This is a genomic window from Clavibacter michiganensis (assembly GCF_002151125.1).
Lineage (GTDB): Bacteria > Actinomycetota > Actinomycetes > Actinomycetales > Microbacteriaceae > Clavibacter > Clavibacter michiganensis_C.
The window spans coordinates 1-55,259 of record NZ_MDJZ01000015.1 but is presented as its reverse complement, the minus strand read 5'-3'; the positions used below and the strand labels follow the sequence as shown (position 1 = coordinate 55,259).

Sequence of the window (55,259 nt, the reverse complement as noted above, 5' to 3'; positions counted from 1 at the left end):
CGCGTCCTCTGGCTCGGCTACGCGACGACGCTCATCTACGGCGGCATCGTCCTGGCGGCCGGCTACAACTTCATCTACGGCCGCTACGGGTTCGTCACGGCCATCGCGCAGCGCGCGTTCCCCGACCTCGACCCCGACTGGTTCTCCGGCTACTTCGCGGTCGTCATCGTGATGACCTTCGCCACCACCACGAACCACATGCTGTTCCTCCGCTCGTCGCTCGCGGCGATCGACCACCAGACCATCGAGGCCGCGCGCAGCATGGGCGCCGGCACCGGCCGCATCCTCTTCCGCATCGTCCTCCCGGCCCTGCGGCCGATGATCTTCGCGGTCACCGTCCTCACGTTCCTCACCGGCCTGGGGGCGCTCACCGCTCCCCTCGTGCTCGGCGGCACGGGCTTCCAGACGGTCGCGCCGATGATCGTCACGTTCTCCAAGAGCACGAGCTCCCGCGACCTCGCGGCCCTGCTCGCGATCGTGCTGGGCGTCGCGACCATCGTCCTGCTGGCGATCATGAACCGCGTCGAGAAGTCGGGCGTCTACTTCTCGGTCGCGAAGGTCGCGACGCCGTTGCAGAAGCAGCGCATCCGGAACCCGATCGTCAACGGCGTGGTGCACGTGGTCGCGTACGCGCTGTTCGTGGTCTACGCGCTCCCCGTGATCCTCATCGTGCTGTTCTCGTTCCTCGACTCGAAGAGCGTGCAGACGGGCACCATCACGCTCGACTCCTTCACGCTGCGGAACTACGCGACGGTGCTCGGATCCCCCGACGTGCTCCGGCCCTTCATCGTGAGCCTCGTCTACAGCGCGCTGGCCGCCGTGATCGTCGTGGCGGGCCTCCTGTTCGTCTCGCGCATGATCCAGCGGAACCGCAACTGGGTCACCTCGACGCTGGAGTACCTGCTGCACATCCCGTGGATCCTCCCCACGATCCTCATCGCGCTGGCGCTCCTGCAGACCTTCGACCGGCCGCAGCCGCTCATCGGCGGGCAGGTGCTCACGGGCACGACCTGGCTGCTCCTCGTGGCGTACATCATCGTCAAGGTGCCGTTCACGCTGCGCCTCCTGAAGGCGGCGTTCGCGAGCGTGCCGCAGTCGCTCGAGGACGCGGCGCGCATCCTCGGCGCGCGCTCCCTCACCACGTTCCGGCGCGTGCTGGTGCCGCTCGTGATCCCCACGGTCGCCGCCATCACGGCGCTCAACTTCAACAGCCTGCTCGACGACTACGACGCGGCGGTGTTCCTCTACCAGCCGCTGTACGAGCCGCTCGGCATCGCCATCAAGGCGAGCACCGAGGGCGAGGCCAACCTCGACTCGATGAGCATCACGTTCGTCTACACGGTGCTGCTCATGATCATCATGGGGCTCACGATGTACCTCGTCTACGGGCGCTCGGGCGGCCGGAAGCGCCGCCGCGGCCGCACGGCGTCGCCCGCGGTGGAGACGACCGCCCCGGCCCTCGCCACGAGCGACCCGGGGGCTCCCGCACCGGCGGCTCCCCGCGCGCCGGTCGGCTGAGCCGGGCCCGGACGCACGAGAGGCCCCGTCCGGGTGGACGGGGCCTCTCGTCTGCCGGACGGATCCGGCGTCTCGACGAGCGTGGGACATGCGACGCGATGGTGGAGATGCGGGGAATCGAACCCCGGTCCACTGCTGTAATCCTGCGCCTTCTACGGGTGTATCCAGGAAAGGCGTCCTGCTCGGCCCCGGAACTTGCTCCTGGCATCTGATCCGACGGGCCCAGCCTCAGTTCGAGTCCCGCGCGGCCCTGAGGCACGACCGCGCAGCGAGCTCCCTTTTCTGACGCCGACTTACCGGTTAGAGAGCATCCCCGGGTCGACGGTCCTGTTAGTTCGCTCGCTTAGGCAGCGAGAGCGAAGGACGACTGCTTGTTATTGGCAGTTGTATTTTGCAGAGAGCGTTTACGAGATAGCCCTGCATCCTCGACCCGCTTCTCGCAGTCATTCAGGCAATGTCGAAACCGATCATCCCCATGAACGGCCCAGCGCCTCGAGAGGCGCCCGAGCCGGGTCGCATGTTCCACGCTGTCGAGTTGTCAATCGCCGGTCGGTTCCGCGACGAGCCCTCCATGTTACCCCACCGATGCCGGGCGCACCACCGGGAGGGGCGGGCCTACTCGCCGAGGCGGCGGTGGGACGACATCGCCCGGTCCGCCTCGCGCTTGTCCTGGCGCTCGCGGAGCGTCTGGCGCTTGTCGTACTCCTTCTTGCCCTTCGCGATGGCGAGCTCGACCTTGGCCCGGCCGTCCACGAAGTAGAGCTGCAGCGGGACGACCGTGTAGCCGCCCTCCTTCACCTTGGAGTGGATCTTGAGGATCTGCTCCTTGTGCAGGAGGAGCTTGCGCTTGCGCCTGACGGGGTGGTTGTTCCAAGTCCCCTGGTTGTACTCGGGGATGTGCACCGCATCCAGCCACGCCTCGCCCGCGTCGACGAAGGCGTACCCGTCGACCAGCGACGCGCGACCCTGCCGGAGCGACTTGACCTCGGTGCCCGTGAGCACGAGGCCGGCCTCGTAGGTCGACTCGATGGTGTAGTCGTGGCGCGCCTTGCGGTTGGTCGCCACCACCTTCTCGCCACGTTCCCTGGGCACGGTGGTCTCCTCGATGATGCGGGGTGGATCCGCCCGGAACCGGGCAGCCCATCAGTCTACCGGAGGATCAGATCCTCAGGTAGCGGCTGATGGCGAAGTTGGCCGATACGGCCGCGAGCACCACGCCGACGCCCAGCAGTATCGGCACCACGAGCAGCGCGTCGTCCATGTTCACGAGCGATATCGACGTGAGCCGACTGCTCAGGAAGCCCTGGACGAAGAACCGCACGAGCGCCACCGTCGCGGCGCTCGCGAGCACCGACCCGATGAGCGCGGCGAACACGCCCTCGAGGATGAACGGGGTCTGGATGAAGCGGTTCGACGCCCCGACCAGCCTCATGATGCCCAGCTCCCGTCTCCGCGAGAACGCGGACAGGCGGATGGTGGTGGCGATCAGGAGGGCCGCGGCGACCAGCATCAGCCCCGCGATGCCCACGGCGGTGAGGCTGGCGGCGTTGAGGATCGAGAAGATCTGGTCGAGGTACTGCCGCTGGTCCGTCACGTTCTCGACGCCGGCGAGGCCGGACAGGCTGTCGCTCAGGATGTCGGACTTCGACGGGTCCTTGAGGTTCACCCAGAAGGCCTCGTTGAGGAACTCCGGCTGCACGAGCTCGGTGACGGGATCGCCCTTGAACTGCTCCTGGAAGTTCGCGTACGCGGTGTCCTGGTCCTCGAAGTAGTACCTGTCGATGAAGGGCGCGAGCGTCTCGCTGTCGAGCCGCTCCTTGACCGCGTCGATCTGCTCCTGGGTGGCCTTGCCGTTGACGCACGTCTCGCTCGGCACCGACGTGTCGGTGCAGAAGTCGATGGCGACCTGCGCGCGGTCGTACCAGTAGTTCTTCATCTGCCCGATCTGCATCTGCAGCAGCACGGCGGCGCCCACGAACGTGAGCGAGATGAAGGTGACGAGCACGACCGAGACGACCATGCTGACGTTCCGACGCAGGCCGTGGCCGACCTCGGAGAGGACGAGTCCGATTCTCATCGCGTGGGCCCCACATCCTGCGCGCCGGTGTCGTCCGGCTGCTCTCCTCGGGCGCGGAGGCCCAGCTTCTCGGCCAGGCCGAGCTCAGCGAGCTCGGCGTCGTCACGTCCGGCGGCTGGCGCGGATCCGCCCTCGCCGTCGGACAGGTCGGGCAGGCGGATCACGCCGGTGCCCTCGGGGAGCCTGCGGATGGATCCGGTGCTCGGGGCCGCGGGGGCCGCTCCCCCGCCGTTGCGCCGGCTGGGTGGGGTCGGGGGCGCCGGTGGGGCGTCGTCGACCGCCGCGGGAGCGGGTGCGGGATCCGCGGGCTCGGGCTGGCGCACGACCGGGATGGCCCGGGAGGGAGCCTGCTCGACGGACTCGGGCCGGGCGGGCGCGACGGGACGCTCGGGCTCCACGGGACGCTCGCGCTCAGCGGGCTGCTCGCGCTCCACGGGCTGCTCGGGGGCGGGATCCACCCGTGCGGCCTCGGCGAAGGCCGACGGCGCGTACACCGGGGCGTCCTCGCGCTCCGCACCCGGGCGACCCTGCGGGTCGGCGGGCTCGGCGCCCTGGACGGCGGGCGTCGCGGGGGTGATCGGCGACGCCTCGGGCGTGGCCGTCCGGGCGGGCGGGGAGACGGGAGCCGCGGCCTCGGCCGACGCGCCCTCCCCCGCCGTCTTCGTCTTCGGCGCGGCCTTGGGAGCCTTCTTCGCGGCCTTCGCGGCGGCGGCCTCGCGGGCCGCCTCCTCCTTGGCGCGCGCCTTCTCGTCCGCGCGCCGCTGCTTGTCTCGGCGGGCCTTCTCCCGGCGCTCCGCGGCGTTCGCGGGCTCGGCGGGAGCGGTCGGCCGCGTCGGCGCGGGGAGCGGCGCGGCGGGGACGAACACGGGGGTGGGCGCGGCCACGGGCGGGTGCTCGGGATTCACGCCCACCGGGTTCTCGGCCGTGCGGGGGAGGTCGATGGCGGAGGTCTGGTACTGGCCGCCGACCTCGTCGCGGACGACCTCGCCGCCGATCAGCTCGATGACGCGCTTCTGCATCTGGTCGACGATGCCGGAGTCGTGCGTGGCCATGATCACCGTGGTGCCGTTGGCGTTGATCCGCTCGAGCACCTGCATGATGCCGGCGCTGGTCAGCGGGTCCAGGTTGCCGGTCGGCTCGTCGGCCAGGAGGACGGCCGGCTTGTTCACGACGGCGCGGGCGATGGCGACGCGCTGCTGCTCGCCGCCGGAGAGCTCGTGCGGGAGGCGCTGCTCCTTGCCCTGCAGGCCCACCATGGCGAGCACGTCGGGGACGGCCTCCTGGATGAAGCCGCGCGACTTGCCGATCACCTGGAGGGTGAAGGCGACGTTGTCGAACACCGACTTGTTCGGGAGCAGCCGGAAGTCCTGGAACACCACCCCCAGGCTGCGCCGGTAGTAGGGGACCTTGCGGCTCGACAGCTGGTTCAGCTGCTGGCCCAGGACGTGGATCGTCCCTTGCGTGGGCCGGTCCTCCTTGAGCACGAGACGCAGGAAGCTGGACTTGCCGGACCCGGACGCGCCCACGAGGAAGACGAACTCCCCCCGCAGGATCTCGAGGTCGACGGAGCTCAGCGCCGGTCGGGGGTTGCCGGGATACACCTTGGATACGTGGTCGAACCTGATCATGTCGGTACGACCCTAGGCACCGGAGGGGTCATTCGCCGCATCGACTCACCGCGGCGGGCGGTCCCCCGGACTCTCTCAGGCGCGGTCGGGGGACTTCCGCCAGCGGATGCCCGCGGAGATGAAGCCGTCGAGGTCGCCGTCGAACACGTTGGACGGGTTGTTGACCTCGTGCTCCGTGCGGAGGTCCTTCACCATCTGGTACGGCGCGAGCACGTAGCTGCGCATCTGGTCGCCCCAGCTCGCCGTGATGTTGCCGGCGAGCTCCTTCTTGGTGGCCGCCTCCTGCTCGCGCTGCACGAGGAGCAGGCGCGACTGCAGCACCCGGAGGGCGGCGGCGCGGTTCTGGATCTGGCTCTTCTCGTTCTGGCAGGTGACGACGATGCCGGTCGGCAGGTGGGTGATGCGCACCGCCGAGTCCGTCGTGTTGACGGACTGGCCGCCAGGGCCGGACGAGCGGAAGACGTCGACCCGCATGTCGTTCTCGGGGATGTCGATCGACTCGGTCTGCTCGATGAGCGGAACGACCTCGACGGCGGCGAACGAGGTCTGGCGCTTGCCGGCGGAGTTGAACGGGCTCATGCGCACGAGGCGGTGCGTGCCGGCCTCGACGGAGAGCGTGCCGAAGGCGTAGGGCGCGTCGATCTCGAAGGTCGCCGACTTGATGCCCGCCTCCTCCGCGTACGAGGTGTCGAGCACGGTGGCGGAGTAGTCGTGCTGCTCGGCCCAGCGCAGGTACATGCGCATCAGCATCTCGGCGAAGTCGGCCGCGTCGACGCCACCGGCGCCCGCGCGGATCGTGACGACCGCGGGCCGCGGGTCGAACTCGCCGTTGAGGAGCGTCTGCACCTCGAGCTCGTCCATGATCTTCGTGATGCCCTCGAGCTCGACGACCGCCTCCTCGGCTGACTCCTCGTCGTCCTTGGCCATCTCGACGAGCACGTCGAGGTCGTCGAGGCGGCGCTGCAGCTCGTCGATGCGCTTGAGGTCGGCCTGGCGGTGGCTCAGGTCGCTCGTGACCTTCTGCGCCTTCTCGGTGTCGTCCCAGAGGTCCGGCTCGCCCGCCTGGGCGCTCAGCTCCTCGACCTCCTGCTGCAGGCGCTCCACGCCGATCACCGAGCGGATGTTGGAGTAGGTGTCGCGCAATTCTGTGATCCGCGAAGAGAAGTCCTGGTCGATCATGGTGCCGCCCAGCCTACCGTCCGGCCCGCGGGCGACGTCCGGGGACGGGTCCGCCCGCGCGTAGGCTCGGGGGCGATGTCGACCCCCGATGCCCCCTTCTCCCTCCGCGCGGTCGCGCTCCCGGCGCTGCTCCCCGCGCTCCTCTTCTCCATCGGCGAGGGGGCGATCATCCCCATCATCCCGATCGTCGCGGGCAGCCTCGGCGCCTCGCTCGCGATCGCCGCGTTCATCGGCGGCATGATCATGCTCGGCGAGCTCGTCGGCGACATCCCGAGCGGATCCGTGGTGAGCCGCATCGGCGAGCGGACCGCCATGATCGGCGCGGCCTTCGTCTCCATCGGCGGCCTGGTGCTGTGCCTCCTCGCGCCGAACCCGCTCGTGCTCGGCGTGGGCGTCTTCCTCATCGGCGTCTCGACGGCCGTGTTCGCGCTCGCCCGGCACGCGTTCATGACGAGCTTCGTGCCGCAGGCGTACCGCGCCCGCGCGCTGTCCACGCTCGGCGGCACGTTCCGCGCCGGGTACTTCGTGGGTCCGTTCCTCGCGGCCGCGGTGATCCACCTGACGGGGGCGTCGCAGTCGGCGTTCGTGATCCACATCGTCGCGTGCCTCGCGGCAGCCGTGACGCTGCTCGTACTGCCCGACCCCATGGACGTCGTGCGCCGCAACCGCGCGGCCGACCTGCAGAGCGCCGCGCCCGCGACCGCCGGCGAGCCGCAGGACGACGAGTCGGTCGGCGCGACCGCGGGCACCGCTCCCCCGGCGCGCGAGTCGGCGGGCCTCGCGCAGACGCTGTGGCGATTCAAGGGCGTGCTCGTGAAGCTCGGATCCGGCGCCGCGCTCATCGGCGCGATGCGCGCGGGCCGGGGCGTGCTCCTGCCCCTGTGGGCGGTGAGCATCGGCATCTCGGACGCGAACACGGCGCTCATCATCGGCATCGCGGGCGGCGTGGACTTCGCCCTCTTCTACGCGAGCGGCCAGATCATGGACCGCTTCGGCCGCCTCTGGAGCGCCGTGCCGTCGATGGTCGGGCTCGGCCTCGGCTACCTCGTGCTCGCGTTCACGCCGGACCTGCCGACGAGCGTGCAGTGGTTCATCGGCGTGGCCATGTTCATGTCGGTCGCGAACGGAGTGGGCTCGGGGATCCTCATGACCCTCGGCGCCGACCTCGCCCCCCGCGAGGATCCGGCCCCCTTCCTCGGCGCCTGGCGCTTCACGGGCGACGCCGGCAGCGCCGCCTCCCCGCTCCTCATCGCCGCCCTCACCTCCGCCGCGTCGCTCGCCGTCGCCAGCGGCGTGATGGGCGTGCTCGGGCTCATCGGCGCGGGGATCCTCGTGCGCTACGTCCCCCGGTACGTGCCGCGGAAACCGCGGCCGACGGCCTGAGTCGCGCAGCGTTCGGCGGGCCGCCTCCGTCACCCGCCTCCTGCCGGTCCCGGCGTGGCGGCACCCGGGCCGACGAGCACGCTGCGCGCGGTGCTGGTGACGTCGATGCGCACGCCGTCGGGCGCGAACAGGGAGGCCACCGGCGGGATCCACGTCGCCGACAGGGTGACCCTGGCGCTCCGGCCATCCGGCGTAGTCGCCGCGTCGACGTGGAGGTCGTGGAGACCCGCGGTCGGCTCGTCGGCCAGGAACCCCTCGACGGTGGAGGCGACGCCCGCGTCCGTGAGGGGCGGGAGTGCGATCCCGTCGTCGTCGGCCGCGATCGGCGCCGGTGCGTCGCCGTCCACGTCGAACGACTCCGCGCCTGCCAGCGCCGCCGCGTCGGCCAGGGAGAAGAGGCGGACGCGCTCGAGGTAGAGCGAGGACGCGGCCGAGACCATGAGGATCACGGCGAGGCCGAGCGCGCACGAGGCGATCACGAGCGGCAGGATCGAGCCCTCGTCGTCCGCCGCGGCCGGCCCGACGCCCCGCGCGACACGTGGGAGGCGTCGGCGCCGCGCGCCCCTCATCGTCCTCCTCGGGCGAAGACGGAGACGCGCTCGTCGGCGTCGCCGTGGACCGCGACGGATCCCGGCGCGTCCGGCCCGGCGACCGGAGGGGCCAGCGGCAGCTCGGCGGCGACGCGGACGGACACGTGCACGAGCGAGCGCGGCGCATGGCAGCTCTGCGGGTCCGGCGCGCACGTGATGTCGAGGGCGATGCCGTCGGGGGCGATCCCCTGGTCGGCGAGCGCGACCTCGACCGCCGACCGCGCCTCCCGGCGCCCGGTCTCGTCGTCGTCCGCGCGGACGTACACGCGGGCCGCCTGCCGCGCGGCCCCCTCCGTGCCGAGCACCGCGCCCTGGATCGCGGACAGGGCGAGGACGAGGTAGACGAGCGGGACGAGGAGGAGGACTCCCGCGGTGATGAACTCGAGCGCAGCGGAGCCACGATCGTCAGCCCAGGCGCTCCACGGCCGCATGGCCCGTCACCTCCAGCCCGCGGTCGACGCCCAGGAGTCCGATGAGCGGCAGCGTCGTGCGGACGGTCACGCTCACCACGGCGTGGCCGAGGACGGTGCCGGTGCCCGCCGTCACGTCCTGCGCGTAGCGCTCGCCCACGGCCGCGGTGATGAGCTCGCGCGTGCGCTCGACGCCCTCGGCCCGGGTGGCTCCGGCGAGCGCCGCGGTGCGCGCCCCCTCGGCCGCCGCGTCGAGGACGGTCGTCCGCACGTGGAGCGCGAGCGCCAGCTGGACCACGGACAGGGCGAGGACGACGAGCAGCGCACCGACCATGACGAACTCGGCGGGCGCCGAGCCGCGGTCGTCGCGCATCAGAACGACGTGACCCTGTTGATGGCCTGGGTGAACACGTTCTGCAGCAGGGGTCCCGCGACGCCCCACAGGATGATGACGAGCCCGGCCGTCATCAGCGTGATGAGCACCCAGCCGGGCACGTCGCCGCGGTCGTCGTCCCAGGGGCCGGGTGTCGCCTGGTGGTCGTGGGTGCCTCGTTCGTCGGTCATGGGTGCCTCTCGGTCGGTGTCGGGCGGTGGATGGGTCGGCGTCTGCGCTACAGCCCGAGCTGCAGGACGAAGACGCCGGGGAACAGGGCGAAGACGATGGTGAGCGGGAGGATCAGGAACACCAGGGGCACGAGCATCCCCACCTCCTTGCGGCCGGCGCTCTCGAGGAGCTCGCGCTTGGCGACCTCGCGCGCGTCCTGGGCCTGCGCGCGGAGGACCTCGGCGAGCGGGGTGCCGCGCTCGAGGGATCCGGCGAGCTGGTCGACGAGGCGGGACACGGCGGGGAGGGCCAGGCGCGTGGCGAGGTCGTCGAACGCGCGGGTGACGGGGATCCCCGTGCCGACGTCGGCGACCACGCGCCCCAGCTCCCCCGCGAGCTCGCCCGAGCCGACGCGGGCCACGCGACGGAGGGCGTCGAGCAGCCCCTCCCCCGCGGCGAGGCTGAGCGCGAGGAACTCCAGCACCGTGGGCAGCTCCGCCTGGATGCGCGCGACCCGCCGCTTCGCGCGCCGTTCGAGCGCGGAGTCGCAGGCGACCAGCCCCGCGACGGCCGCGACGACGGGCACGGCGACCAGCTGGGTCTGCGGCAGCCCTCCCGCCGCGACGGCGGCGCCGCCCACCAGGGCCGCGATCACGATGCCGGCGGCGGTCCCGAGCACGAGCCCCACCAGCTGACGCGACCGGTGCCGCTCCACGTCCTCGGTCGAGCCCGACTGCCCGAGCAGCCGCTCGATGCGCTCGGTGCCGCCGAGCACGCGCGCCAGGCCGCGCCGCAGCGGGACCACCGCCGGCGCACCGAGGGTGCCGAGGACCGGCAGCGGATGCACCGTGGTGAGCGACAGGTGCCGACGCGCGCCCTCCGACACGTCGAGCACGTGCGGGGCGACGCGATCCAGGAGGCGCGCGCGTCGGAAGCGCGGCACGGCGCCCATCATCGTCCAGAGGCCCACGCCCGCGACGAGGCCGAGGACGGCGCCCCACGACTCGACCCCCGTCACGCGAACCACCTGTGGTCCTCGGGCAACCGCCCGAGGGCGAGCATGAGCCGGTAGGCGATCGCGGACACGACGAGCCCGACGACGATGACGACGGTCCCCGCCGGGGTGTCGTAGGCGGCCACCGCCTCCGATCGCGTGGACAGCAGGGCGAGGATGATCCACGGCGCCGCGACGCCGAGCTTGGCCGCGTTCACCACCCACGACTGCCGCGCCTCGGCCTCGCTCCGGATCGCGGCCTCCTCGCGGAGGAACCGGGCGAGACCGCGGAGCACGTCCGGGAGCTGGGTGCCGCCCACCTCGCGCGCCATGCGCAGCGTCTCGAGGATGCGGTCGGCCGTCGGATCCGCCAGCTGCTCCTTGAGCTCGTCCAGCGCCACGGCGAAGCTGCCGGTCGTGCGATGTACGGACGCGAAGTCCCGGAAGGCCGGCCGCAGCACGGCGGGCCCCGCGACGGCGAGCGACGCCACCGCGTCCGGCAGGCCCATGCCCGCGCGGACCGCGCTCACGAGGTGGTCGACGACGTCGGGCCAGACCTCCCGATGGGCCCGACGGCGGGAGGCGGACCGGGCGCCCACCACCGCCCACGGGAGCACGAGGCCGGTGGCCGCGGCGGCGAGCGCTGCGCCGTCGACGTGCAGCAGCGCCTCCGTCAGCACCCCTGCCCCCAGACCGACGAGCCCGGACACGGCGAGGAAGGAGCTGACCGACACCCGGGCCAGTCCCGCGTGGGTGAGCCGGTCGTGCACGGACGCCGTGAGCCCGCGCCCGCTCGACGACCCGTCGGGAGCGCTCGGCCACAGGCGCGGGGAGATCAGGAGCAGGAGGCCGGCGCCGAGCGCGAGGCCGAGGGCGACGCTCACGGCGCTCCCACCAGGATCCGCAGCGGGTCGAGCCCGGCCGCGCGGTACTTGCCGAGGTGCGCGGGCTGTCCTCCCGTGGCGGTCAGGACGCCGTCCTCGAGGGCGAAGACCGAGCTCGCCTCGATGACCATGCCCGAGTGCCGACCGCCGGGCGCGAGGATCTCGACCACCCGACGGGCGCCGGACGGCAGGACCTCGAGGTGCACGACGAGGTCGACGGACGTCGCGACGGTCGGCACGACGAAGGCGGAGTCGATGTTGCGGCCGGCGAGCAGCGGCAGGGTGCACAGCTTCACGAGCGCCTCGCGCGCGCTGTTCGCGTGGATGGAGCACATGCCCGGGACGCCGGAGTTGAGCGCGATGAGGAGGTCGAGGCACTCCGCCTCGCGCACCTCGCCGACCACGAGCCGGTCGGGCCGCATCCGGAGCGCCTCCTTGATGAGGCGCCGCAGCGTGATCTCGCCCGAGCCCTCGAGGCTCGGCTGGCGGCACTGCATCGCCACGACGTCGCGGCCCGCGGGATCCAGCTCGAAGGTCTCCTCGACCGTCACGATGCGGTCGGAGGTGCGCGCCGAGGAGAGGAGCGCGTCGATCATCGTCGTCTTGCCCGTGTGGGTGGCGCCGCTGACGACGATGGACAGCCCCGCGCGCACGCTCATGCGGAGGAACTCGGCGGCCTGCAGCGGCAGGCTCCCGAGGGCGACCAGGTGGTCGAGGTCGCGGATCCGGCGGGAGAACTTGCGGATGTTGACGGCCCAGTGCCGCCGGGTGACGTCGGGGATGACCACGTGCAGCCGCGACCCGTCGGGCAGCGACGCGTCCACGAAGGGCGTCGACAGGTCCACGCGACGCCCGGAGGACTGGAGCATGCGCTCGACGAGGTCGCGTACCTCCGCGTCCGAGAGGACGAGCGGCGTCAGCTCGGCGACGCCCGCCCGCGCCACGAACACGCGGGTGGGGGCGTTGATCCAGATCTCCTCGATCGTCTCGTCGTCGAGGAGCGGCTGCAGGGCGCCGAAGCCGGTGATCCGCGCGAGGACCTGCCGCTCGGTCGCCGCTTCGTCGTCGAGGAGCCGGGTGTCGGACCCGAGGGCCTGCTCGGCGAACCGCCGGACCTCCTCGCGCACCACGGCCGCCGTGCCCGCGGGGTCCGCGGCCGCCCCGTCGTCCCGCAACCGCTCGCGCACGCGTCCGGCGATGGTGTCGAGGGGGGTCCGCGTCTGCACCCGCACAGGATGCTGATCAGGGGCCGATCCCGTCGGGGTCGTCCACAGGTCGACGCGTCAGCGCCGGCACGGCGGCCTCAGTACCCGAGCTCCGCCTTCGCCGCCGCGTACGCCTCGCGCACCGCGGGCACCCCCGGCGCGTCGAAGACCTCGTCGCCCGCGAGGGGCCACTCGGGGACGCTGCCCGTGAGGATCCACGCGGCCTGCTTCGCGGCGCCGTCGGCGACGAACTCGCCCGCGTCCGGCACGTGGATGGGGACGCCGAAGATGGTGGGCGCGATCTCGCAGACGGCGCGGCTCTTCGCCCCGCCGCCGATGAGGAGCACGCGCTCGACCTCGACCCCCTGGCGCGTGATCGCGTCGAGGCCGTCGGCCAGGCCGCACAGCATGCCCTCGACGTGCGCGCGCGCCATGGTCGCCGGCGTGCTGTTGCGGAGGGTCATGCCGTGGAGGGACGCGGCCGCGTCGGGCAGGTTCGGCGTGCGCTCGCCCTCGAAGTACGGGAGGAGCACGAGGCCGTCGGATCCCGCGGGGGCCTCGAGCGCGAGGTCGGAGAGCCGCGCGTGGTCGACGCCGAGGAGGCGCGCGCCGCCGTCGAGCACGCGGGCGGCGTTGAGGGTCGCGATGAGCGGGAGGTAGTTGCCCGTGGCGTCCGCGAAGCCGGCGACCGTGCCGGAGGCGTCGGTGATGGGGTCCGCGGTGACGGCGAACACCGTGCCCGACGTGCCGATGGAGACCACCACGTCGCCCGGCACCGCGCCGAGGCCGAGCGCGGCCGCGGCGTTGTCGCCCGCGCCAGGGCCGACGGGGATGCCGGCCGGGACGCCGGGGATCCCGTCGCCCGTCACGCCGGCGGACTCGCCGGGCCCGAGCACGCGCGGCAGGCCGACGACGCGGCCGAGCGCGCGCTCCAGGAGGTCGAGGCGGTACTCCCCCGAGACGCTCGACCAGTACGCGGTGCCGCTCGCGTCGGAGCGGTCGGTGGCGAGGGCGGCGAGGTCCGGGGATCCGACGCCGTGGCCGAGGAGGCGCCAGGTCAGCCAGTCGTGCGGGAGGGCGACGGCGGCGACGCGGGCGGCGTTCTCGGGCTCGGCGTCGCGGAGCCAGCGGAGCTTGGTGGCGGTGAAGGACGCGACGGGGACGACGCCCAGGGCGCTCGCCCAGGCGTCGGCGCCGAGCTCGTCGCGGAGATCGGCGGCGGCCTGCGCAGAACGCGTGTCGTTCCAGAGGAGCGCGTCGCGGACGACGGCGCCGGACTCGTCGAGGCAGACCATGCCGTGCTGCTGGCCGCCGACGGAGATGGCGGCGACGTCGTCGAGGCCGCCCGCGTCGGCGACGGCCGCGAGGAGGGCGTCCCACCAGCGGGCCGGATCCACCTCCGTGCCGTCGGGGTGGGACGCGCGGCCGGAGCGCACCAGGGCGCCCGTGTCGAGGTCGCGGACGACCACCTTGCAGCTCTGCGTGGAGGAGTCGATGCCTGCTACGAGTGTCTTCGTTGTCACGATCAACATATTAGGGGGCGTCCTAAGCTGGTCGGGCACCCGCGGGAGTGGTGGAATCGGTAGACACGCAGGATTTAGGTTCCTGTGCTTTCGAGCGTGAGGGTTCAAGTCCCTTCTCCCGCACCAGCGACGGAGCCCGCCACGGGCCTCCTCGCCGCGACGCTCCGACCCGCATCGAGGAGCGCCCGTGGACGAACGCATCCGCCTCTGGACCGAGCCGACCCCCGTGCACCCGGTCCCCCGCCTCGCGGAGGCGCTCGGCCTGCACCGCGAGCGGCTGCTGATGAAGCGCGACGACCTCATCGGCTGGGGCGGCGGAGGGAACAAGGCCAGGAAGCTCGAGCACTCGCTCGGCCGGGCCGTCGCGCGCGGGGCGACCACCGTGGTCACGACAGGGGCTGCGCAGAGCAACCACGCGCGCATGACGGCGGCGGCGGGCGCGTCCCTCGGCCTCGACGTCGTGCTGGTGCTGGAGGGACACGAGGTCGCCGCGCGCGGCAACGTGCTGCTCGACGGACTGTTCGGCGCGCGCATCGAGTGGTCGGGCGACGAGGGTGCGGAGTCGCGCGCCGCGTCCGTCGTCACGGAGCTGGAGGGCGCGGGCGCGCGCGTGCACCGCGTGGCGTTCGGCGGATCCGACGCGCACTCCGTGCAGGGCTTCGTCGACGCGGGGCACGAGCTCACGGCGCAGGTCGGCGCGGTCGACCACGTGGTCGTCGCCCTCGGCTCCGGCGGCACGATGGCCGGACTCGTCGAGGCGCTCGGTCCCGAGCGCGTCCTCGGCGTGCACTGCGGCGCGGTCGCCGAGCCGCGCGCCGTGGTGGCGGGGTTCCTCGCGGAGCGCGGGACGGGGATCCGGGCGGACGCCCTGCGCATCGACGCGGACCGGGTGGGCCCCGGCTACGCCCACCTCACCGACGAGGCCAGGGACGCGCTCGTGCTCGTGGCGCGGACGACGGGGATCCTCCTCGACCCCACCTACACGGCCCGCGCGGCGGCGGGGCTGGCGGCCGCGGCGGCCGATGGATCCATCGGGCCGGACGACCGGGTCGTCCTCTGGCACTCGGGCGGCGTCCCGGGGCTGTTCGGCCACGCCGAGCTCGGCGCCTGACCCGCGGCACGGCCCCCGACCGGGGGTGTCCGGGACTCGGCGCGCTGACGGCGGCTCCCGATACTCTGTGCTCTGCCGCAGGTCGCCACGCTCATCCGTCGCGACCCACCACGACTGGAGCCCCACGTGCACCCCCAGCTCTTCGACTTCCTCGACTCGACGACCCTCATCGAGTCGTTCGGGGGATTCGCCCTCGTCGGGATCTGCCTCATCATCTTCGCCGAGACCGGGCTGCTCTTCGGGTTCCTCTTCCCGGGCGACACGCTCCTCGTCATCGCGGGGCTGACGCTCCCCGGGATCACCGGCATCGACATCTGGTGGGTCTGCCTCGCGATCGCCTTCTCCGCGTTCGCGGGCGGCGAGGTCGGCTACCTCATCGGCCACAAGGCGGGGCCGAAGGTCTTCGAGCGCAAGGACTCGGGCATCTTCAGCCGGCAGAACGTCGTGCGCACCAACGCCTTCTTCGCGCGCTTCGGCGGGCTCGCGGTCATCGCGGCGCGGTTCGTCCCCATCGTCCGGACCTTCGCGCCCATCGCGGCGGGCGTCGGTCACATGGACTACCGCAAGTACTCGTTCTACAACGCGGTCGGCGCGCTCATCTGGGGCGCGGGCCTCACCTTCCTGGGCCACCTGCTCAACGGGTTCCCGCCCATCCGCGACTTCGTCACGCACTACATCGACTACGTGCTCCTCGGCGCGGTCGTCGTCACGCTCGTGCCCACGGCGATCCACTTCCTCCGCGCCCGCAAGCACGCGCGCGACGAGGAGGCGGCCGGCATCCGCCACGACGGCGCGGACCTCGCGCTCGCCCCCGAGAACTTCGACCAGGATCCGTCGAACGACCCGCGCCGCTGAGACGGCGTGATCCGCGGCCGCATGTCGGGGGCCGCCCGGTCAGACGTGGTGGCGGTGCTCGTGCCCGGCGTGCTCCTCGGGCTCCAGCTGGAAGGTGCTGTGCTCGACGTCGAAGTGGTCGTCGAGGCACGAGGACAGCCGGTCGAGCAGCTCGCCCGTGCGGCCCTCGCGGAACACCTCCTGCTCCACGACGACGTGGGCGGTGAACACGGGCGATCCCGAGGTGATGGCCCAGACGTGCACGTCGTGCACCGCGGTCACGCCGGCGGTCTCGAGCAGGTGCGCGCGGATCAGGTCGGTCTCCGTGCCGACGGGCGAGGACTCGGTGAGGACGCGCACCACGTCGCGCAGCAGGACGGCCGCGCGGGGCACGATCAGCGCCGCGATGACGAGCGACGCGATGGCGTCCGCGCGGGCGAAGCCGGTGACCGCGATGACGACGCCCGCGGCGATGGTCGCGACGGATCCGAACGCGTCGCCGAGCACCTCGAGGTACGCGCCGCGCATGTTGATCGACCGCCCCGCTCCCCCGCGGAGCACGAGGAGCGCCCCGACGTTCGCGACCAGGCCGACGCCGGCGGCGAGCAGCATGACGCCGGGGTCGACCTCCGGGCCCTCCGGGGCGAGCAGCCGCTGCACGCCCTGCACCGCGACGTAGCAGGCGACCCCCGCGAGGATGAGGCCGTTGACGAGGGCGCCGAGCACCTCGCCGCGCTGGAAGCCGAAGGTGTGCCGGTCGGTCGCGGGGCGCGCGGCGACGATGGTGGCGACCAGGGCGATGCCGAGGCCGAGCAGGTCGCTGGTCATGTGGCCGGCGTCGGCGAGGAGCGCGAGGGACCCGGAGACGAGCGCGCCGACGACCTCGACCACGAGGACGGCCGCGGTGATCGCGATGGCGACGACGAGGCGACGACGGTCGGTCACGGCCGCGCCGTGGTCGTGCGATCCGTGGCCCATGCGACCACCGTACGGGCGCGCGGGGCCGCGGATCCAGCCGGCGCCGCAGTCGGGAACGAGTCCCGGTCTCAGCAGGGCACCCGGGGCCTCAGCCCTCGCCGAGGAGCTCCCGCCGGACGACGGGCATGATCGCGTCGAACGCGAGCGCGCGGTGGCTGACGCGGTTCTTCTCGTCCGCGGTGAGGGCCGCGGCGCTCGCCCCGCCGGTGGTCGGGCGGAAGATCGGGTCGTAGCCGAAGCCGCCGCCGCCCGCGACCTCGCGGAGCACGGTTCCCTCCCAGACGCCGACCGCGGTGCGCTCGACGAGGCCGTCGGCCGTGGGGACGACGAGGGCCGCTGCGCACGTGAAGCGCGCAGCGCGGTGGGCGTCCGGCACGTCGGACAGCTGCCACAGCAGGAGCTCGAGGTTCTCGCGGCTGTCGCGCGACGGGCCGGACCAGCGCGCCGAGAAGATCCCGGGGGCGCCGCCGAGGATGTCGACTCCGATGCCCGAGTCGTCCGCCAGCGCGGCGCGGCCCGTGTGGAGCGCCGCGGCACGTGCCTTGATGAGCGCGTTCTCCTCGAAGGTCGTGCCGTCCTCCACGGGCTCCGGTCCGTCGTACGCGACGAGGTCGATCCCGTCGAGGCGCGCGCCGAGGATGCGGCGCAGCTCCTCGACCTTGTGGGCGTTGTGGGTGGCGAGGACGAGCGGGATCACGTGCTGGATCCTCAGCGCCCGAGCGCCTGCGCCTGGAGCGCGGTCAGCGTGGTGCCGCCGCCGAGCGCGAGGTCGAGGAGGGCGTCGAGCTCGGCGCGGTCGAAGGGCGCGCCCTCGGCCGTGCCCTGGACCTCGACGAAGGATCCGCTGCCCGTCATGACGACGTTCATGTCGGTCTCCGCGCGCACGTCCTCGACGTACGCGAGGTCGAGCAGGGGCTTCCCGTCGACGATGCCGACCGACACCGCGGCGACGCTGTCCTTCAGGGGCGTGGCGCGCTGCGCGATGAACTTCCTCTCGCGACCCCACTCGAGCGCGTCCGCGAGGGCGACGTAGGCGCCCGTGATCGCGGCGGTGCGCGTGCCGCCGTCGGCCTGCAGCACGTCGCAGTCGATGACGATCGTGTTCTCGCCGAGCGCCTTCATGTCGACGACGGCGCGGAGGCTGCGGCCGATGAGGCGCGAGATCTCGTGGGTGCGTCCGCCGACCTTGCCCTTCACGGCCTCGCGGTCCATGCGCTCGTTCGTGGCGCGCGGGAGCATCGCGTACTCGGCGGTGACCCAGCCCTGGCCGCTGCCGGCCTTCCAGCGCGGGACGCGGTTCGTGAACGAGGCCGTGCAGAGCACGCGGGTCCGCCCGAAGGAGATGAGGGCGGATCCCTCGGCCTGCTCGCTCCAGTTGCGCTCGATGGTGATCTGGCGCAGCTCGTCGGCGGCGCGGCCGTCGTGGCGGGGGGTGTCGTCGGTCATGTGCGGCCTCAGCTCGGGTCGGGGATGGACGGGGTGCTGGACGCGTCCGGGGGCGTCGCCGCCTCCGGTCGCGTCCGGCGGGGAAGGGGGATGGCACCGGTCTCGACCAGCTCGACGTGCGTGACGCCGGAGCCGAGCATGCGGTGCGCGAGCGCCTCGAAGTCGGACGCGCTGCCGCCCGTGGCCTCGTAGCGGATCACCGGGGGCGCGTCGGAGCGGCGCTCGAGGCCCGCGGACACGAGCTCCCGGTACACGTCCTTGGCGGTCTCGGTGTCGCTCGAGACGAGGGTCACGTCGGGGCCCATGAGGAGCGAGATCGCGCCCTCGAGGAACGGGTAGTGCGTGCAGCCGAGCACGAGCGTGTCGACGCCGGCGTCCTTCAGCGGCGCGAGGTACCGCTCGGCCGCCGTCATCAGCTCGGGACCCGACGTGATGCCGCGCTCGACGAAGCCGACGAAGTCGGGCGCCTCGGCGGAGGTGAGCGCGAGGTGGGGCGCGGCGGCGAACGCGTCGTCGTAGGCGCGGCTCGTGACGGTGGCGTGCGTCGCGATGACCCCGACGCGGTGGTTCCGCGTGACGCTCACGGCCGTGCGGACGGCCGGCTGGATCACCTCCACCACGGGGATGTCGTAGCGCTCGCGGGCATCGCGCAGCATCGCCGCGGACGCCGTGTTGCAGGCGATGACCAGCATCTTGACGCCGCGCTCGACCAGGTCGTCGAGCACCGCGAGCGCGTAGCGGCGCACGTCCGCGATGGGCTTGTCGCCGTAGGGCGTGTGCGCCGTGTCGCCGATGTAGATGATGGACTCGCGCGGCAGGAGCGCGGCGACCGCGCGTGCCACGGTGAGGCCGCCGACGCCGGAGTCGAAGATCCCGATCGGCGCGTCGCTCATCCCGCCAGCCTACCGGCGGGCCCGCATGCGACCGGGGTCGGAGCCCGACGGCGCGGTCACAGCGACCGCCGCGCGTCCTCCTGCGCGACCAGCTCCGGCAGGTCCTTCAGCCGCCCAAGCCCCGCGAGCGGCTGCGCCATGCGCGCGTTGCCGCGGAGCCGCTCCCGGTTCCGGTCGAGGAACCACCAGTACCCGGCCGTGTACGGGCACGCCGTGGGGCCGACGCGCACCTTCGGATCGAACGGGCAGCCCCCGCAGTGGTCCGACATGCGGTCGATGTAGGCGCCCCCTCCCGCGTAGGGCTTGGTCGCCATGCGGCCGCCGTCCGCGTGCAGCGCCATCCCCACGACGTTCGCCGGCATGACCCACGGCGTGCCGTCGACGAACGAGTCGATGAACCAGTCGTTCATGGCCGCCGGGTCGTAGCCGCGCTGGAGGGCGAGGTTGCCGAGGATCATGAGCCGCTCGATGTGGTGCGCCCACCCGTGCGTGCGCACCTTGTCGACGACGTGCGACAGGCAGGCCGCCTCGATGCCCGACGCGTCGAGCTCCTGCAGCGCGGTCGGCACATCGCGGTGCGCGTCGAGCCGGTTCTGCGACGTGTAGTCGTCCTCGAAGGCCCAGTAGAGGTGCCAGACGTAGTCGCGCCAGCCCATGACCTGCCGCACGATGCCCTCGACGCTCTGGATGGGCGCCCGGCCCACCGCGTGCTCGGCCGTGATGCGCTCGATGACGTCCGCCGGATCCAGCACGCCCATGTTCATGGTCGCGCTCAGCAGCGAGTGCGCCATGGTCCAGTCGCCCGCGAGCGACGCGTCCTCGAACGGGCCGAAGTCGTTGAGGCGGCTCGCCACGAAGTCCTCGAGCGCGAGGCGCCCCTCCTCCGGCGTGACCGCGAAGCGCCGGGACCCGTCCTCGCCGACGAAGCGCATGAGCCCCTTCCGCTCCCACTCGTCGAGATCGGCGCGGACCTCGGCGTCGATCTCGTCCTCCTCCGGCCACCACGGCTCGGGCAGGCCGAGGCTCGCGGCGCCCTTCGGGGGGCGCTCCCTGTTGTCGTGGTCGTAGTTCCAGCGGCCGCCGACCGGGTCGTCGCCGTCCATGAGGATCCCCGTGCGGGCGCGCGACCACCGGTAGAAGTCCTCCATGACGAGGCGGTTCGACGTGCGGCCCGCCATCCACTCGGCGAACTCCTGCTCGCTCGTGACGAAGCCGCGGCTCGGCAGCACCTGCGCCCCGATCTCCGCGACGAGGCGCCGGAGCCCGCGGGACGTGGGGTCGATGACCTCGAGGTCGTCCCGGCCCTCCACGATCTCGCGGTAGTGGTCCACCTGGTGGAACTCGACCCGGTCACCGAGCGCCCGCGCGCGGTGACGGATGCCCGACAGGATGAGGTGCGCCTTCGCCCGGTGGTACGGCCTCCGCGCGAGCAGCCCCCGCGACTCGATGAGCAGCATCGGCCCGCCGTCGTCGAAGTGGTCGCCCAGCTGGTCGGCGAGGATCCATCGCGTGCGCTCCATGGCACGAACCTAGGCCCCGCCCCCGTCATCGTCCCGGTCCGTGCGCCACGCGGATCGGTCCGCCGGAGGGGCGCCGCCCTAGGCTGGGCTGCGTGACCCAGGCGACCTCCCTCCTCACCGACCGGTACGAGCTCACGATGCTCGACGCAGCGCTGAAGGCGGGCACCCACGACCGCCAGTGCGTCTTCGAGTGCTTCGCCCGTCGCCTGCCGAGCGGTCGCCGCTTCGGCGTCGTCGCCGGCACGGGACGCCTGCTGGAGCTCATCCGCGACTTCCGCTTCGGCGACGCCGAGCTCGAGTACCTCCGCTCCGAGCGCGTCGTCGGCGAGGAGGCGCTCGCCTGGCTCGCCGACTACCGGTTCCGCGGCCGCATCACGGGCTACCGCGAGGGCGAGGTGTACTTCCCCGGGTCGCCCCTGCTGACGGTCGAGGCCCCCTTCGCCGACGGCGTGATCCTCGAGACGCTCATCCTCAGCGTCCTCAACTACGACTCCGCGGTGGCCAGCGCCGCGGCCCGCATGGTGCAGGTCGCCGGCGGCCGCCCGCTCGCCGAGATGGGATCCCGCCGCACCGGCGAGCGCTCGGCCGTCGCCGCCGCGCGCGCCGCCTTCATCGCGGGCTTCAGCGCCACCTCGAACCTCGAGGCGGGCCGCACCTGGGGCGTCCCGACCATGGGCACCGCCGCCCACTCCTTCACGCTCCTCCACGACACGGAGGAGCAGGCGTTCCGGGCGCAGGTCGAGGCGCTCGGCGCCGGGACGACCCTCCTCGTCGACACGTACGACGTGAAGCAGGGCGTGGAGACCGCGGTCCGCGTCGCCGGTCCCGGGCTCGGCGCCGTCCGGCTCGACTCGGGCGACCTCCCGGTGCTCGTCGGCGAGGTGCGCGCGCAGCTCGACGCGCTGGGCGCCACGGGGACCCGGATCACCGTCACGAACGACCTCGACGAGCACGGCATCGCCGGGCTCGCCGCGTCGCCGGTCGACTCCTACGGCGTCGGGACCTCCCTCGTCACCGGATCCGGTGCCCCGGCCGCCGGCATGGTGTTCAAGCTCGTCGCGCATCGCGACGCGGTCGGCCAGGGCGAGTGGGTGGCCGTGGCCAAGCGCTCCACGGGCAAGCAGAGCCGCGGCGGTCTGAAGGGCGCGCTGCGCCGGCACGACGCCCGGGGCGTCGCCAGCTCGGAGCTCGTCACCGTCGGGCCGCACCCGCAGCCCCTCCCCGGCGACCGCGACCTCGTGGTCACGCTGGCGGAGGACGGCGAGCCGGATCCGCGCTGGCTCGCCCGCGAGGGCACCGCCGCGGCCCGGGAGCACCACGCCCGCGTCGTCCGCGACCTCCCGGCGCAGGCGTTCCGCCTCCGGGCCGGCGACCCGGCGATCCCGACCGCGGAGGGCCAGGCCGTCTGACGCGGAGCGCGCCGCCGACGGGTCCTACTCGGGCTTCATGTTCTCGTAGATGCGCTTGCAGTCGGGGCAGACCGGGAACTTCTCCGGGTCGCGGCCGGGCAGCCACTTCTTGCCGCAGAGGGCCTTCACGGGCTTCCCGCTGATCGCGGACTCGAGGATCTTGTCCTTCTTCACGTAGTGCGAGAAGCGCTCGTGATCACCGGGCTCGATCGTCTCCTGCTCGAGGAGCTCCTCGAGCTCGCGGTCGAGGGTGTCGGTGCCGCCGCCCTGCGCGGGACGACCGGGGTCCTGTTCGATGCTGAGGATGACCATGGCACCAGTCTACTTTTCCCCCGCGCCGGCACCGCGGCCGGGCCGGTGCCCGGGTCAGTGGCGCTGGGCGAAGGCTAGGAGCTCGGGTCCGCGCCGCTCGAACACGCGCCCCCCGCCGACGACGCCCGCGACGAGCATGGCGACGCCGATGCCGAGGCCCACGAGGAGCGACCAGACCGGGTACGCGCCTCCGTGCACGAGCCCCAGCCAGCCGAGCCAGACCGACGGCAGCGCGAGCACGACCGTGGCCAGGAACGTGAGCGTGGGGACGGTGGATCCGCCGGCGCCCACGGTCTGCGGCGCATGGAAGGGGCTGTCCCCCGGGCGCGACGCCGGATAGGGGAACCGCGCGGAGAAGAGGGAGGAGAGCCCCACGCCGATCAGCAGCACGCCGCCGCTGACACCGATGACGGAGGGCAGGACGGATCCGTCGCCGAAGCCCAGCGCGCTGAGCGGCGCGCCGATCGCGACCAGCGGGATGCCGATCCCGAGCACGGGGACGATGCGGCCGACGCGGTCCGCCACGCCGCGGATGCCCGACACGACGTGCAGCCAGACCGCGGTGTGGTCGTGCGCGGTGTCGTTGTGCACGCTCCAGCCGAGGAAGAGCGCCATCACCGGGAGCGGCACCAGCGCGAGCACGTGCGCGTCGACATCGACGATCACGAGCGGGATGAGCAGCACGAGCGGGAGCACCGGGATGAGCACGAGCGTGGCGCGGTAGCGCGGGTCGCGGATCCAGTAGGTGACGCTGCGAGCCGCCACGCCGCCGGCGGGCGAGGCCCCGAAGCGGCCGAACCAGCCGAGGCCGGTCTGGGCGCGGCCGCCACCCGTGCGGTCGGGAGCGGTGAGCGCCCAGGGCACCAGGCGGATCCAGGCGAGCGCGAGCAGCGCGGCCGAGGCGACGGCCACGAGGAGCATGCCGGCGGCGCCGCCCCCGTCGCCCGACACGGCGGCGGCCGGAGCCGCCCAGGCCGCGCCGAAGGGGGTCCAGGCGAGGACCCCGAGCGCATCGCGGGCGGGACGGAGCCCGTCGTCGAGGAGGTCGGCCTGGGCCAGGGCGACGACCGCGGGGACGAGCAGCACGGCCACGAGACCGGCGGCGAGACCCGTCGCCTCGCGGGCCCGACGCGTGCTGAGCAGGACGGAGGCGAGGACGGTGCTGATCCGAGCGACGAGCACGCACGTGACGACGGCGGCGACGGCCGCGAGCACGGCGACCAGGGCGGTGAGCGGATCGCGGGCCCAGGTGACGACGGTGGTCAGGGCCACGACGACGAGGACCGCCCCCGGGACGCTGACGACGGCCGCCGCGCCGAGCGCCAGGGCGAGGCGCCGGGGCTCGATGCCGTACGGGGCGAAGCGGCGCGGGTCCATCGCGTCCTCGGATCCGAGCACGAGCGGGACGACGAGCGACCCGAGGACCACGAGGGCGCCCCCGGCCATCACGACGTCCCGCGCGGACGCGACGTCGGCGTCGCGGAGACCGGCGAGCGCGCCGACGGCCAGCACCGTGACGAGGATCCCGTAGACGCCGGCGGCGACGAGTCCGAGGACCTGCCACGGGCTCCGGCGGAACGCGTTGGCGAGGAGGGCGAGCCTCAGTCGGAGAACGAGTGCAACCACGAGAACCCCTCCGCCGTGCGTCGACCGCCGGCGAGGGCGACGAAGCGCTCCTCGAGCGAGCGGCCCGCGCGGACCTCGTCCATGGTGCCCGACGCGAGCACGCGGCCGTTGACGATGATCGCGACGTGGTCGCAGATGCGCTGGATGAAGTCCATCCCGTGGCTCGACAGCACGACCGTGCCGCCGTGCGCCACGTAGTCCTGCAGGATCTCGACCACGTTGGCAGCCGACACCGGGTCGACCGACTCGAACGGCTCGTCGAGCACGAGCATGCGCGGCGAGTGGATCATGGCGCACGCGAGCGCGACCTTCTTGGTCATGCCCGCCGAGTAGTCGGTGACGAGCCGCCCGACGGCGTCCTCGAGGCCGAACGCCTGGATCAGGTCGGCGGACCGGCTGCGGATCTCCGCGTCGTCGAGCCCCCGCAGGGCGCCCGAGTAGTGCAGGAGCTGCGCGCCGGTGAGGCGGTCGAACAGACGCAGCCGGTCCGGCAGCACGCCGATGCTCCGCTTCGCCGTGAGCGGGTCGCGCCAGACGTCGATCCCATTGACCGTCACGGTGCCCGCGTCGGGCCGGAGGAGCCCCGTGACCATCGACATGGTCGTGGTCTTGCCGGCGCCGTTCGGGCCGACGATGCCGTAGAAGGACCCGGCGCGGACCGTGAGCGCGATGTCGTCGACGGCGACCTTCTCGTCGAAGCGCTTGGTGAGGCCGTCGATGACGAGCACGTCGTCGCCCAGCTCCGGCGCGGCGGCGCGGTCGCCGCGGACGGACGGCGTGAGGGCCGTCTCCGCGACTCCAGCGAGGCGAGGCGAACGCGGCGCGGTGAGGCTGTCCGTGCGGACGGTGACGGAGCGTGTGGGTGCGGGATCCGGGCGCGAGCCCGGGACGTCCTCATCGTCCGGGAAGGCCGTGGCGGCAGGCTCGGAGGCGGGGTCAGAGGCGGCGGCGGGCTCGACCGTGGGCGTCGGCTCGGGCTCGGATCCCACCTCCCTGAACGGCTCATCCGCTACGAGGTCGTCGTCGGCTCCGGCCTGGGTGCCTCCGGACGGGAGGTCCACCGGCGCGGACCCGGGCTCGATCGTCGCGCCCTCCTCCGTCGAGGGCTCGGTGTCAGCCTCGGCGTCCGCGGCGGGCGCGCCGGTGCTGTCGTCGTCCGCGTCGTCCACGACGGACGCGTCGGCCTCGACATCGATGTCGGCCGCGGCATCCTCAGCAGGGGCCGAGGCATCGGGCTCGGCATCCGCGGCCGCGTCATCCGTCGCGGGAGTGCCGTGATCCTCGGCGACGGCCTCCACGGTCGGCCCCGCCGACCGCTCGTCCGCCTCCGAGAACATGCCGCGGAGCTCCGCAAGGCCGTCCTGGTCCGTCTCCCCCGTCGCGCCCTGGTCCTCGACGGCTGCGTCCGGGCTCGACGTCGCCGCATCCGCAGCCGTGTCCGCATCCGCGGCCGTGCCCATGGCCACGCCCGCGTCGACGGCGTCGTCAGGGAGGCGCTCCGCGCTCCCGGCCGCGCGCTGCACGCGGGTGCGTCGGCGGACGCGCGGCGGCCGCGACGCCGTGGCCGCGCCCTCCCCGTCGCCGTCGGCCCGGGTGACCGGCGCCTGCGCGGCGGGTGCGGCGACGGGGGTCGTCTTCATGCGGGGCGGCGTCGGACCGACGACCACGGCGGGCGCGGTGCGCGGCGACGGCGCGGTGGCGCGACGTGGGACGCGCTGGCCCGGTCGCGGCGGACGGGGCACGGCAGCCGTTCCGGATGGGGCGTCGGTCTCCGCGCGCTCCCTGTTCCCGGCCGGCTCCTCCGCGGGGACGGCCGGAGCGCGATCGGCGTGATCCCGGGGCTCCGCACCGGTGTCGGACGTGGCGTCGGGGGAGGTCGTCTCGTCGGGGGCGTCGGTCACGGCCCCACGTTAGCAAGGCAGTCCTCCGTGCCCGGTGCGCCGTCCTCGGAGGTCCGGGTACGCTCCCCCTCGGGCGACGTCGGCGGGACCGAGGGCACTCCGCCGAGGCATGTCCACATCACGAAAGGGACACGACCGCGCCCGCCATCCCGCCTATTTCCCCGCCTGCGGCCTACGATGGAGGAGGCATGACGGCGTGTCGAACAGGAAACCCGCGGGTGAAGTCCCGGCGAACCCTCGACGTCCGAGGGATCCCGGTCGCACTCGACACCCCGCATCGAACGGAGAACACATGACCACGCAGGTAGTCATCCTGGCGGCAGGCATGGGCAGCCGTCTCGGACGCAGCCTCCCCAAGCCCCTCACCGAGCTCAGCGACGGCCGCACCATCATGGGCCAGCAGTTCGACAACATCCGCTTCGGCCTCGGCGACGACGCCAAGGTCAGCATCGTCGTCGGCTACAAGCTCGACCACATCATCGACGCCTTCCCGGACGCCGACTACATCTACAACGAGCAGTACGACCAGACGAACACGTCGAAGAGCCTGCTCCGCGCCCTCCGCGCCTCCGGCCCCGGCGGCGTCCTCTGGATGAACGGCGACGTCGTCTTCGACCCGATGATCCTGCGCCGCGCCGCCGCCATGATCGCGCGCGACCAGTCATTCGTCACGGTCAACACCTCCCGCGTCTCCGACGAGGAGGTCAAGTACACGACGAGCCCCGAGGGCTACATCCGCGAGCTGTCGAAGACGGTGAAGGGCGGCCTCGGCGAGGCGGTCGGCATCAACTACGTGTCGCGCGCCGACAAGAGCGTGCTCATCCGCCAGCTCGCCCGCGTCGGCGACCAGGACTACTTCGAGCGTGGAATAGAGTTGGCGATCGAGCAGGACTCCCTGCTCGTCGAACCGGTAGACATCTCCGACCTGTACGCGGTCGAGGTCGACTTCGCGGAGGACCTCGAGAGGGCCAACCTCTTCGTCTAGACCGCCTCGGGGATGCTGATGCAGAGGATCCCCGCCGTGCCCGATGCCGCCCGCCCCGGTCGCGCGTCCCGCACCCCCGCGGCCCGCTACCGCCGCTCGCTGTGGCTCCTCACCACGCGCGACCTCAAGGTCCGCTACTCGACGAGCGCGCTCGGCTGGTTCTGGTCGATCCTCGACCCGCTCGTCATGTCGGGCATCTACTGGTTCGTCTTCACCGTCGTCTTCCAGCGCGACGTCGGCGCGGAGCCGTATATCGTCTTCCTGCTGGCGGCGCTCCTGCCGTGGATGTGGTTCACGGGGGCGACGAGCGACTTCACGAAGGCCTTCAGCTCCCAGGCGAAGCTCGTGCGCTCGACCCGGATCCCCCGCACGATCTGGGTGCTGCGGCTCGTGCTCGCGAAGGGCTTCGAGTTCGTCGCCAGCCTGCCCGTGCTCGCCGTCTTCGCGATCGTCGCGGGCGCGCGCCTCGACGTGCACGTGCTGCTGTTCCCGCTGGCCGTGCTCATCCAGTCGGCGCTCCTCCTCGGGATCGGGTTGATCATCTCGCCGCTCGTGGTCTTCTTCCGCGACCTCGAGCGCGCGGTGAAGCTCGTGCTGCGGTTCCTCTTCTACGCCTCCCCCATCGTGTACTCCTCGCGGGACCTGCCCGAGGAGCTGCACCCGTGGGCGGCGCTCAACCCCCTCACCGGCGTCTTCGGCCTGTACCGGTCGGCGTTCTTCCCCGCGGAGCTCGACTGGTACGCCGTCGGCGTGAGCGCGGCCATCTCCGCGGCCCTGGTCCTCATCGGCTCGCTCGTCTTCCGCCGCTCGCTGCCCGCCGTCCTGAAGGAGATCTGATGGGAGCCGCGCATCCGCAGCCAGGCGCACGGACGGTCCTCTCGGTAGAGGACGCCGGCATCCGCTTCCGCCGCAACCGCAAGTCCCGCCGGAGCTTCAAGGACCTCTTCGCCGGATCCGCGCGCCGCGCGCGGCCGGGCGAGTTCTGGGCGCTGCGCCACGTCTCGTTCGAGGTGCGCGAGGGCGAGGCGATCGGCGTGGTCGGCCGCAACGGCCAGGGGAAGTCGACGCTCCTCAAGCTCGTCGCCGAGGTGCTCATCGCGGACGAGGGGACCATCGGGGTCCACGCGGGGGTCGCGCCGCTCATCGAGATCACGGGCGGGTTCGTGAACGACCTCACGGTGCGCGACAACATCTACCTCACGGCGGGCCTCCACGGCATGTCCAAGGCCGAGATCGACGCGCGGTTCGACGAGATCATCGACTTCGCGGAGATCCCCGACTTCGTCGACACCCCGTACAAGCACCTCTCGAGCGGGATGAAGGTGCGCATCGCGTTCGCGGTGATCTCACGGCTCGACGAGCCGGTCCTCCTCGTCGACGAGGTGCTCGCCGTGGGCGACCGCGCGTTCCGGCAGAAGTGCTACGACCGGATCGAGGAGATGCTCGCGGAAGGGCGCACGCTCTTCTTCGTCTCGCACAACGAGCGCGACCTCCGACGGTTCTGCACGCGCGGCCTGTACCTCGACAAGGGCGCCCTCGTGCTCGACGGCCCGATCGGCCAGGTGCTGGACGCGTACGACGCAGACCACAACCCGCCGGCTCCGACCGTCCCGTAGGGCGGCGGGGCTCCCCTCCTCCCCACCACGGCCCTTCCACAGGCCCGCGACCCCGCACGTCGCACGCCGCACCTACCGTGCACGCATGCTGCGACCCGTCCCGCCCCTGCCCGCCCGTCCCGACCCCGAGCCCGCCTACCGCGTCCCCTGGCACTTCGACCGCACGCTGGAGAGGCCGCGCTTCGCGCTGGTCAACGTGGGCGACGAGGTCCTGCACGCCATCTCGCTGCACCTGCTCGGATCCGGCACCATGCTGTCGCGGGCGCCCGTCACCGTCCGCCCGGGCGAACGGCTGTCCACCACCATCCGCGGCGACGACCTCGCGCTCGACACGATCCTCGTGGTGCGCTGGTTCCGGCCGGACGGGGGCGAGTACCTGTGGCGGGTCAGCTTCTGACGGGAGTCGTGCCGCGCCGGTCGCGCTCCCGCTCGAGCCGGATCAGGTCGGCGGGCGAGTCCCCGTCGTCCTTCGGCAGCATGTCGGCGGTCAGGCCCGTCACGAGCAGCCCGGCGTCCACGTCGAGGCCGCTCGCGATCTTGATGATGTTGCGCAGGCTCGGGTTCCGCTGCCCGCGCTCGATCTTCCCGAGGGCGGTCCAGTGGATGCCGGAGAGCTCCGCGAGCGTCTCCTGGCTGATGCCGATTCGCTGGCGCTGCTCGCGCACCCGGGAGCCGAACTCGGCGGCGGCGTCGGAGACGGTGGATACCATGTCACATGCCTATCCGCCACATGGAGGAATGACCAGAGCGCGGGCGCCCCATGCGCATGTGCCCGTTCTTGTGCGGACACTCGCGACGCCGGGCGGGCATCCGGTGGACGACGAGGGGACGAACGACGCAGGTCCCCCGCGTAGGCTCGGAGCATGAAGGACGCTCCCGAGCTCGACCCGACCGTGGCCACCGGCATAGATCGTCTCCTGTCCGTGCAGCGCCCCGTCGTGCTCGCCCACATCCGCTCGATCCGCGCGCGCCACCCGGAGGCGTCGCCCGACCGGATCATCGCCATCCTCGAGAAGCGCTTCCTCGCCGCCGTCACCGCGGGTGGTGCCGCCGTCGGCGCCAGCGCGGTGATCCCGGGCGTCGGCACCGGCGTCTCCCTCGCGCTCACGGGCGTCGAGACGGCAGGCTTCCTCGAGGCGAGCGCCCTGTTCGCCCAGTCGATCACCGAGGTCCACGGCATCTCCGTCGAGGATCCGGCCCGCGCCCGCGCCCTGGTCATGACGATGATGCTCGGCGCCCCGGGAGCCCAGGTGATCCAGCAGTTCACGGGCCAGTTCTCCGGCCAGCCCGTCGACCGGAACGCGAACTGGGGGCGCGCCATCACGTCGGGCCTGCCCTCGTTCGCCATCGGCCCCGTCGCCGATCGCATCAAGCGCGCGTTCATCAAGCGCTTCGTGGTGAACCAGAGCGCGAGCGCCATCGGCCGCGCGGTGCCGTTCGGCATCGGCGCCGTCATCGGCGGCGCGGGCAACCGGATGCTCGGCGGCAAGATCGTGGCCAGCTCACGTCAGGCCTTCGGACCCGCCCCCGCCGGGTTCCCCGACGAGCTGGCGGTGCCGCAGCGCAAGCCCCGCGTCATCCGCGTCGCCGAGAAGAAGGCCGCGAAGGGCTGACCCCTCCGTCGGGCACCGCCTCGACGCGGTGCCCTCGGGAGGCTCAGGACTCCTCGTCCTCGTCGTCCACCTGGTCGTCGGTCGGCGTCGCGGCCTCGCCGTCCCGGGCGTGGAGCGCCGCGTGGCGGTCCCACTCCCCCATCAGGTGCTCGACGGCCCCGTGGAAGCGCGCGGTCGCGGCACCGGGGGACGTGTCGCCGAAGTAGTGCCGGACCCACGCCGCGAGCCGGCGGTCCGCCGCGGCGTCGTGCTGCAGCGCGTCGAGCCGGGCGACGATGTCCTGCGCGTCGTCCGCGGTCAGCCACTCGCAGTCGGACAGGTAGCCGTCGGTGTCGATCTGCGCCTCGGGGCGCACGGGGCGCGTCACCATGAGCGGACGCCCGGCCGCGAGGCGGTCGTAGACCATCGCGGAGATGTCGACGATGGCGAGGTCCGCGGCGGACAGCTGCCAGGCGAGCTCCCGTGAGCGGTCGACGACGTGCTGGGCCGCCGGGTCCTGCGCGTTCGCCCGCTCGAGCATGGCGGCGATCTCGCGGTTCGCGCGCGCGTACTCGGGATCGACGACGCCGGATCGCGGGTGCGGACGGTAGACGATGCGGTGCCGGCCGGTCGCGATGAGGTCGCGGACGAGCGCCACCCCGTGCGACGCGATGGACCCGTACGCGGCCGCGGCGCGGTCGCCCTCCCAGGTGGGGGCGTAGAGCACGACGGTGCGGTCGTCGGGTGCGTACGGCAGCTCCCCGGAGTAGTGGTCCGCCTGCGGGCGGCCGATGGGGATCGCGCGACGGTCGAGGTCGTAGTCCCACAGCACCTTGCCGAGCCGGGCCCGGGCGGCGTCGCCGGCGATGAGGCTGTAGTCGTACGCCTTGAACTGGTTGGTGGTCATGTACATCTTGTCGGACTCGCCGTGGTTGACGAAGACGTGCCAGCGGCGCCCGTACCGCATCATCTGGAAGTTGCGGGTGTTCTGGTTGACGTAGAGCACGATGCGGATGTCCTGCTCGCCGATGACCCGCTCGAGGTCCGCCACGCGGCGCACGTACTCGACCGGCAGGGGGCTCTCGTCGAGGAGCGCGTTCGCCCCGCTCGGGTGGCGGCTGAGGATGACGACCGGGTGCGTGCGTGCCAGCTCGACGAGAGGGCGGTACCACTGCCGGATCTGGTACATGTTCACGGCGGAGTCGGCGAAGTACACGGCGATGCGGTACTCGCCCTGCGGCGACGGGGCGCGGAGCGCGAGCTTGCGCTGCAGGTTCCCGCGCGCTCGGCGCTGCTGGATCAGCGATCGGACAGCGCGCACGCCGAGGCGAGCGTCGTTCAGGAGACCCATGCGTCCACCGTAGCCAGCGTTCCACGCCCCTCCCGACGAGCCCCGGTCGGGGGCGCGGAACGGTGTGCGATCGTGACCGAGCGGGTGGGGGTCACGATCAGATGACGGGCGGCCTGCCCGCGCGCGCCATGCGGACGACGGTGCTCCACGACATCGGACGGCGCGGTCCTGGCGAGGTGGTCCAGCCCTCCCGCCAGCCGCGCAGCCAGGTGCCGATGCCGTCCCTGTTACGGACGCTGCGGAGCAGCTGCACGGCGGTCCACGACCCGACGTACACGGGCACGAGCGGCAGGGGCAGGTTGCGCCGGGCGAGCCACACGCGGTTGCGCGCGTTGAGGCGGTGGTACTCCGCGTGGCGAGTGGGGGCGACGGCGGGGTGGTGGGCGACGAGGTCGCCCGCGTACCAGGCGCGCATGCCCTGGTCCCAGATCCGCCAGGCCAGCTCGATCCCCTCGTGGGCGTAGAAGAACTCCCCCGCCCACCCGTCGGCCCGTTCGAACGCGTCCCGGCGGACGACGACGGCGCCCTCCAGCACGGACATCACCGCGCTGGGACGCGCGGGATCGCCCTTCCGGATGCGCGGGATCCAGCGCCGCGGCGTGACGGCGCCCGTGGGGTCGACGATCCGCGGCTGGACGAGCGCCACGTCGGCGGCGCGGCGCATCAGCTCGAGGCAGTCCGCCAGGAAGGTCGCGCTCGGCACGGTCTCGTCGTCGTCGAGGAAGAACAGCGTGTCGCCTGCCACGAGCGGGACGCCGGCGTTGCGGCCCGCGGGGATGCCCAGGTTCTCCGGGAGGTGCAGCGCGCGGATCCCGTCGGGCAGGCCCACGGGATCCCAGCCGTTGCCGACCACGACCACGTCCGTCGTCACGTCCTCTTGGCGCAGCACGGAGGCGATCGAGGCCGCGAGCCCGGCGGGCCGACGGCCCTGGCTGAGGATGACCACGCCGACGCGCGGCACGCTCCCCGTCACGCGGAGGTCAGCCGACGCGAGGTGACGATCATGACGAAGTGCCCGACCAGCGCGAGGAGGGCGAGGGGCACGAGCGCGACCAGGAGCACCCGGTCGGTCGCCGGCTGGCCGGCCACGAGGCCGACGACCGCGACCGCGAACACGACGATCGTGAGCTCGACCGAGTGGAACATGCGGTGGAACGGGAGGAAGCGCACCGCCCGCCGCGCGAACGCGATGAGGGAGTGCTGCGATGCGACCGTGCTCGCGCCGACCGGCGCCTTGGGCAGATCGGCCGACGCGCGGGCCACGCGCACCATGTCGTTGAGCGCCTTGTTGAGCACGATGACGAGCGCCAGGGCGAACGCCAGGGTCGTCCACGGGAGGTCGCCCGGCGCCTCGAACGGGTACGCGGCCGCGCGGATCCCGAGGGCGAGCGCGATCAGCGTCTCGGTCGAGTAGTGCCCCACCGCGTCGAGGAAGTGGCCGACCGGCGACGACGTGCGGCGCCAGCGCGCGACCTCGCCGTCGCAGCAGTCCACCAGCATCTGCAGCTGTCCGAGCACCAGCGCGAGCGCCGCCCCGCCGATGCCGGGGATGAGGAGCGCGGCGGCGGCGGCCCAGCCCGTGAGGATCATGACGACCGTGACGCCGTTCGCGCTGATCCTCGTGCGCAGCAGCAGCCAGGTGAGGTACGGCGAGAGGTCGCGGAGGTACAGGTGCGCCGTCCAGTGCTCGGCGTTCGCCCGCAGGCGCACCTCCGGCGGCTGCGTGACCCGCCGCAGCTCCGCGATGGAGGAGGGCAGGCCGCGGTCGCCGGTGCCGGGAGCCGCGCTCATCGGCCCGTGTGCCCGTCGAGGTCGTCGGTGAGCTCGAGGAACCCGAGGACGAAGCCGGTGCCCCAGCTGAAGTGGATGGACGGGAGGACGGCCGCGAAGCGGAGCATCGTCGCGGCCCCGTCGCGGGAGGCGACCGACACGGTGCTCACCAGCACGAAGCCGGCGTAGACGCCCGGCACCACGAACGCGCCGACGAGGCGACGCAGTCCCGGCATGCCCAGGGCCGCGCCGACGAGGCCCGCGGTGCCGAGGACGAGCCCCGCGGCCACCCCGGCGACCGCGACCGGCGGCACGAAGTACCGCACGGAGTTCTGCCGCGTGTAGCGGCGCGCGAGCTCCCCGCGCCAGAGGCCGGTCGCGAAGAACTGGCGGACGAGCGAGCGCAGGGTGGAGCGCGGACGGTAGGTGACCTTCATCCGCGGCGTGAACCAGACCAGTCCGCCGCTCTGCCGCAGCCGTCGGTTCAGCTCCCAGTCCTGGCCGCGACGCACGCCCTCGTCGAAGAGCCCGACCTCCACGAGCCGCTCGCGACGGAACGCGCCGAGGTAGGCGGTCTCCGCGGGACCCTCCTTGCCGCCGACGTGGTGCGCGGTGCCCCCGAGCCCGACGCGTGCGCCGTAGGCGCGGGCGACCGCTTTCTCGAAGGGCGTGCGCCCCTCGGCGGACATCAGCCCGCCGACGTTGTCCGCACCCGTGGCCTGCAGCGTCTCCACGGCGATGCGCGTGTAGTCGCGCGGGAGGAGCGAATGGGCGTCGACGCGGATCACCACGGGGTGGCGTGTGGCGCGGATGGCGGCGTTGAGGCCACCCGGCGTGGATCCCGTGGGGTTGTCGACGCTGGTGATCCTCGGATCCGCCCGTGCCATCTCGCGGACGACCTCGGTCGTGCCGTCGGTGCTCGGACCGAGCGCGAGGACGACCTCGAAGTCGCCGGCGTAGTCCTGCCGCATCATGCTCTCGACGGCCGCGCGGACGTGAGCAGCCTCGTTGAGGATCGGCATGACGTACGAGACGGCGGGCAGATCGCCGGGGCTGCCTGCGGCCGAGTCGCGTCGCGGGTGGTGCGCCATCTGAGCCGATCTCTTGAGGGAGGTGCGGCCGGGGCCTGTCGGGGCCGAGCCTCGCAGGAGTTTACCAGCCTCCCCGTCGGCCTCCGCCCGGGGGCAGACGGAGAGGGGCGGACCGGCATCCGCCGGTCCGCCCCTCTCCGTGTCGCCGGCTACTGCTGGAGCGTGCCGAGCTTCACGTCGACCTGCTGCTTCTGCCCGCTGCGGATCACGGTGAGCTCCACGTCGCTGCCGCCCGCCAGGGCACGCACCTGCGCCGTGAGGTCGCTCGCCTTGCTGATCGGGATGCTGCCGAACGCCGTCACGATGTCGCCCTGCCGCAGGCCGGCCTCGGCAGCCGCGCCGCCGCTCTGCACCTCGGCGATGAACGCGCCGCCGACCGGGGTCGAGGAGTCGCCGGCGGCGACGTCGCGGACGCTCGCCCCGAGGAGACCGTGGGATGCGCTGCCGTTCTGGATGATCTCCTGGCCCACGCGCTCGGCCAGGTTCGACGGGATGGCAAAGCCGACGCCGATGCTGCCCGCGGTGGAGCTCGTCCCGCCAGCGTTCGCGATGGCGACGTTGACGCCGATGAGCTTGCCGTCGCCGTCGAGGAGCGCACCGCCCGAGTTGCCGGGGTTGATGGCGGCGTCGGTCTGGATGACCGCGAGGTTGATGGTGGCGGCCCCCTGACCGCCCTGGGCGCCGGATCCGCCCTGGCCGCCGGATCCGCCCTCGCCCTCGTTGCCGAACGGCCAGAAGTTGAACGGCGTCTCGTCGCTCTGGCTGCCGTCGCCCGGGGTCTGCGGCGCGGCCGAGGAGGCGACCTGGATGCTCCGGTCGAGTGCGCTGACGATCCCGTCGGTGACGGTGCCGGAGAGCCCGAGAGGGGCTCCGATGGCGATGGCCGTGTCGCCGACGTTGAGCTTCGACGAGTCGGCGAACTCGATGGGGGTGAGCCCGCTGGCGTCGTCCAGCTTGATCACCGCGAGGTCGACGACGGGATCCGTGCCGACGAGCGTCGCCGTGTAGAGCGCGCCGTCCGCGGTCTTGACCTGGATGGTGGCGTCGCCGGTCTGGCCGTCGAGGGTCACCACGTGCGTGTTCGTGAGGATGTAGCCGTCGCTGGAGAGGACGACTCCGGAGCCGGTGCCCCCGGCCTGGCCGCCGGCCACGTCGATGGTCACGACGGAGCCGGAGACCTTCGCGGCGACCGCGGTGATGGGGGTCGCGTCGTCGGGGTCGTTGACGGTGATGTTCGCGGGCGACTGGCTGACCGACTCGGTCGACGCGTCGTCGTGGGCGATGGCCCACGTGGTGAGCCCGCCCGCCGCTCCGCCGATGAGGGCCCCGACGGCCAGCATGGCGACGAGGGGCAGGGCCTTGTTCGGCTTCCTCTTGGGAGGAGCGGTCGTCGTGCTGCCGAGCGGCTGGGTCCCGTCGGTGCCATCGACGGGCGCGGTCGAGGAGCGATCCGCCATCGGATCCGTCCCGTAGGCGACGGTGTCGCGCTGGTCCTCGCCCGTCGGCGCGGGATGCGATGCGGCTGCGGGGCCCGCCGGGGCCGGCCAGGCGGATCCGCCGTCAGAAGGCTGAGGGGCGGGGGACGATGACGCACCCGCCGAGGAGCCGTCCGAACGGCCGTCGACCTCGCGGCCGCCCTCGTGCTCGTCTTCGCCGTGGCTTCTGTCCGTCATCGGTGGTGCTCCTCTCAGGTGGTGCCAGCATTCCGGGCGAGTCTGAGCGTTCTCTATGGCTGCCCTGAGACCGCGCCGCCGGAGATCCGACCGCGTCCGCGAGCAGCCTGCTCGGCACTCATCCGCACGGCGCGCATGCTGGCTAGAGCGTACGCGGCCGGGACACGCGCCGGAGGCCCGTCACCGCCTGTGACACCGCGTCGTCCCGCCGCCGATCTCGGCCCCGGCTGGCGTCAGCACCCCGGCCCGGCGTCCCGTGTCCCGCACGCCCCGCCGACCAGGACCGTGGAGCCCTGCACGACGTGGATAGTCACCGGCCCGACCTGGACAGGGAGCGTGCCTGCGATCTGCTGCCACCCACCGCCGTCGAACCGGTAGCTGGGCGAGTACGCGATGGTCAACGTCACCTGCTGATCCCCCACCGTCCCATACACGTGACTCGTGTCCGTCGCAGTGAAGTCCTGCTGCCCCAACGCCTTCCACGACGCCCCCGGACCCTGGACCGTCGTGCTGGTCCCGTCACCGTGATCCCACGTGAACGACACCGGCACGAACCGCACCTGCGCCGGCCGACCCAACAACGTCCCGTCCACCACCTGCTCGGTCGCGTCCGTGAACAGGTTCACCGGAGCGCCCAAGATCCCCCACCCGGACGGCTGCGACCGGATTGACGCATCCCGCGGCACGAACTGCGCCACATCCTGCAAGCCCACCCCCGGAGCGGCCGGCGTCACCGGGGCAGGATCCGCGGGCTTGGTGGGAGCCTTCGCGGGCGGCAGGAACGCGTGCGCCCCATCCAGACACGCCCCCACCCCCGGTCGACACGGGACATCCACATCGGCCGCCCATCGACCCCTCACCACCGGCGGCGGCGGCCTATGGGGCAGGACCGCATCGGACGCACTGGGCGCTTCCTTAGCCGCCCCCATCGGACGCGAAGCCGAATCTCCACCTCGGTCTTTATCGCTGCGTGAGCTGAGCTCGACGGCATTGCCGAGTATGCGACCCGACGCGCACTGGCCACCGCTGGGCATGAGCGCCCCACATGATCTTGTCTCCGCGAGAGCTGAACTGACAGGAAGCGCTACCGCGGCGACCGTCAGCGACGCCGCAACCGCAATCCTCATCCGCACGCCTTCACCTCGTCATTGCGGACCGCATCGCTGATTCGCCATGCGCCTTCATCAATCGTGATCGCCTTGAGCTGCATGGATATGAAGGGATCTCGTGCAGGCGTGATGTCGTTTCCATTGCTGTCGCGGACGCGCGATCCCGTCACATCCAGACAGGCCTGGGCCACCATGTACGAATTCCCCTCGGTGTCGGTGCCTTGATCCGTCACCGCAAAATTTGAATACGTGTACTTGCCTATGACATGGGTTCCTTGCCGTTTGGCATCGTCAATCTCGGAGACGCTCTCGGCGAGGAGATCACCGGTCAACAGCGGCTTGAGTTCGTCCTCTGAGATCGAGTCCAGAGCGAGGGATACGTAAGCCGCGTACTCCTCCTGGAATGTACGGGCGTCTTGATCGGACTGCGACTGCGTCGGCGCGACAGAGGGCACGGTCGGCTGATCGGTGCAGCCGCAAAGGACAAATGCCACCGACAAGCCGACCACCACAGTGGCGGCGCCCGCCTTTTCCCGACGCTTCCCGCGCGTGATGAATGGCATATGTTCCTCATAGTCGTTCGAATCGACGCTTATGGCCCGCTCTCGGCGGACTGCAGCGAGTGACGGCAACATAGAGCAAGGAGCAGACGGGGGGTACGGGCATCTCCACACCTCGCCGGGGTCTGGTCCGGCAAGCGAGTCGACGAGCCGTACAGGAGCGGGATGATGGGCGCATGACGATTCCCGGCGCCTGGGTGCGCGCGGCCCGAGGGGCCATGCTGCTGACGCCGGACGGGACGCCCGGCACCACCGTGTTCGCGGAGATGAGCGCGCTCGCCGCGGCGACCGGGGCGATCAACCTCGGGCAGGGGTTCCCGGACGAGGACGGGCCGCCCGAGGTGCTCGAGGCGGCGCGGTCCGCGATCTCCGCCGGCATGAACCAGTACCCGCCGGGTCGCGGGACGCCGGAGCTGCGGGAGGCGATCGCCGCCCACCAGGCGCGCTTCTACGGCCTCGCGGCGGATCCGGACACGGAGGTGCTCGTCACCGCGGGCGCGACCGAGGCGATCGCGGCGACGCTGCTCGCGCTCCTCGAGGAGGGCGACGAGGTCGTGACCCTCGAGCCGTTCTACGACGCGTACGGGGCGCTCATCTCGCTCGCCCGCGGTATCCACCGCACCGTGCCGCTGCGTGCCCCCGACTTCCAGCCGCGGCTCGACGACCTCCGCCGGGTGATCACGGACCGCACCCGCGTGATCCTCCTCAACGACCCGCACAACCCGACGGGCACGGTGCTCAGCCGCGAGGTGCGGGAGCTCGTCGTGGAGCTCGCGGTCGCGCACGACGCCGTCATCGTCACCGACGAGGTCTACGAGCACCTCGTCTTCGACGCGCCCCACGTGCCCATCGCGACGCTCGCGGGCGCGCGGGAGCGCACGGTGACCATCTCCTCGGGCGGCAAGACGTTCCGCACCACGGGGTGGAAGGTCGGCTGGCTGACCGCCCCGGCACCGCTGGTGTCGGCGATCCTCGCGGTGAAGCAGTTCCTGACCTTCGTGAACGGGGCCCCGTTCCAGCCCGCCATCGCGACGGGACTCGCGCTGCCCGACGCGGCGTACGACGGCATCGCCGACGACCTCCGGCACAAGCGCGACGTCCTCGCGGCAGGGCTCACGGCCGCGGGCTTCCGGATCCACCTCCCGGCGGCCGGGTACTTCGTCGTCGCGGACGCGGCCCCGCTCGGCTTCCCCGACGCCCGGGAGCTGTGCCTGCGCCTCCCGGAGCTGGCCGGCGTCGTCGGCGTGCCGCTGTCCGCCTTCTGCCACGCGCCGCTCGCCGCGGAGCACGCGTCGCTGGTGCGGTTCGCGTTCTGCAAGCGGATCGACGTGCTCGAGGAGGCGGTCAGGCGGCTCGGCGCCCTCGCGGGCGGGACCGCCTGAGCCGGCACCCTGGTACCACCGCGACCGTCGGGCGGGGGCCGGAGGGGGGACGCAGCGACGCGGGCGCCGCCCCTAGCGTTGATCCCGCGGGCGCTGGGCCCGCGCAACCACCCTGAGGAGGCAGCGCGCATGATCGTCGCTGAGAACCTGACCAAGCGCTACGGCGCGAAGACCGCCGTGGACGGCGTGAGCTTCACCGTCCAGCCGGGCATGGTGACCGGATTCCTCGGTCCGAACGGCGCCGGCAAGTCCACCACGATGCGCATGATCGTCGGGCTCGACAGCCCCACCTCCGGCTCGGTGACCGTCAACGGCCACCGCTACCGCGACCTCAGGGCCCCGCTCCACGAGGTCGGCGCCCTGCTCGACGCCAAGGCCGTGCACACCGGCCGCAGCGCCTACAACCACCTGCTCGCGATGGCGGCGACGCACGGGATCCCGCGCTCGCGCGTCAACGAGGTCATCGAGATGACCGGGCTGCAGCCCGTCGCCAAGAAGCGCGTGGGCGGCTTCTCCCTCGGCATGGGGCAGCGCCTCGGCATCGCCGTCGCGCTCCTCGGAGACCCGCGGACGCTGATCCTCGACGAGCCCGTCAACGGCCTCGACCCCGAGGGCGTCATGTGGGTGCGCAACATCACGCGCTACCTGGCCGGCCAGGGCCGCACGGTGCTCCTCTCCTCGCACCTCATGAGCGAGATGGCGCAGACCGCCGACCACCTCATCGTCCTCGGGCGCGGCCGCGTGCTCGCCGACGCGCCCGTCGCGGCGGTCGTCGCCGGGGCCACGAGCGCCCTCGTCCGCGTCCGCTCCCCGCACGCCGACCGTCTCGGCCAGGCGGTGGCCCGGCCGGAGGTCGTGGTCACGAGCGTCGAGCGCGACGTCATCGAGATCACCGGCCTCACGGCCGCGCAGGTCGGCGACGCCGCGATGTCCGCCGGGGTCGTGCTGCACGAGCTCACGCCCGTCACCGCGTCCCTCGAGGACGCCTACCTGTCGCTCACGCAGGGCGACGTCGAGTACCACAGCGCCGCAGTCGGCACGACCGAGCAGGAGACCGCACGATGACCACCACGACCTACGCGCCCGCACCGGTCACCACCGGCCGGCCCACGCTCGCCCGCCTCATGCGGTCCGAGTGGATCAAGCTCCGCACGCTGCGCTCCACCGTCTGGTGCTTCGCGCTCGTCTTCCTCCTCCTCGCCGGCTTCTCCGCGCTGTTCACGCCCTTCGTCGTGGACCAGCTCCGGGACCAGCTGTCGCTCCCCGGCGTGCCCGCCTCGGACCTGCTCGTCTCGGTGGGCCTCAGCGGCGTGACGCTGTCGATGCTCGTGGCCGGCGTGCTCGGCGTGCTGGTCGTCAGCGGCGAGTACTCGACCGGCATGATCCGCTCGTCCTTCAGCGCCGCTCCCCGCCGTCTCGGCGTGATCGCGGCCAAGGCGATCGTCTACACGGTCGTGACCTTCGTCGTGACCGCCATCGCGGTGGCCGCCGCGCTCCTGATCGCCCGCGCGTACTTCGCGTCCGCCGGCGCCGAGGTGGACGTGCTGGACGGCGACTTCCTGCTCGCCGCGCTCGGCGGCGTGCTCTTCGTGGTGCTCATCGGCCTGATGGGCTTCGGGTTCGGCCTGCTGCTGCGCAACGGCGCGGCGGGGATCGGCGCCCTCGTCGGCCTCGTGCTCGTCGTGCCCATCGTCGGCCAGCTGCTCGGCGGCGTCCTCGACTGGGTCGCGGACCTCGCACCGTACTTCCCGTTGAGCGCCGGCAACCGCCTCTACGGCATGGCCACCGGCGCCCCCGGAGAGCTGGAGTACTGGCAGGCGCTGCTCGTCATGCTCGGCTGGGTCGCCGTCATCCTCGTGCCCGCGACGATCCTCGCCCGCAAGCGGGACGCCTGATCGACGCGGAGCGGCGGGCGCCGTCGGGCGCGGCGGACACCGCCGCGCCCGACGGCGTCCGCCTGCCCACCCCGCCCGGCGCGTTCCGCGGCTGGATGGCGCGGCACCCGCGGGTGGTCGACGGCATCATCGCGTTCCTCTACACCTGGGCGGCCATCGCCGCGGGCGCCGTCAGCGGGAGCAGGTCGGGGCTGCCCGCGGCGGGCGTCGTGCTGGTGGTGCTGGCCGTGCTCACGGGCGCCGCCCTGATGCTGCGCCGTGTCCGGCCCGTCACCGTGCTGGCCGTGAGCGGCGCCTGTGCCGCGGCGAGCGCCCTCATCACCGGCACCTTCGACTTCGGCGCCATGCCGCTGGCGCTGTACGCGGTCGCCGTCCACGGATCGTCGCGGCGCGCGTGGATCGGGCTCGGCGGCGCATCGCTCCTCGCCGGGGTCGTCGTGCCCCTGACGGTGGGCAGCGGCCCGCTCGACCTCACCGCCACGTCGGTGCTGGTCATCAACCTCATCCCCATGCTCATCGCGACGCTCATCGGCACGAACGTGGGCGGCCGCAAGCGCTACGTCGAGGCGCTGCGCGACCTCGCGGTGCAGCTCGCCCGCGAGCGGGACCAGCAGGCGCGGCTCGCCACGGCGGCGGAGCGCACCCGGATCGCGCGGGAGATCCACGACATCGTCGCCCACGGGATCACCGTCATGGTCACGCTCGCCGACGGCGCGGCCGCGACCGCCGTCGCCCGGCCGGAGCTGGCGCGCGACGCGATGCGCGAGGTCGCCGAGACCGGCCGCACCTCCCTCTCCGAGATGCGCCGCATGCTGGGCGTCCTCGCGGAGGAGCCCGACGCGGCCGACGCCGCGGCGCCGTCGCTCCGCGCGCCACAGCCCGGGCACGCCGACCTCGCCGCCCTCGTCGACTCGTTCCGCTCGACCGGCCTCCCCGTGCGCTTCACGAGCACGGGCACGCCCCCCGACGACCCGGGACGCCAGCTCACGGTCTTCCGCGTCGTGCAGGAGTCGCTGACCAACGTGCTCCGGTACGCGCCCAACGCCGACCGGGTCGAGGTGCGGGTCGACCACCGACCCGACGAGATCACCGTCGAGGTCACGGACGACGACCTCACGGGGCCCGTCGTCCCAGCCGTCCCCGGCAGCGGGCGCGGCCTGCTCGGCGTCGCGGAGCGCATGGCCGTCTACGGCGGCGCCGCGACGGCCGGACGGCGGGAGACCGGCGGCTGGCGCGTGCTCGCGACCATGCCCAGCGGGCTCCACGACGTCCGTCCCGGCGACGCGCCCCGGACCCTCGAGCCCACCGATCCCCGCCCCCGCGTCCAGGAGGACCGATGACCGACAGCAGCTCCCCCGTCCGCGTGCTCATCGTGGACGACCAGGCGCTCGTGCGCATGGGCTTCCGCATGGTGCTCGACGCCGAGCCCGGGATCGAGGTGGTCGGCGAGGCCGCCGACGGCCGCGCGGCCGTGGAGCGCACGGGCGAGCTCGCCCCCGACATCGTGCTGATGGACGTGCGGATGCCCGGCATGGACGGGATCGAGGCCACCGCCGAGATCGTGGCCCGCCACCCGGCGACGCGCGTCATCGTCCTCACGACCTTCGACCTCGACGAGTACGCGTTCGCCGGGCTCCGCGCCGGCGGGAGCGGCTTCCTCGTGAAGGACACGCGACCCGAGCACCTGATGGAGGCGATCCGCGCGGTGGCCGACGGCGACGCCGCCATCTCGCCCCGGGTGACGCGGCGCATGATCGAGCTGCTCGGACCCGCGATGCCGGCGACGGGCGGCGCCGACGGCACCGGCGAGGGCGCCGCGGATCCGCGCCTGCGCCCCCTGACCGCCCGTGAGCTGGAGGTGCTGACGGCGCTGGCCGAGGGGCTCACGAACCAGGAGATCGCCGGCCGGCTGTACCTGTCGGAGTCGACCGTGAAGACGCACGTCGGCCGGGTGCTCGCGAAGCTCGAGGTGCGGGACCGCGTGCAGGCGGTGATCCTCGCGTACGACTGCGGGCTCGTGCGTCCCGGTGCCTGACGCCCGGCCCTCGGGGTCGCCCGCGCCCTGCGCGGCAGGAGAGGATGGATGCCCCGGCCGCACGCCGGGACGACCCCCAGGAGCGCGATGACCACCACCGCCGCGGACGCCGACGCCGACGCCGACGCCCCGCGCATCCTGCCCGCCGCGCGTCGGGCCGCCGACCCGCCCGCGGGCGACCCGGGTGCCGGCACGAGCACGGGATCCGACACGAGCCTGCTCGAGCGCGCGTCGACGCCGCCCGTGTGGAGCTGCGTGGTCTGGAACGACCCCGTCAACCTGATGACGTACGTCTCCTACGTCTTCCGCAGCTACTTCGGCTTCACCCGGGAGCGCGCCGACGAGCTGATGCTCCGCGTGCACGAGGACGGGCGGGCGGTCGTCGCGACGGGGATCCGCGAGGAGATCGAGCGGCACGTGCTCGCCATGCACGGCTTCGGCCTCTGGGCCACGCTCGAGCGGGTGGACGCGTGAGGGCCTTCCGCGCGCGCCCGGACGGCACGGTCGCCGCGCACCTCGAGCCGCACGAGGTCGCCATGCTGCGCGGGCTCCTCGACGAGCTCCGCGGGATCCTCGCCGAGGGCACGACGACCGGCGGCGCCGCGGACGGCGCCGCGCCCTCCCCCGTCGCCGCCCGCCTGCTGCCCGACGCCTACCCGGACGACGCCGAGGCCTCCGCCGAGTTCCGGCGGTTCACGGCGTCCGACCTCAGCGAGGCCAAGGCCGCGAACGCGACGACGGTCGAGGCGACGCTGGCGGAGGCCGACGCGCGCGGCGCGGGACGACGCGGGCTGCTCGTCGTGCTGGACCCGACGGGCGCGCAGGCCTGGCTCCGGACGCTCAACGACCTCCGGCTGGCGATCTCGGTGCCGCTGCGCATCGACGAGGCCGACGGCTGGCGCGAGCGCGCCCCCCGCGAGAGCGCGAGCCTCTACGACTGGCTGACCTTCGCGCAGGGCTCGCTCATCGAGGCCGTCGACCGCTGAGCGTCCGCCCGGCACCGGGCGCACCGGCTCCGCGCCGGGCTCCGGCGAGCATGATGGAGGGGACCCGCGGATCAGCCGGCCCGACGGGTCCCGTCCGCAGGAGAGGAGCAGCATGCGCGTCGTCGTCATCGGAGCGACCGGGAACCTCGGGACCGGGGTGCTGCGGCGCCTCCACGCCGCGGGAGCCGAGATCGTGGGCGTCGCCCGGCGCATGCCCGACGCCTCCCTCGAGCCGTACTCCGGCGTCACGTGGCGGCTCGCCGACATCGGCGCGGAGGGCGCCGTGTCCGGTCTCGCGGCGACCATGCGCGGCGCCGACGCCGTGATCCACCTCGGCTGGGCCCTGCAGCCGAACCACCGCGAGCGCGTGATGCACCGCACCAACGTCATCGGCACGGCCCACGTGCTGGAGGCCGTCGCGCAGGCGGGCGTGCCGCAGGCCGTCGTCGCCTCGTCGGTGGGCGCGTACAGCGCCGCGGCCAAGGACCGGCCGCGCGACGAGAGCTGGCCGACGGGCGGGATCCACACCTCCCACTACTCCCGGCACAAGGCCGAGAACGAGCGCGCCATGGACGCCTTCGAGGCCGCCCACCCCGAGGTCGTGGTGACGCGCATGCGGCCGGGGCTCGTGATGCACGACGAGGCCGCGGCCGAGATCGCCGGGCTCTTCCTCGGGCGGTGGATCCCCACGCGCTGGCTCGGCCTGGCCACGCGCACCCCGGTGCTGCCGCTCCCCCGCGAGCTCGTGTCGCAGGTGGTGCACAACGAGGACGTCGCCGACGCGTTCTGGCGCGCGGTCGAGCGGCGGGCGCCCGGCGCGTTCAACGTCGCCGCGGATCCGGTGGTGGATCCCGCGCTCGTCGGCCGCCTGCTCGACGCGCGCGTCGTGACCGTGCCGCTGCCGGCGCTCCGGGCGCTCGTCGCCGGCAGCTGGCGGCTCCGCGTGCAGCGCACGGATCCGGGATGGATCGACATCGCCGCGAACGTGCCCGTCATGTCGACCGCGCGGGCCCGCGACGTGCTGGGCTGGGTCCCGACGCACTCCGCGGAGGACGTGCTGACCGAGTTCGGCCGCGCCTTCGTGCACCGCGACGGACGCGCGGGCTCGGCTCCACTCGCCGGATGACCGAGGACGCCGACTTCGTCGCGGCGGCCCTCGAGCGGGAGGGCGCGTGGTACCGCGCCGAGGCGGAGCGCGAGCGGCTGCGCTCCGACCTCGAGTTCGTGGGCGCGTCCGTCGGCGCCGTCCGCGGGACGGTGCGCGACCTCGGCCGGCGGCGTCCCGGCATGACCCGGGACGAGGCGGTCGCGCTCGCGTCCGAGCTCTGGCGGTCGCGCGTCTTCGAGCGGCGCCTCGCGGCCGTGGTGCTGCTGCAGGAGCACGTCGACCGGCTCGACAACGGCGACCTGACGCGCCTCGAGGGGTTCGTGCGGGACGCGCGGCTGCGTCCGCTCGTGGATCCGCTCGCCCTGGACGTCATCGGCCCGCTCGTGGAGCGGCTGTCCGGCGTCGCGCGGACCCGGGCCGACCAGGCGCTCGACCGCTGGGCCGGCGAGCAGGACGTCTGGCTGCGCCGGGCCGCGCTCCTCGCGCCGGCCCGTCCGCTTCGCGCGGGCGGCGGCGACTGGGACGGATTCGTCCGCCGCGCGCGCACCGCGCAGGCGGCGGCCCGCGGCGGACACGACGTGGTGCGCGAGGCGGTCGAGCGGGTGCGGGGCGTCGTCCGCGAGACGCGGCCGGATCTCGCCTGACGCCCGCCCCGCCCGCCGGTACGTTCATGGCATGACCTTCGACGACGACGCCCGGATCGACAGCAGCAAGGTCACCCGGCGGCGCGGCGGCCGGGGGCGCACGACCGGCATCGCGGCCGGCGGCGGCGGGCTCCTCGTGGTGGTCGCGGTGATCCTCGTGCAGCAGTTCACGGGCGTCGACCTCTCGCAGCTGGTCGACGGGTCGGGCGGCACGGCCGGCGGGACCTCGCAGGAGCAGGACGAGGCGATCGAGGGCTGCACGACCGGCGCGGAGGCGAACGCGAGCGTCGAGTGCCGGATGGCGGGGGCGGCCGACTCGCTCGACACCTACTGGACGACCGCGGCGGCCGAGGTGGGCATCGCCGACTACGTCTCCCCCGGCTTCTCGCTCTTCGACGCCGCCACGAGCACCGGCTGCGGCGCGGCGTCCAGCGCGACCGGCCCCTTCTACTGCCCGCCGGACCAGCGCCTCTTCGTCGACACGACCTTCTTCGACGAGCTCCGCACCCGCTTCGGCGCCTCGGGCGGGCCGCTCGCGCAGATGTACGTCGTCGGCCACGAGTGGGGCCATCACATCCAGCAGCTCTCCGGCGCGTTCGACCGGGCGGACAGGAGCGGCACCGGCCCGGACTCCGACTCCGTCCGGCTCGAGGTGCAGGCCGACTGCTACGCGGGCGCGTGGGTCGGGGCCGCGTCGGAGATCCGCGACGACTCGGGCACGGCCTTCCTCGAGCCGGTCAGCGGCGCGGAGGTGCGGGACGCGCTCGACGCGGCGGCGGCCGTGGGCGACGACCGGATCCAGGCGGCGAGCGGCGGCGAGGTCGACCCGCACACCTGGACCCACGGATCCGCCGAGCAGCGCCAGCGCTGGTTCGAGGCGGGACGCGCGGGCGGGCCGACGGCGTGCGACACGTTCGCGGTGCCCGGCGCCCAGCTCTGACGCCGCGGGCTACGCGCCGGTCGGCGCGGGCGGATCCGTGCGGAAGCCGACCAGCCGGTGCGTGCCGTCGCAGTAGGGCTTGATCGACGAGACGCCGCAGCGGCAGAGCGCGACGGTGCTGCGGGTGCGCGGGATCGGGCGTCCCTCGGGGTCGACGATCTCGAAGTCGCCGCGGACGAGCAGCGGCCCGTCGGGGTAGGCGATGATCCGCGCCGGCTCGGCCGCGGAGGGACGGGCGGCCGCGGCAGGCGGCGTCGCGTCGTCGTCGGGCAGCGCGCTCACGCGGCGGCCACGACCGCGGCCACGGAGCCGTCCCGGAGCGACGAGCGGCCGGCCTGCCAGCTGGAGAGCACGTGCGCGCCGACCCAGCCCTCGACCTCGAGGCAGGCGGCCGCGCCGAACAGCACGTCGTCGAGCAGCTCGGGCTCCGACTCGACGAGGCCGCCCGCGAGGTCGTGCGCCGCGATCTGCTCGTGCACCGCGTCGGCCTCCACGTGCTCGTCGTAGTACCAGGCGACGTCGTCACCGAAGCCGAGGCGCCGGATCCCGCTCGCGTAGAGGCGGCTGGGGACGCTCGAGGTCATCTCGAAGGCGGCGAGGTGGCCGACGATCGCCCCGCGGAGCCGCCGGTGCAGGCCGAAGAGCGACATGGCGTTCGAGGACGCGAGCGTGATGGCGGGCACGTCGTCGAGGTAGGAGCCGTAGCGGTCGTCGAGGCCGACGCCGCGCAGGGTCGCGCCGAAGATCGTCGCGTGCACGCGCTCGGGGCGGCCGCCGCCGTACTCGTCGGCCTGGATCTCCACCATCGCGGCCTTGGCGCGTCCGCGGAGGCGCGGGATCGCCCAGGAGTGCGGGTCGGCCTCGCCCAGCGTGTAGATCGACCGCTGCACGAGGAACTCGCGGAGCTGCTCGACGGTGGCCTTCCGCGCGACGAACCGCGAGAGGGACGGGCCGGAGTCGGCCGAGGTGAGCGCGAAGAGCGCGGCGGCGACGCCCGCGGAGGTCGGCTCGGGGCGCTCGGGCACGGCGACGCGGTCGCGCAGGGCGGCCTCGAACGCGCGCTCGAGGATCCCGCGCACGGCGATCAGCCGCGGGTCCCACTCGCGGTCGTCGTCCACGCCGGCGAGGCCGGCGTGGTGCAGCTCGTAGAGGCAGAAGAGGGCGAGCTGCACGTCGTCGTCGCGGACCACGTCGTCCGTCGCGGCGAGCGCGTCCTCGGCGAGCGCGGCGAGGTCGGGGCCCGAGGCGACGGCGAGGGCGTCGGCGGAGCTGCCGACGGATCCGGGCGCGGCCGGCGAGCCGGATCCCCCCGCCAGGTCGGCGAGGAGGGCCGCGCTGAGAGGGCCGCGCGCGGCGGGCAGGGGCGACGGGAGGATGCGGACCGCTTCGTGGGCGGCGGCGAGCAGATCGGTCATGCGTCCACCCTCCTCCGACCCCGGTCGGCCCGGCCGGGCGTGTCGTCGTCTCCCCAGGGCAGCGGTAAGGGATGGGCGGACCGGCGGTCCGGTGCGATCCCGAGGCCGGGCATCGGGGATACTGCGAGGAGGCCCGCTCCGGACGGCGTGGCCCGGCGCGAGGAGGTGCCCATGCGACGCGGCACCGACCTGCCCGCCATCGGCGGCTACGACCGCACCGTGGTGCTCGACGCGGTCCGCCGCGCGGCCGAGTGCGGCAGCCGCTCCGAGACCGCCGAGCGCACGGGCCTCAGCGCGCAGACCGTCACCACTGTCGCCCGCCGCCCCATCGATGAGGGGCTGGTGCGCGAGGACCCCACCGACTGGAGATGACCATGCCCCCCACCACCGCGCTCGCCGAGGCCCGCGTCGCCCGCTTCGTGCTCGACCGCCTCACGCCGAACCTCCACCGCCGCCGGGTGCCGCTGACGATCGAGGCGTGGGACGCGCCGGGCGAGCCCGTGCCGTTCGCAGAGGCCGTGCGGCAGGAAACCCGTCCTTTCGCCGTCGGCACGGCGTGGAGCAGGGCCTGGGGCACCACGTGGTTCCACGTCACCGGCACCGTGCCGGAGGACGGCGCGGCCGACGGCACGGCGCTGGAGGTGCTCGTCGACCTCGGCTTCAGCGACCGCCAGCCGGGGTTCCAGGCCGAGGGACTCGTGTACCGCCCGGACGGCAGCGTCGTGAAGGCCATCGAGCCGTACAACGGCTACGTGCCGCTCGTGGGCGTCGGTGCGGGCGAGGCGCCCGGCACCCCCATCGACCTCTGGATCGAGGCCGCGTCCAATCCCGACGTCGGCGGGAACTTCTTCTACGGCGAGACGCCGCTCGGCGACCTCGCGACCGCGGGCGACGACCCGATCTACACGCTCCGCACGATGGACCTCGCCTGGCGCGACCTCGCCGTCTGGGAGCTCGACCGAGACGTCTGGACGCTGCAGGGGCTCATGGGCGAGCTGGATCCGGCGTCGTCGCGGCGCGCGGAGATCCTCGCGGCCCTCGAGCGCATGTGCGACGCGGTGGATCCCGACGACGTCGCCGGCACCGCCGCGGCCGGCCGCCGCGAGCTGGAGACCGTGCTCGCCGCCCCCGCGCACGCGAGCGCGCACCGGGTGACCGCGGTCGGCCACGCCCACATCGACTCCGCGTGGCTGTGGCCCGTGCGCGAGACGCGACGGAAGGTCGCGCGCACCTTCTCGAACGTGCTCGCGCTCATGGACGAGGATCCCGACTTCGTGTTCGCCGCGTCCAGCGCGCAGCAGTACGCGTGGCTGAAGGAGGACCACCCGCAGCTCTTTGAGCGCCTCCGGCAGCGCGTGGCCGAGGGCCGCTTCGTGCCCGTCGGCGGCATGTGGGTCGAGTCGGACACGAACATGCCGGGCGGCGAGGCGCTCGTCCGCCAGCTCGTGCAGGGCAAGCGGTTCTTCCTCGAGGAGTTCGGGATCGACTCGCGCGAGGTGTGGCTGCCCGACTCCTTCGGCTACACGGGCGCCCTGCCGCAGATCGTGCGGGGCGCCGGCGCCGAGTACTTCTTCACGCAGAAGCAGTCGTGGAACGAGACGAACACGATGCCGCACCACACCTTCCTGTGGGAGGGGATCGACGGCAGCCGCGTCTTCACGCACTTCCCGCCGGTGGACTCCTACAACTCCGACCTCTCCGGCGAGGACCTCGCGCGCGCCGAGCGGCAGCACGCCGAGAAGGCCGTGAGCAACGCGTCCATCGTCCCGTTCGGCTGGGGCGACGGCGGCGGCGGGCCGACGCGCGAGATGGTCGCGGCCGCCCGCCGCACGCGCGACCTCGAGGGATCGCCGCGCGTCACGCTCGGCACGCCGCTCGAGTTCTTCGACGCCGCCCGGGCCGAGATCCGGGACCCGCACGTGTGGTCGGGCGAGATGTACCTCGAGTTCCACCGCGGCACCTACACGTCGCAGGCGCGGACCAAGCAGGGCAACCGGCGCAGCGAGCACCTGCTGCGCGAGGCGGAGCTGTGGCTCGCGACCGCCGCGGTCCGGGACCTCGTCGCGTATCCGCACGACGAGCTCGACGCGCTCTGGCGCACGGTGCTGCTGCTGCAGTTCCACGACATCCTCCCCGGCACCTCCATCGCCTGGGTGCACCAGGAGGCCGAGCGCGAGCACGCCCGCGTTCAGGGCCGGCTGCGCGAGCTCGTCGCCGCGGCGCAGTCCGCGCTCGCCGGGGCGGGCGACCGGCGCGTCGCCTTCAACGCGGCGCCCGTGGACGCCGCGGGCGTCGGCGCGCTGGCGGCCACGGTGGTGGATCCGGCCCCCGCCTCCCCCGCACCCGTCGCGGACAGCGACGGCTGGCTCCTCGACAACGGCCTCGTGCGCGCCCGGTTCGACGCCGACGGCACGGTCTCCTCCCTCGTCGACCTCGCGTCGGGCCGCGACCTCGTGGCGCCGGGCCAGCGGCTCGGCCTCCTCCAGCTGTTCCGCGACACCCCGAACCAGTGGGACGCCTGGGACATCGACGATGCCTACCGCCGCAACCGCACCGACCTCACGGACGTCGCGGCCGTGCGGATCGACGGCGCGGATCTCGTGGTCGAGCGGACGTTCGGCGCGTCGCGCGTCACCCAGACGTGGACGCTGCCCGCGTGCGAGCCCGAGCTGCGGGTCGTCACCGACGTCGACTGGCACGAGCGGCAGAAGCTGCTGAAGCTCGCGTTCCCGCTCGACGTGCACGCGGACCGGGCCGCGTCCGAGGTCCAGTTCGGCCACGTGCAGCGCGTGACCCACGCGAACACCTCCTGGGAGACGGCGCGCTTCGAGACGGTCGCCCACCGCTGGGTGCACGTGGGCGAGCCGGGGTTCGGCGTCGCGGTGGCGAACGACGCGACGTACGGGCACGACGTGACGCGGATCCCCCGCCCCGACGGCGGCAGCGCGACGCTCGTGCGCCAGTCGCTGCTGCGCGCGCCGGTGTTCCCCGACCCGCACGCCGACCAAGGCCGGCACGTGCTGCGCAGCGCGGTGCGGGTCGCGCCCGACGTGCTCGATGCCGCCGACGCGGGCTACCGGCTCAACCTGCCGGTGCGCGAGGTCGCGGGCGACCACGGCGTCGACCCGCTCGTCACGTCGTCGAACGCGGCCGTGGTGGTCGAGGCCGTCAAGCTCGCCGAGGACCGCTCGAGCGATCTCGTCGTGCGACTCTACGAGGCGCGCGGCGGGCGCGAGCGGGCGGTCGTGCGGGTGGATCCGGCGGCCGGGCTCGGCGACGCCGTCCGCACCGACCTCCTGGAGCGGCCCCTCGCGGGCGAGGACGCGCAGGCATCGGGAGACGGGATCGCGCTGACGCTGCGGCCGTTCGAGATCGCGACGCTGCGGTTCGCCCGGCGGTAGGCGGTAGGCGGTAGGCGGTAGGCGGTAGGCGGTAGGCGGTAGGCGCGATGCGCGCGCGGCGGAGCTGCTGCCGGTCAGTCGACCGGCGGCAGCCCCGCCGCCTGGCGGGCGATCCGCGCGGTCGCCGCGTGCTCGGCCCGCCAGAAGTCGGCGTCGCCCTCCGGGAGGTTGCCGTTGTCGACGCGCAGCCCCGCGGCGCCGTCGACGAGCTCGCGCAGGATGTCCGCGTGCCCGGCGTGCCGGTTGAGCTCCGCGATCAGGTGCACGGCGATCCGCTGCACGGTCACCCGCCCGGCCTCCCCCGGCCACCACGGCACGCGGCCGACGGCGTCGAGCGGCAGCGCCCGCAGCGTCGCCTCGGAGTGCGCGCCGACGCGGCGGGACAGCCCGACGACGTCCTCCCGCGACTCCTCCGCGGTCGCCCGCATGTCGGCGTTCGGCGGCGCGTCCTCCTCCATCCACGGCAGCTGCTCGAGGAACGGCCGGCCGAAGACGAGGCCGAGGTAGCCCGCCTCGACGCCCGCCGCGTGCTTCACGAGGCCGAGCAGGTTGGATCCCGTCGGCACGAGCGGTCGGCGGACGTCGTGCTCGCCGAGGCCGTCGAGCTTCCAGACGAGCGCCTCCCGGGCGAGGCGGAGGTGGCGGACGAGGTCGTCCCGGACGGCGTCGTCGCCGGTCACGGGGTCGTGCGAGGGCTGCGCTGCGGTCATGCCGCGAGCCTCCCAGGCACCTCCGACGCGCGTCCAGCCCTGTGGCGCGCACGGCACGCGGCACCGGTGCGCCGGGACCCGGACTGGGGGCGTCCCTCGGACGGCCGCCGACGCGGCGCCCGGGAGGATGGAGGGGGCAGAGGGCCACGACGAGAGGACCGCATGACCGCCGACGACACGACCGCCGACCGCGCCGCAGCCGAGGACCCCGGGCACGGCCGCCGCGAGCTGGCGGCCGTCGGCCTGCGCGCGATGGCGTCCTGGATCACCGAGGTCATCACTCGCCGGCGCCTGCTCGTGACCGTCGGCGTGGGCCTCGCCGCCGGCACCGCCATGACCCTGCTGATCCATCCCGTGCTCGCGCGCGCCGACGGCGAGGACGGATCGATCGCCTCCGCTGCGCTGCTCGGCCTGTTCGTGGGGGTGGCGGCCGGGGTCGTGCCGGTGTCGATCTGGCTCACGCGAGCGATCCGCCGCCACCCGTCCGTCACCGGCACGCACCCGAGCTGGCGGGACGCCGGACTCCTCGAGGCCGCCGTGGACTCCCGCGGCCGCGTGACTCTCGCACCCGGCACCGCCGAGCGGGTCGCCACGGAGTCGCGCCGCGTCATCGCGTCGTCGGCCGTCGGCGTCCCCGGCGCGGTCGCGCTCGGGCTCGTCGCGCTCCTCGCGCTCCCCACGTACGTGATCTCCGGAGAGGCAGGCACCTTCGGCTGGTTCATGCCGATCTACCTCGTCATGTCCGCATCGACCCTCTGGTCCCAGTCGCTCGCCGCCGGCCGCATGGCCCTCCTCCGCGACGCCGCCGACGCCGAGCTCGCCCTCCCCGAGTCCGAGCGCAGCGTCGCCCCGCCCGTCGAGCCGCCTCACGGCAGCCGCCTCCCCTGACGAGCCGCACGTGCAGCGGGTTCCCCCGCACGAGGAATACGGTGGAGGGCATGAAGGCGCTCCAGTACACCCGCATCGGTTCCCACCCCGAGGTCGTCGAGATCGAGAAGCCCGTGCCCGGGCCCGGTCAGGTCCTCCTCCGCGTCACCGCCGCCGGCGTCTGCCACTCGGACGAGTACGTCATGTCCCTCTCCGAGGAGGAGTACCGCGCCGGCGGCTACCCGCTCCCCCTGACGCTCGGCCACGAGGGCGCCGGCGTCGTCGAGGAGCTGGGCGCGGGCGTCGAGCACCTCGCCGTCGGCGACGCCGTCGCGGTCTACGGCCCGTGGGGCTGCGGCCGCTGCCACCCGTGCGCCGAGGGCCGCGAGAACTACTGCGAGAACGCCGCGGCCGAGGGGATCCAGCCTCCCGGGCTCGGCGCGCCCGGCGCCATGGCCGAGTACATGATCGTCGACGACCCGCGCCACCTCGTGCCGCTCGGCGACCTCGACCCGGTCGCCAACGTCTCGCTCACGGACGCCGGCCTCACCCCGTACCACGCCATCAAGACGTCGCTGCCGAAGCTCGGCGCGGGCACGTTCGCGGTCGTCATCGGGACGGGCGGCCTCGGGCACGTCGGGATCCAGATCCTCCGCGCCCTCAGCGGCGCCACCGTCATCGCCCTCGACGTGACCGACGAGAAGCTCGAGCTCGCCCGCCACGTCGGCGCGCACCACACAGTGATCAGCGACCAGGACGCCGCCGAGGGCATCCGCGCGATCACCGGCGGCCGCGGCGTGCAGGCCGTCTTCGACTTCGTCGGCGCGAACCCGACCATGGCGACCGCCCTACAGGTCGTCGAGCCCGCCGGCGACGTGACGATCGTGGGCATCGGCGGCGGCACGATGGAGGTCGGCTTCGGCAGCATCGCGTTCGACGCCGCCGTCAGGATCCCCTACTGGGGCAGCCGCTCCGAGCTGATCGAGGTGCTCGACCTCGCACGCTCCGGCCAGGTGACCGTCGAGACGCAGCGCTACGCGCTCCAGGACGGACCCGACGCCTACGCCGCGCTCGCCGCGGGCACCGTGCGGGGCCGCGCGGTCATCGTGCCCTAACGGCGCGGCCGCCGCCGCCTCGCCGCCGGACGGCCAGGCGATCCGAGCCCGCGGGCTGTACGTGCATGCCGCGGCGGGAATGCGTGCGTCGACGCCCTCCTGACCATCGGGACCGAACCGCGGGGCGGTCGGCGGCGAAGATTACACGCGACCGGAGAGCGGCGACGCACCGACGGTTTCTCAGCCCATGACGCCCCGCGACATGGCAGGGTAAGGACTCGGTCGCCCCTGATCCCCGGCAGCCGGAGCGTCACGAGGATCACGGCGCTGCATCCCTTCGGTCCCGTGAGACGGACCGCTCCCCAGGCCGAGAGGCCACGACCATCGAGCGAGCAGGCACATGACAGACACCGACACCTCCGCCCCTCCCCGCATCGTGCTGACCAAGCCCAAGCGCGGCGGCGGGTCCAATCCCACCACCGCCTACTCGGGACTCCTCAACACCGTCCGCGAAGCAGGGCTCCTGGAGCGGCGCGTCGGGTTCTACGTCCTCATGTTCGCCGGCATCACGGCGGCCCTGGTGGGCCTCGGCGTCGGCTTCGTGCTCCTCGGCGACAGCTGGTTCCAGCTGCTCATCGCCGCGGGCCTTGGCATCATCTTCACCCAGTTCGCCTTCCTCGCCCACGAGGCGTCGCACCGCCAGGTGTTTGAGTCGGGCAAGGCCAACGACATCGCCGGCCGCACGCTCGCGAACCTCTTCGTCGGCATCAGCTACTCCTGGTGGATGACCAAGCACTCGCGCCACCACGCGAACCCGAACGTCATGGGCAAGGACCCGGACATCGAGCGCGACGTCATCTCCTTCACCCAGGAGGACGCGGCGCGTGCGAAGGGCCTCTACGGCTGGTTCACGCGCCACCAGGGCTACGCGTTCTTCCCGATCCTCATGTTCGAGGGCCTGAACTTGCACGTCCACGGCTTCCGCACGGTCTTCGGTCGCGGCAAGGTCGACAAGCGCTGGCTCGAGATCTCGATGCTCTCGACCCGCATCATCGCCTACCTCGCCGTCGTGTTCTTCTTCCTCCCGCTCGGCATGGCCTTCGCGTTCG

The 55,259-nt window shown here is 73.3% G+C and carries 56 protein-coding genes, 1 tRNA gene and 1 other RNA gene (1 of these 58 running past the window's edge); 26 read left to right on the top strand and 32 right to left on the bottom strand.

From position 1 onward, the window contains the following. Positions 1-1,518: the 3' portion of an ABC transporter permease gene (locus tag BFL37_RS08100; protein WP_086514629.1), read on the top strand. It extends 294 nt beyond the left edge of the window; 1,518 of the gene's 1,812 nt are visible here — the last part of the coding sequence; its start codon lies off the left edge, out of view; the stop codon is at positions 1,516-1,518. A gap of 99 nt (positions 1,519-1,617) precedes the next feature. Here the strand turns inward: BFL37_RS08100 and ssrA are convergent. The 5 genes from ssrA to prfB all read right to left on the bottom strand — a co-directional run bounded on the left by ssrA (position 1,618) and on the right by prfB (position 6,402). Next, positions 1,618-1,993, bottom strand: a transfer-messenger RNA (tmRNA) gene (gene ssrA / locus BFL37_RS08095). Positions 1,994-2,133: 140 nt separating this feature from the next. Next, on the bottom strand, positions 2,134-2,610 hold the full coding sequence (smpB, locus tag BFL37_RS08090) for an SsrA-binding protein SmpB (RefSeq protein WP_012037997.1): 477 nt from the start codon (positions 2,608-2,610) through the stop codon (positions 2,134-2,136). Positions 2,611-2,677: 67 nt separating this feature from the next. After that, on the bottom strand, positions 2,678-3,595 hold the full coding sequence (gene ftsX, locus BFL37_RS08085; RefSeq protein ID WP_086514628.1) for a permease-like cell division protein FtsX: 918 nt from the start codon (positions 3,593-3,595) through the stop codon (positions 2,678-2,680). Beyond that, the gene (ftsE, locus tag BFL37_RS14850; RefSeq protein ID WP_086514627.1) at positions 3,592-5,223 is read right to left on the bottom strand and encodes a cell division ATP-binding protein FtsE; all 1,632 of its coding nucleotides are present in this window, start codon (positions 5,221-5,223) and stop codon (positions 3,592-3,594) included. The genes ftsX and ftsE overlap by 4 nt, the downstream gene beginning before the upstream one ends. Positions 5,224-5,298: 75 nt before the next feature. Then, positions 5,299-6,402: a peptide chain release factor 2 gene (gene prfB, locus BFL37_RS08075; RefSeq protein ID WP_086514626.1), complete on the bottom strand. Its 1,104-nt coding sequence runs from the start codon at positions 6,400-6,402 to the stop codon at positions 5,299-5,301. A 75-nt stretch (positions 6,403-6,477) separates the two neighbouring features. Here prfB and BFL37_RS08070 point away from each other — a divergent pair, with 75 nt between their 5' ends. Then, a complete protein-coding gene (locus tag BFL37_RS08070) occupies positions 6,478-7,785 on the top strand; it encodes an MFS transporter (RefSeq protein ID WP_086514625.1) in 1,308 nt (435 codons plus the stop codon). 29 nt (positions 7,786-7,814) lie between these two features. Here the strand turns inward: BFL37_RS08070 and BFL37_RS08065 are convergent, their stop codons facing one another. From BFL37_RS08065 to xylB, 8 genes are all read right to left on the bottom strand, one after another. Further along, positions 7,815-8,354 carry a pilus assembly protein TadG-related protein gene (locus BFL37_RS08065; RefSeq protein ID WP_086514624.1) on the bottom strand — a complete coding sequence of 180 codons (540 nt, stop codon included), beginning with the start codon at positions 8,352-8,354 and terminating at the stop codon, positions 7,815-7,817. After that, the gene (locus BFL37_RS08060; protein WP_086514623.1) at positions 8,351-8,806 is read right to left on the bottom strand and encodes a hypothetical protein; all 456 of its coding nucleotides are present in this window, start codon (positions 8,804-8,806) and stop codon (positions 8,351-8,353) included. Before BFL37_RS08060 ends, BFL37_RS08065 begins: the two co-directional genes overlap by 4 nt. Then, positions 8,781-9,158, bottom strand: coding sequence for a TadE/TadG family type IV pilus assembly protein (locus BFL37_RS08055; RefSeq protein ID WP_086514622.1), 378 nt, complete (start codon positions 9,156-9,158; stop codon positions 8,781-8,783). The genes BFL37_RS08060 and BFL37_RS08055 overlap by 26 nt, the downstream gene beginning before the upstream one ends. Beyond that, positions 9,158-9,349: a hypothetical protein gene (locus tag BFL37_RS08050; RefSeq protein ID WP_086514621.1), complete on the bottom strand. Its 192-nt coding sequence runs from the start codon at positions 9,347-9,349 to the stop codon at positions 9,158-9,160. The genes BFL37_RS08055 and BFL37_RS08050 overlap by 1 nt, the downstream gene beginning before the upstream one ends. Positions 9,350-9,396: 47 nt before the next feature. After that, positions 9,397-10,347: a type II secretion system F family protein gene (locus BFL37_RS08045; RefSeq protein ID WP_086514620.1), complete on the bottom strand. Its 951-nt coding sequence runs from the start codon at positions 10,345-10,347 to the stop codon at positions 9,397-9,399. After that, positions 10,344-11,207 carry a type II secretion system F family protein gene (locus BFL37_RS08040; RefSeq protein WP_086514619.1) on the bottom strand — a complete coding sequence of 288 codons (864 nt, stop codon included), beginning with the start codon at positions 11,205-11,207 and terminating at the stop codon, positions 10,344-10,346. The genes BFL37_RS08045 and BFL37_RS08040 overlap by 4 nt, the downstream gene beginning before the upstream one ends. Then, positions 11,204-12,439: a CpaF family protein gene (locus BFL37_RS08035; RefSeq protein ID WP_086514618.1), complete on the bottom strand. Its 1,236-nt coding sequence runs from the start codon at positions 12,437-12,439 to the stop codon at positions 11,204-11,206. Before BFL37_RS08035 ends, BFL37_RS08040 begins: the two co-directional genes overlap by 4 nt. 71 nt (positions 12,440-12,510) lie before the next feature. Then, a complete protein-coding gene (xylB, locus tag BFL37_RS08030; protein WP_086514617.1) occupies positions 12,511-13,944 on the bottom strand; it encodes a xylulokinase in 1,434 nt (477 codons plus the stop codon). Between the two features lie 32 nt (positions 13,945-13,976). Between xylB and BFL37_RS08025 the strand changes: the two genes are divergently transcribed. The 3 genes from BFL37_RS08025 to BFL37_RS08015 all read left to right on the top strand — a co-directional run bounded on the left by BFL37_RS08025 (position 13,977) and on the right by BFL37_RS08015 (position 15,901). Next, positions 13,977-14,061 (top strand) — tRNA-Leu (locus tag BFL37_RS08025). A gap of 61 nt (positions 14,062-14,122) precedes the next feature. After that, entirely contained in the window at positions 14,123-15,046 is a 924-nt protein-coding gene (locus tag BFL37_RS08020) for a D-cysteine desulfhydrase family protein (protein ID WP_086514616.1), read from the top strand. 126 nt (positions 15,047-15,172) lie between these two features. Further along, a complete protein-coding gene (locus BFL37_RS08015) occupies positions 15,173-15,901 on the top strand; it encodes a DedA family protein (RefSeq protein WP_086514615.1) in 729 nt (242 codons plus the stop codon). 39 nt (positions 15,902-15,940) lie between these two features. Here the strand turns inward: BFL37_RS08015 and BFL37_RS08010 are convergent, their stop codons facing one another. From BFL37_RS08010 to BFL37_RS07990, 5 genes are all read right to left on the bottom strand, one after another. Beyond that, positions 15,941-16,858, bottom strand: a complete 918-nt coding sequence (locus BFL37_RS08010; RefSeq protein WP_086514614.1) for a cation diffusion facilitator family transporter — start codon at positions 16,856-16,858, stop codon at positions 15,941-15,943. 88 nt (positions 16,859-16,946) lie between these two features. Continuing rightward, complete coding sequence (gene rdgB, locus BFL37_RS08005; RefSeq protein WP_086514613.1) at positions 16,947-17,555, bottom strand: RdgB/HAM1 family non-canonical purine NTP pyrophosphatase; 609 nt, start codon at positions 17,553-17,555, stop codon at positions 16,947-16,949. 11 nt (positions 17,556-17,566) lie between these two features. Then, the gene (rph, locus tag BFL37_RS08000) at positions 17,567-18,304 is read right to left on the bottom strand and encodes a ribonuclease PH (RefSeq protein WP_086514612.1); all 738 of its coding nucleotides are present in this window, start codon (positions 18,302-18,304) and stop codon (positions 17,567-17,569) included. A gap of 8 nt (positions 18,305-18,312) precedes the next feature. Further along, positions 18,313-19,197 (bottom strand): glutamate racemase, encoded by an 885-nt coding sequence (gene murI / locus BFL37_RS07995; RefSeq protein ID WP_086514611.1) that lies wholly within the window; start codon positions 19,195-19,197, stop codon positions 18,313-18,315. Between the two features lie 56 nt (positions 19,198-19,253). Further along, positions 19,254-20,717 carry a cryptochrome/photolyase family protein gene (locus BFL37_RS07990; RefSeq protein WP_086514610.1) on the bottom strand — a complete coding sequence of 488 codons (1,464 nt, stop codon included), beginning with the start codon at positions 20,715-20,717 and terminating at the stop codon, positions 19,254-19,256. A gap of 92 nt (positions 20,718-20,809) precedes the next feature. Here BFL37_RS07990 and BFL37_RS07985 point away from each other — a divergent pair, with 92 nt between their 5' ends. After that, on the top strand, positions 20,810-22,126 hold the full coding sequence (locus BFL37_RS07985) for a nicotinate phosphoribosyltransferase (protein ID WP_086514609.1): 1,317 nt from the start codon (positions 20,810-20,812) through the stop codon (positions 22,124-22,126). A 24-nt stretch (positions 22,127-22,150) separates the two neighbouring features. On the opposite strand, the gene BFL37_RS07980 is transcribed toward BFL37_RS07985, so the two are convergent. Genes BFL37_RS07980 through BFL37_RS07970 form a run of 3 tightly spaced genes read right to left on the bottom strand, consistent with a single transcriptional unit; the run spans position 22,151 to position 25,053 of the window. Beyond that, the gene (locus BFL37_RS07980; RefSeq protein ID WP_086514608.1) at positions 22,151-22,438 is read right to left on the bottom strand and encodes a DUF3039 domain-containing protein; all 288 of its coding nucleotides are present in this window, start codon (positions 22,436-22,438) and stop codon (positions 22,151-22,153) included. A 54-nt stretch (positions 22,439-22,492) separates the two neighbouring features. Beyond that, entirely contained in the window at positions 22,493-24,064 is a 1,572-nt protein-coding gene (locus BFL37_RS07975; protein ID WP_086514607.1) for an ABC transporter permease, read from the bottom strand. Then, on the bottom strand, positions 24,040-25,053 hold the full coding sequence (locus BFL37_RS07970; protein ID WP_431305858.1) for an ATP-binding cassette domain-containing protein: 1,014 nt from the start codon (positions 25,051-25,053) through the stop codon (positions 24,040-24,042). The genes BFL37_RS07975 and BFL37_RS07970 overlap by 25 nt, the downstream gene beginning before the upstream one ends. Before the next feature lie 1,204 nt (positions 25,054-26,257). Here BFL37_RS07970 and BFL37_RS07965 point away from each other — a divergent pair. The 4 genes from BFL37_RS07965 (at position 26,258) to BFL37_RS07950 (ending at position 28,963) form a co-directional block, all read left to right on the top strand. Then, complete coding sequence (locus tag BFL37_RS07965; RefSeq protein WP_086514606.1) at positions 26,258-26,950, top strand: NTP transferase domain-containing protein; 693 nt, start codon at positions 26,258-26,260, stop codon at positions 26,948-26,950. Between the two features lie 18 nt (positions 26,951-26,968). After that, the gene (locus BFL37_RS07960) at positions 26,969-27,787 is read left to right on the top strand and encodes an ABC transporter permease (protein ID WP_086514847.1); all 819 of its coding nucleotides are present in this window, start codon (positions 26,969-26,971) and stop codon (positions 27,785-27,787) included. Beyond that, positions 27,787-28,566 carry an ABC transporter ATP-binding protein gene (locus BFL37_RS07955; RefSeq protein ID WP_086514605.1) on the top strand — a complete coding sequence of 260 codons (780 nt, stop codon included), beginning with the start codon at positions 27,787-27,789 and terminating at the stop codon, positions 28,564-28,566. Before BFL37_RS07960 ends, BFL37_RS07955 begins: the two co-directional genes overlap by 1 nt. Positions 28,567-28,651: 85 nt before the next feature. After that, the gene (locus BFL37_RS07950; protein WP_086514604.1) at positions 28,652-28,963 is read left to right on the top strand and encodes a hypothetical protein; all 312 of its coding nucleotides are present in this window, start codon (positions 28,652-28,654) and stop codon (positions 28,961-28,963) included. Here BFL37_RS07950 and BFL37_RS07945 read toward each other — a convergent pair. After that, positions 28,953-29,276 carry a helix-turn-helix domain-containing protein gene (locus BFL37_RS07945; protein ID WP_086514603.1) on the bottom strand — a complete coding sequence of 108 codons (324 nt, stop codon included), beginning with the start codon at positions 29,274-29,276 and terminating at the stop codon, positions 28,953-28,955. The two genes, BFL37_RS07950 and BFL37_RS07945, sit on opposite strands and share 11 nt — an antisense overlap. Before the next feature lie 153 nt (positions 29,277-29,429). Between BFL37_RS07945 and BFL37_RS07940 the strand changes: the two genes are divergently transcribed. After that, positions 29,430-30,179 (top strand): hypothetical protein, encoded by a 750-nt coding sequence (locus BFL37_RS07940; RefSeq protein WP_086514602.1) that lies wholly within the window; start codon positions 29,430-29,432, stop codon positions 30,177-30,179. A 43-nt stretch (positions 30,180-30,222) separates the two neighbouring features. On the opposite strand, the gene BFL37_RS07935 is transcribed toward BFL37_RS07940, so the two are convergent. The 7 genes from BFL37_RS07935 to BFL37_RS07905 form a co-directional block, all read right to left on the bottom strand. Next, positions 30,223-31,509 carry a hypothetical protein gene (locus BFL37_RS07935; RefSeq protein ID WP_086514601.1) on the bottom strand — a complete coding sequence of 429 codons (1,287 nt, stop codon included), beginning with the start codon at positions 31,507-31,509 and terminating at the stop codon, positions 30,223-30,225. A 97-nt stretch (positions 31,510-31,606) separates the two neighbouring features. Then, a complete protein-coding gene (locus tag BFL37_RS07930; RefSeq protein WP_086514600.1) occupies positions 31,607-32,482 on the bottom strand; it encodes a glycosyltransferase family 2 protein in 876 nt (291 codons plus the stop codon). Continuing rightward, complete coding sequence (locus tag BFL37_RS07925; protein WP_086514599.1) at positions 32,479-33,300, bottom strand: CDP-alcohol phosphatidyltransferase family protein; 822 nt, start codon at positions 33,298-33,300, stop codon at positions 32,479-32,481. Before BFL37_RS07925 ends, BFL37_RS07930 begins: the two co-directional genes overlap by 4 nt. Next, positions 33,297-34,370, bottom strand: a complete 1,074-nt coding sequence (locus tag BFL37_RS07920) for a glycosyltransferase family 2 protein (protein WP_086514598.1) — start codon at positions 34,368-34,370, stop codon at positions 33,297-33,299. Before BFL37_RS07920 ends, BFL37_RS07925 begins: the two co-directional genes overlap by 4 nt. A 149-nt stretch (positions 34,371-34,519) precedes the next feature. Continuing rightward, positions 34,520-36,043: a S1C family serine protease gene (locus BFL37_RS07915; protein WP_086514597.1), complete on the bottom strand. Its 1,524-nt coding sequence runs from the start codon at positions 36,041-36,043 to the stop codon at positions 34,520-34,522. Positions 36,044-36,276: 233 nt separating this feature from the next. Next, the gene (locus BFL37_RS14735; RefSeq protein WP_241533916.1) at positions 36,277-36,777 is read right to left on the bottom strand and encodes a hypothetical protein; all 501 of its coding nucleotides are present in this window, start codon (positions 36,775-36,777) and stop codon (positions 36,277-36,279) included. 389 nt (positions 36,778-37,166) lie between these two features. Further along, a complete protein-coding gene (locus BFL37_RS07905; RefSeq protein WP_086514596.1) occupies positions 37,167-37,715 on the bottom strand; it encodes a hypothetical protein in 549 nt (182 codons plus the stop codon). A gap of 173 nt (positions 37,716-37,888) precedes the next feature. On the opposite strand from BFL37_RS07905, the gene BFL37_RS07900 reads away from it, so the two are divergent. From BFL37_RS07900 to ypfJ, 10 genes are all read left to right on the top strand, one after another. After that, positions 37,889-39,094 carry an aminotransferase class I/II-fold pyridoxal phosphate-dependent enzyme gene (locus BFL37_RS07900; RefSeq protein ID WP_086514595.1) on the top strand — a complete coding sequence of 402 codons (1,206 nt, stop codon included), beginning with the start codon at positions 37,889-37,891 and terminating at the stop codon, positions 39,092-39,094. A gap of 129 nt (positions 39,095-39,223) precedes the next feature. Then, the gene (locus tag BFL37_RS07895; RefSeq protein WP_086514594.1) at positions 39,224-40,159 is read left to right on the top strand and encodes an ABC transporter ATP-binding protein; all 936 of its coding nucleotides are present in this window, start codon (positions 39,224-39,226) and stop codon (positions 40,157-40,159) included. Further along, on the top strand, positions 40,156-40,989 hold the full coding sequence (locus BFL37_RS07890; protein ID WP_086514593.1) for an ABC transporter permease subunit: 834 nt from the start codon (positions 40,156-40,158) through the stop codon (positions 40,987-40,989). The genes BFL37_RS07895 and BFL37_RS07890 overlap by 4 nt, the downstream gene beginning before the upstream one ends. Positions 40,990-41,084: 95 nt before the next feature. Continuing rightward, positions 41,085-42,329 (top strand): sensor histidine kinase, encoded by a 1,245-nt coding sequence (locus BFL37_RS07885; RefSeq protein WP_086514592.1) that lies wholly within the window; start codon positions 41,085-41,087, stop codon positions 42,327-42,329. Then, positions 42,326-43,024, top strand: coding sequence for a response regulator transcription factor (locus tag BFL37_RS07880; RefSeq protein ID WP_086514591.1), 699 nt, complete (start codon positions 42,326-42,328; stop codon positions 43,022-43,024). Before BFL37_RS07885 ends, BFL37_RS07880 begins: the two co-directional genes overlap by 4 nt. Before the next feature lie 87 nt (positions 43,025-43,111). Continuing rightward, entirely contained in the window at positions 43,112-43,498 is a 387-nt protein-coding gene (clpS, locus tag BFL37_RS07875) for an ATP-dependent Clp protease adapter ClpS (protein WP_086514590.1), read from the top strand. Next, positions 43,495-44,010 (top strand): DUF2017 family protein, encoded by a 516-nt coding sequence (locus BFL37_RS07870; protein WP_086514589.1) that lies wholly within the window; start codon positions 43,495-43,497, stop codon positions 44,008-44,010. The genes clpS and BFL37_RS07870 overlap by 4 nt, the downstream gene beginning before the upstream one ends. 112 nt (positions 44,011-44,122) lie before the next feature. Next, positions 44,123-45,136: an NAD-dependent epimerase/dehydratase family protein gene (locus BFL37_RS07865; RefSeq protein WP_086514588.1), complete on the top strand. Its 1,014-nt coding sequence runs from the start codon at positions 44,123-44,125 to the stop codon at positions 45,134-45,136. After that, entirely contained in the window at positions 45,133-45,762 is a 630-nt protein-coding gene (locus tag BFL37_RS07860) for a DNA alkylation repair protein (protein ID WP_086514587.1), read from the top strand. The genes BFL37_RS07865 and BFL37_RS07860 overlap by 4 nt, the downstream gene beginning before the upstream one ends. 31 nt (positions 45,763-45,793) lie before the next feature. After that, positions 45,794-46,702, top strand: coding sequence for a KPN_02809 family neutral zinc metallopeptidase (gene ypfJ / locus BFL37_RS07855; RefSeq protein WP_086514586.1), 909 nt, complete (start codon positions 45,794-45,796; stop codon positions 46,700-46,702). Positions 46,703-46,711: 9 nt separating this feature from the next. Here the strand turns inward: ypfJ and BFL37_RS07850 are convergent, their stop codons facing one another. Together BFL37_RS07850 and BFL37_RS07845 are read right to left on the bottom strand one after the other, a co-directional pair. Continuing rightward, on the bottom strand, positions 46,712-46,984 hold the full coding sequence (locus BFL37_RS07850; RefSeq protein ID WP_241533915.1) for a CDGSH iron-sulfur domain-containing protein: 273 nt from the start codon (positions 46,982-46,984) through the stop codon (positions 46,712-46,714). Beyond that, the gene (locus tag BFL37_RS07845) at positions 46,981-48,117 is read right to left on the bottom strand and encodes an iron-containing redox enzyme family protein (RefSeq protein ID WP_086514585.1); all 1,137 of its coding nucleotides are present in this window, start codon (positions 48,115-48,117) and stop codon (positions 46,981-46,983) included. Before BFL37_RS07845 ends, BFL37_RS07850 begins: the two co-directional genes overlap by 4 nt. 171 nt (positions 48,118-48,288) lie before the next feature. On the opposite strand from BFL37_RS07845, the gene BFL37_RS07840 reads away from it, so the two are divergent. After that, the gene (locus BFL37_RS07840; RefSeq protein ID WP_241533914.1) at positions 48,289-48,489 is read left to right on the top strand and encodes a hypothetical protein; all 201 of its coding nucleotides are present in this window, start codon (positions 48,289-48,291) and stop codon (positions 48,487-48,489) included. Between the two features lie 2 nt (positions 48,490-48,491). Continuing rightward, positions 48,492-51,518, top strand: coding sequence for an alpha-mannosidase (locus BFL37_RS07835; protein ID WP_086514584.1), 3,027 nt, complete (start codon positions 48,492-48,494; stop codon positions 51,516-51,518). Between the two features lie 74 nt (positions 51,519-51,592). Here the strand turns inward: BFL37_RS07835 and BFL37_RS07830 are convergent, their stop codons facing one another. Then, a complete protein-coding gene (locus tag BFL37_RS07830) occupies positions 51,593-52,228 on the bottom strand; it encodes a DinB family protein (RefSeq protein WP_086514583.1) in 636 nt (211 codons plus the stop codon). A 162-nt stretch (positions 52,229-52,390) separates the two neighbouring features. Here BFL37_RS07830 and BFL37_RS07825 point away from each other — a divergent pair, with 162 nt between their 5' ends. The 3 genes from BFL37_RS07825 to BFL37_RS07815 form a co-directional block, all read left to right on the top strand. Beyond that, positions 52,391-53,116, top strand: a complete 726-nt coding sequence (locus BFL37_RS07825) for a hypothetical protein (protein WP_086514582.1) — start codon at positions 52,391-52,393, stop codon at positions 53,114-53,116. Between the two features lie 50 nt (positions 53,117-53,166). Further along, on the top strand, positions 53,167-54,210 hold the full coding sequence (locus tag BFL37_RS07820; protein WP_086514844.1) for an NAD(P)-dependent alcohol dehydrogenase: 1,044 nt from the start codon (positions 53,167-53,169) through the stop codon (positions 54,208-54,210). A 340-nt stretch (positions 54,211-54,550) separates the two neighbouring features. Then, positions 54,551-55,259 (top strand): fatty acid desaturase family protein (locus BFL37_RS07815; RefSeq protein ID WP_172403771.1); only part of this gene is annotated, 709 nt, incomplete at its 3' end.

What these genes read in the sequence shown, in the direction of transcription:
- BFL37_RS07830 (WP_086514583.1), bottom strand. Translation starts at nt 52,228, where the DNA reads ATGACCGCAGCGCAGCCCTCGCACGACCCCGTGACCGGCGACGACGCC.
- BFL37_RS07835 (WP_086514584.1), top strand. Translation starts at nt 48,492, where the DNA reads ATGCCCCCCACCACCGCGCTCGCCGAGGCCCGCGTCGCCCGCTTCGTG.
- BFL37_RS07840 (WP_241533914.1), top strand. Translation starts at nt 48,289, where the DNA reads ATGCGACGCGGCACCGACCTGCCCGCCATCGGCGGCTACGACCGCACC.
- ypfJ (WP_086514586.1), top strand. Translation starts at nt 45,794, where the DNA reads ATGACCTTCGACGACGACGCCCGGATCGACAGCAGCAAGGTCACCCGG.
- BFL37_RS07980 (WP_086514608.1), bottom strand. Translation starts at nt 22,438, where the DNA reads ATGGTCATCCTCAGCATCGAACAGGACCCCGGTCGTCCCGCGCAGGGC.
- BFL37_RS07990 (WP_086514610.1), bottom strand. Translation starts at nt 20,717, where the DNA reads ATGGAGCGCACGCGATGGATCCTCGCCGACCAGCTGGGCGACCACTTC.
- BFL37_RS07925 (WP_086514599.1), bottom strand. Translation starts at nt 33,300, where the DNA reads ATGAGCGCGGCTCCCGGCACCGGCGACCGCGGCCTGCCCTCCTCCATC.
- BFL37_RS07905 (WP_086514596.1), bottom strand. Translation starts at nt 37,715, where the DNA reads ATGCCATTCATCACGCGCGGGAAGCGTCGGGAAAAGGCGGGCGCCGCC.
- BFL37_RS07885 (WP_086514592.1), top strand. Translation starts at nt 41,085, where the DNA reads ATGGCGCGGCACCCGCGGGTGGTCGACGGCATCATCGCGTTCCTCTAC.
- BFL37_RS08055 (WP_086514622.1), bottom strand. Translation starts at nt 9,158, where the DNA reads ATGCGCGACGACCGCGGCTCGGCGCCCGCCGAGTTCGTCATGGTCGGT.
- BFL37_RS07960 (WP_086514847.1), top strand. Translation starts at nt 26,969, where the DNA reads ATGCAGAGGATCCCCGCCGTGCCCGATGCCGCCCGCCCCGGTCGCGCG.
- xylB (WP_086514617.1), bottom strand. Translation starts at nt 13,944, where the DNA reads ATGTTGATCGTGACAACGAAGACACTCGTAGCAGGCATCGACTCCTCC.
- BFL37_RS07965 (WP_086514606.1), top strand. Translation starts at nt 26,258, where the DNA reads ATGACCACGCAGGTAGTCATCCTGGCGGCAGGCATGGGCAGCCGTCTC.
- BFL37_RS07890 (WP_086514593.1), top strand. Translation starts at nt 40,156, where the DNA reads ATGACCACCACGACCTACGCGCCCGCACCGGTCACCACCGGCCGGCCC.
- BFL37_RS08050 (WP_086514621.1), bottom strand. Translation starts at nt 9,349, where the DNA reads ATGACCGACGAACGAGGCACCCACGACCACCAGGCGACACCCGGCCCC.
- BFL37_RS07900 (WP_086514595.1), top strand. Translation starts at nt 37,889, where the DNA reads ATGACGATTCCCGGCGCCTGGGTGCGCGCGGCCCGAGGGGCCATGCTG.
- murI (WP_086514611.1), bottom strand. Translation starts at nt 19,197, where the DNA reads ATGAGCGACGCGCCGATCGGGATCTTCGACTCCGGCGTCGGCGGCCTC.
- BFL37_RS08070 (WP_086514625.1), top strand. Translation starts at nt 6,478, where the DNA reads ATGTCGACCCCCGATGCCCCCTTCTCCCTCCGCGCGGTCGCGCTCCCG.
- BFL37_RS07820 (WP_086514844.1), top strand. Translation starts at nt 53,167, where the DNA reads ATGAAGGCGCTCCAGTACACCCGCATCGGTTCCCACCCCGAGGTCGTC.
- BFL37_RS07940 (WP_086514602.1), top strand. Translation starts at nt 29,430, where the DNA reads ATGAAGGACGCTCCCGAGCTCGACCCGACCGTGGCCACCGGCATAGAT.
- clpS (WP_086514590.1), top strand. Translation starts at nt 43,112, where the DNA reads ATGACCACCACCGCCGCGGACGCCGACGCCGACGCCGACGCCCCGCGC.
- BFL37_RS07935 (WP_086514601.1), bottom strand. Translation starts at nt 31,509, where the DNA reads ATGGGTCTCCTGAACGACGCTCGCCTCGGCGTGCGCGCTGTCCGATCG.
- BFL37_RS07915 (WP_086514597.1), bottom strand. Translation starts at nt 36,043, where the DNA reads ATGACGGACAGAAGCCACGGCGAAGACGAGCACGAGGGCGGCCGCGAG.
- BFL37_RS07825 (WP_086514582.1), top strand. Translation starts at nt 52,391, where the DNA reads ATGACCGCCGACGACACGACCGCCGACCGCGCCGCAGCCGAGGACCCC.
- BFL37_RS07955 (WP_086514605.1), top strand. Translation starts at nt 27,787, where the DNA reads ATGGGAGCCGCGCATCCGCAGCCAGGCGCACGGACGGTCCTCTCGGTA.
- BFL37_RS08010 (WP_086514614.1), bottom strand. Translation starts at nt 16,858, where the DNA reads ATGGGCCACGGATCGCACGACCACGGCGCGGCCGTGACCGACCGTCGT.
- BFL37_RS08060 (WP_086514623.1), bottom strand. Translation starts at nt 8,806, where the DNA reads ATGCGGCCGTGGAGCGCCTGGGCTGACGATCGTGGCTCCGCTGCGCTC.
- BFL37_RS07945 (WP_086514603.1), bottom strand. Translation starts at nt 29,276, where the DNA reads ATGGTATCCACCGTCTCCGACGCCGCCGCCGAGTTCGGCTCCCGGGTG.
- BFL37_RS07845 (WP_086514585.1), bottom strand. Translation starts at nt 48,117, where the DNA reads ATGACCGATCTGCTCGCCGCCGCCCACGAAGCGGTCCGCATCCTCCCG.
- BFL37_RS07950 (WP_086514604.1), top strand. Translation starts at nt 28,652, where the DNA reads ATGCTGCGACCCGTCCCGCCCCTGCCCGCCCGTCCCGACCCCGAGCCC.
- ftsE (WP_086514627.1), bottom strand. Translation starts at nt 5,223, where the DNA reads ATGATCAGGTTCGACCACGTATCCAAGGTGTATCCCGGCAACCCCCGA.
- BFL37_RS07860 (WP_086514587.1), top strand. Translation starts at nt 45,133, where the DNA reads ATGACCGAGGACGCCGACTTCGTCGCGGCGGCCCTCGAGCGGGAGGGC.
- BFL37_RS07865 (WP_086514588.1), top strand. Translation starts at nt 44,123, where the DNA reads ATGCGCGTCGTCGTCATCGGAGCGACCGGGAACCTCGGGACCGGGGTG.
- ftsX (WP_086514628.1), bottom strand. Translation starts at nt 3,595, where the DNA reads ATGAGAATCGGACTCGTCCTCTCCGAGGTCGGCCACGGCCTGCGTCGG.
- BFL37_RS07920 (WP_086514598.1), bottom strand. Translation starts at nt 34,370, where the DNA reads ATGGCGCACCACCCGCGACGCGACTCGGCCGCAGGCAGCCCCGGCGAT.
- BFL37_RS07880 (WP_086514591.1), top strand. Translation starts at nt 42,326, where the DNA reads ATGACCGACAGCAGCTCCCCCGTCCGCGTGCTCATCGTGGACGACCAG.
- rph (WP_086514612.1), bottom strand. Translation starts at nt 18,304, where the DNA reads ATGACCGACGACACCCCCCGCCACGACGGCCGCGCCGCCGACGAGCTG.
- prfB (WP_086514626.1), bottom strand. Translation starts at nt 6,402, where the DNA reads ATGATCGACCAGGACTTCTCTTCGCGGATCACAGAATTGCGCGACACC.
- BFL37_RS08065 (WP_086514624.1), bottom strand. Translation starts at nt 8,354, where the DNA reads ATGAGGGGCGCGCGGCGCCGACGCCTCCCACGTGTCGCGCGGGGCGTC.
- BFL37_RS07895 (WP_086514594.1), top strand. Translation starts at nt 39,224, where the DNA reads ATGATCGTCGCTGAGAACCTGACCAAGCGCTACGGCGCGAAGACCGCC.